The sequence below is a fragment of the Kitasatospora sp. NPDC001119 genome (assembly GCF_053598475.1).
Window position 1 is genome coordinate 170636 of the sequence record NZ_JBSFKI010000016.1, and the last position, 48173, is coordinate 218808.

Below are 48173 nucleotides of genomic sequence, written 5' to 3' on the forward strand. Positions count from 1 at the left end.
AGCGTGCCCGGGCTGAAGCCGACGAGGCGCAGCAGGTCCTTCGCCGCGCCCACCGGTGAGACCGCGAACCTGACGCCCCCCAACCCCCGGGCCCCCAGGCGGATCCGGATCACGCGCGTTCCCCCTTCGCCAGCCCCTTCGAAAGAAATCGAATCATTCGATCGGTCGATCGGCTTGGCGTTTGCTGGATTCACCGCACAGTCCAGCCCCGAGAGGAACAGGACCCGTGATCGTTCACAAGAAGTTGGCCGCCGTCGTGGCCGCCGCGGCGGCCCTCGTCGTCGGCGCCACGGGCGCGGCGTCCGCCCAGGGCGCCGGGTCGGCCGAGTCGGCCGGTGGTGCCGGTCACGTGGCCTGGAGCCAGGGCCAGGCGCCCGGCACCCAGTCCGGCGGCCAGGCCGGCGCGCTCGCCGCGGGCCTGTACGTCCGGATCTACAGCCTGTACCGGGGGACCACCGGCCAGTGCCTGGACGCCGACGCCACCAACGGCGGCAACGGCACCCGGGTGCAGGTGTGGGGGTGCAACGGCACCGCCCAGCAGGAGTGGTTCCTGTCCACCGACGGCAGCCTGGAGAACGTGCGGTTCCCGGGCATGTGCCTGGACGCCGACACCAACGGCGGCGGCGGCAACGGCACCCGGGTGCAGCTGTGGCAGTGCAACGGCACCACCCAGCAGAAGTGGTACCACCCGTCCGGGGACCTGGCCATCTACAACGTCCGCTACAACAACGGCAACAACACCGTGCTGGACCGCGACATCAACGTCGCCGGCAACGGCGCCCAGACCCAGCTGTGGGTCAAGAACTTCCAGTCCCAGCAGTGGTGGGACATCCGCACCGCGTGACGCCGACCCGGAGGAGACCACCCATGGCAACCAGTGGCCACAGCACAGCGGCCCGCCCCCGGACGAGGCTCGGCACGGGGGCCCTCGGGCTCCTCGCCGCGCTCGCGTTCGCCGTCGGGGCGACGCCGGCCTCGGCGTCGGCGCCGACCGCGACGGGGCAGGGCGGCGCAGCCTCGTCCCCCTCGGTCAGGGACGGGGAGATCGTGGAGCTCTGGAACTACAACAGCCAGCACTGCCTGTCGGTCGGGGCCGGGAGTACGGCGGGCGGGGCCGGGATCATCCAGTGGTCCTGTTACGGCGGCGCCGAGCAGTACTGGGGCCTCTACCCGATGCCGAACTCCGGTGGCGGCTACGAGATCGTGAACAAGAACAGCGGCAAGTGCCTGGCCGATCCGGCGAGTTCGCCGAACGCCGGCGTCCAGCTGATCCAGTACGGCTGCGACAAGGGGCCGGAGCAGACCTGGTACTTCGGCTCGAACCCGGACACGGGCTTCGCGCAGATCAGCAACCGGGCGAGCGGCCTGTGCGCCGCGGTCGGCGGTTCGAGCACGACGCCGGGCGCCCCGGTCGTCCAGTGGCCCTGCACCGGCGGCTCCGAGCAGCGGTGGACGACGTCTGGTTGACGGCCGGACGACCGGACGGCCGCCGGTGACCGGGTCTCGCGGCTTCTCCCCCACGAAGCCGCGAGACCCTGCCCGACGCGGCCCGGCCCGACGTAGCCCCGGCGGGCGGCTGCCCGTCCGTCAGAGGCGGTCGGCGTCCAGGACGGCCCGGGCGAAGGCCTCGGGTGCCTCCTGGGGGACGTTGTGGCCGACGTCGGGCAGGGTGCGGTGGAGGTACGGCCCGGTGAAGAGGTCGCGGTAGGAGGCGCCGTCGCCGGGGGCGGTGAAGGGGTCGCGGCCGGGGTCGAGGGTGACGGTGGGCACGGCGATCCGGGGGCGGGCGGCGAGCCGGTGCTCCAGCTCGTCGTAGCGGCGCTCGCCGTCGGCCAGGCCCAGGCGCCAGCGGTAGTTGTGGATGACGATCGCCGCGTAGTCGGGGTTGTCGAAGGCGGCGGCGGTGCGCTCGAAGACGGCGTCGTCGAAGGCCCAGGTCGGCGAGACCTGCCGCCACACCAGGCGGCACAGCTCGCGGCGCCTGTCCCGGTCCTCCATGGCGAGGCGCCCGCGTTCGGTGGCGAAGTAGAACTGGTACCACCAGGTGTGCTCGGCGGCGGGTGCCAGCGGCTCCTTCTGCGCCTCGACGTCGGTGATCAGGTAGCCGCCGACCGAGACCAGGGCCCTGACCCGCTCGGGCCACAGCGCGGCGATGATGTCGGCGGTGCGCGAGCCCCAGTCGAAGCCGGCCAGCACGGCCCGCCGGATGCCCAGCGCGTCCATCAGGGCGAGCACGTCGAGGGCGACGGCGGACTGCTGGGCGTTGCGCACCGTGCGGTCGGACAGGAAGCGGGTGCTGCCGTGGCCGCGCAGGTAGGGGACGATCACGCGGTAGCCCCGGGCGGCGAGCAGCGGGGCGACGTCGACGTAGGGCCTGTCTTCAAACTCCCGTCGTTCGCCCGGAGGGCGGGCGGGGCGGCGTTGGGGTGCGTGCATCGCAAGGCGGAGGAGGGAGCCACTGCGGAGCATTGGCGACCGACGACAACGCGGCGAGGTGCGTGCCCCAACGCCGCCCCGCAGACGCGAGTTTGAAGACAGGCCCTAACTGTGGATGTCGTACGGCCAGCCGTGCAGGCAGACCACGGCGGGGCCGTCGGCCGGTCCGTCCTCGGCGTAGCCGACATCGAGCACGCCTGCCCGGACCCGGGCCAGGCGGGAGAAGCCGGTCCGGCCGGGCACGGGGGACCCGGCCGGACCAGCGGGGGCGGCAACCCCGGCAACCCCGGCGGCCCCGGCGGCCGGTGGCAGGGCGGCCAGGGACAGCGCGGTGGTGCCCGCGCCGAGTCCGACGGCCCTGGTGAAGGTGCGCCTGTCGATCATTCCGGTTCCTATGCCTTCGCGAACGTGCCGTCCGGGACCATGAACTGACGGTTCGTCAACGTACCGGACCGCCGCCGGCTGCCGTGGGCGGCGCCCGGGACGGCCGGGTCACGGGTGGCGCCCGGGGCCCCGCCGGAGCGGGCCGGACAGGACCGGGTGGGGGCGAGGGGACCCGGGTTGCGGGTGGGGGCCGGGGTGGCAGGCAGGCGGCGGCGACGGCGCCCCGGCGGCGAGCCCCGGGCGCGGCCACGGCATGATGTGCCCATGGCCTTCGCACCCCTCCTCGGCGAGCGCCGCGCACGTGAACTCGCCGGACGGCCGTGAGCCGGCCGGTCGAGCCGGGATCGCCCGGCGCCGGATTCGCGTTCGTGGGACGTCAACCTGAACTGGACCGTCTCACCGACTCCATGCTCCGCCCGCCCGCCGTCGTCCTGATCGAGGGCGAGGCCGGCCTGGGCAAGTCCCGCCTGGTGGCCGAGGCCGCGGCCCGGGCCGCCGCCGCGGGCCGCCGGGTGCTGACGGGCTTCTGCCACCCGCTGCGCGAGCCGCTGCCCTTCGGCCCGGTGGTGGACGCGCTGCGCGGCGTCGGCCCGTTCCTGCCGCCCGCGGACCGCATCCCGGCGAGTGCCGGGGCGCTGCGCCCGCTGCTGCCGGACCTCGCCGACCGGCTCCCGCCCCCTCCCCCGGGCGCCCCCGGCGAGGGCCCGCCGGGGCTGCGGCTGCTGGTCCAGGCGGTGCGGGCGCTGCTGGGCGCGCTCGGCGAGACCGTCCTGGTCGTCGAGGACCTGCACTGGGTGGACGACGCGACCCGCGAGCTGCTCCTGCTGCTGGCCCGGGACGTGCCGCCCGGCCTGGCCCTGGTGCTCACCTACCGGGCCGAGGACCTGCCGCCGGACACCCCCGTGCTCGGCGCCGCCTACCGGCGACCGGCCGGGGTGGGCGGCGCGCTGCTGCGGCTGTCCCCGCTCGCCGAGGCCGAGGTGCACGAGCTGGCGCGGGCCGCGCTCGGCCCGCGCGCGACCGCGGCCCTCACCCGGGTGCTGTTCGAGCGCAGCGAGGGCCTGCCGCTGGTCGCCGAGGAGGACCTGATCACGCTGGGCGAGCGGCGCGGCGCGGACGCGCTGACCACCGCCGCGGACCTGGCCGCCGACCTGGAGCAGTCCGAGGTGCCGCGCGGCCTGCGCGACGCCGTCACCGAGCGGCTGGCCGTGCTGTCCCCGGACGCGGCCGCGATCGCCTGCGCGGCCGCGGTGCTCGGCGTGCCGGCCGGGGAGGAGCTGCTCGCCGCCGTGGCCGGCCTCGACGCGCAGGCCGCGGCGGACGGCCTGACCGAGGCGCTGCGGGCGGCGGTGCTCAACGAGAAGCCGCTGGCCCGGTACGGCTTCCGGCACGTCCTGGCGCAGCAGGTGGCCTACCGGCGGCTGCCGGGGCCGCGGCGCGGCGCCCTGCACCGACGTGCGGTGGCGGCGCTGGGCGCGCGCGAGCCGAGGCCGCTGGTGCAGATCGCCCACCACACCCTGGCGCTGGGCGACCGGGCGGCCTGGCAGGAGGTGGCGGAGGCCGCCGCCGACCAGGCGGTGGCGCTCGGGGACAGCGGCAGTGCCGGGCCGCTGCTGCGCCGGCTGCTGGACGAGCCGGACCTGGACCCGCGCCGGCGCGGGCGGGCGGCGCTGGCGCTGGCGCGGATCGCCGCCGACGGGGTGGACTCGCTGGCGAGCGCCGCGACGCTGACCGCGATCATCGCCGATCCGCGGCTGCCGGTGCCCGACCGGGGCGAGATCCGGCTGTCGCTGGGCTTCCTGATGGCCGTGCACGGCGGGGACCGGGCCGGTTTCGACCGGATCGAGGAGTCCCTGGAGGAGCTGGAGCAGCGCCCGGACCGGGCGGCCCGGGCGATGGTGGCGCTGGCCATGAACGAGCGCGACGGCGCCGGGGAGCGCGCCTGGCAGTGGCTGGAGCGGGCCGAGCGGGTCCTGGCGGCGAGCCCGGACGAGGAGGTGGCGGCGGCCGTACGGGCCACCCGGCTGACCTTCCTGGCCCGCGAGGGCGACCCGTCGGTGTGGGAGCGGCTGGAGGCGTTGCCGCGCAGCTCGGAGCGGCCGGAGATCGTCCGGCAGACCACCCGCGCGCTGTACAACGTGGGCGAGATCGCCGTCGAGCTGGGCCACGACCGGCGGGCCGCGCGGCTGTTGGAGGAGAGCCGGCGGCTGGCCCGGCAGGCGGCGATCCCGTACCTGGAGTGCTACAGCCGGATCGCGCTGGCGCGACTGGACGGGCTGGCCGGGCGGTGGGAGGGGCTGGAGGAGCGGCTGGCGGCGCTGGGCGCCGAGTTCCCGGACCTCGCGATGGCCGGCATCGAGCAGGCGCTGCTGCTGGGCCGGCTGGCGGCGGCGCGCGGGCAGCTCGCGGTGGCGTACGCCCGGTTCGCGGAGGCGGAGCCGTACGGGGAGCGGGAGTCGCAGGTGACCGGGGCGCTGCGGGTGGCGGCCGGGCCGGCGGCGCTGCTGCTGGCGGAGGGCGACGTCGCGCGGGCGGCGGCCGTGGTCGCGCCGGCGCTGGACACCCTGCGCGCGGCGGGGGCCTGGCCGCGGGCGGCGGAGCTGCTGCCGGTGGCGGTGGAGGTGCTGCTGGCCGGGGGCGACCGGGCGGGCGCGGCGGAGCTGGCCGGGCAGGCGGGGGCGGGCCTGGAGGGCCGGGACGCGCCGGCCCCCCTGGCGGCGCTGGCCTTCGCCCGGGGCCTGCTGCTGGCCGACGGGGGCGACCCGGCGGGCGCGGGCGCGCAGTTCGTCCGCTGCGCCGGGCTGTGGCGGGAGATCGGGCGACCGTACGAGGCGGCGCGGGCGGAGGAGCGGGCCGCCGCGGTGTCGGCGGGGGTCGACCGGGCGGCGGCCGGGGAGCTGATCGGCGCCGCCGAGCGGGCCTACCTGGCGCTGGGCGCGGCCTGGGACGCGGCCCGCTGCCAGCGGCTGCGGCGCGAGCTGGGCCTGGGGCGGGCGGCCTCGCCGGGGCGGCGCGGCTACGGCGAGCGGCTCTCGCCGCGCGAGCGGCAGGTCGCGGCGCTGGCGGCGCAGGGCGCGGCGAACCAGGACATCGCCCGGGCGCTGTTCCTGTCGACCCGTACGGTCGAGCACCACGTGGCGAGCGCGCTGCGCAAGCTGGGGGTGAGCCGGGCGGGGCTGGGCGAGGCGCTGGCCGCGGAGGACGGGGCCTCCTGAGGAAAAAGGGGGTCCCGCCCGCTCCCTCAAGAGGCGGGACCCTGTCCGTGGTGTCGGCCGTGCCGGTGGGTGGGTGGACGGTCGGCCGTGCCGGTGGTGGGTGGGTGGCCGGTCAGCCGTGCCGGTGGTGGCCGGCGCGCTCGACGAGCCGGGAGAGCCGGGCGAGGCGGGCCAGGCCCGGGCGGCGCAGGCCGCTGCCGCTGCGGCGGGCGGGCAGGACCAGTCCGGGGTCCGGGGCGGTGAAGTGCGCGTCGGCGTAGAGCCGCAGGCGTTCGCGACGGGTCATGGGGGCGACCTCCGGGGGGTGAGGGGTCGTCGGCTTGGGCGGGTTCCAGGAAACCGGCTGGGCCGGGGCGGGAACAATGCGTACCGCTACCCAATCCCCCGTACCGAATCCTGGGTACCCACCGCTCCCCCGGACCGGCGGACGGCACACCCCGGGCCGTCCGGCCACCGGTGTTGACCCGGGCGGGTGAAGAAACCACCCGTCAGGCTTCGATTCCCGCCGGCGCAGGTACGAGGTTCTGCTGTCCGTGTCGCCTCCCGACAGCGAGGTTCCCGTGTCACCTGTCCGACGGCTGCGGCCGCGTCCACCGCACGTCCTGTCCGCGCTGCTGGCGGTGGTGCTCGGTGCGGGCGCCGCGGCCCTGGCGCCGCCGCTCGCCGCGGGGGCGCCGCACACCGGGCACGCCCGGGCGGCCGCGAAACCGGCGGCCAGGGCCGCCGAGGCCGCCGCGCCGAAGCCGCGCGGGGCCGGGACGCAGCGTCCGATCGGCCCGGACCCGGTGGTCGACCTGCTGGCGCACGGCAACCTCACGATGGCCTCCAACTCGGTGCTGACCTGCGACGACAGCGACGGCACGGTCTGCTCGGACACCGAGGGCTCGAACAACGGCCGGACCAAGTTCATCAAGGTCGACCCGAACGCCCCGGGCCCCAACGCCGCCTCCGCGCAGCTGCTGCTGCCGGCCGGGGCGAACGTGCTGTCCGCCCGGCTGTACTGGCAGTTCAACCCGACCAACACCAGCACCGCGGGCGGCACCTCCGGGGACATCAACAAGGGCAACCAGGTGTCCTGGAAGGTCCCGGGCGCGAGCGGCTACCAGCAGGTCACCGCGGACACCTACGACTGGTTCGACCAGAAGGTCGGCGGGAACCCGCCGGAGCCCCTGCTGGCCGGCGGGGCGGTCAAGGACGTGACCGCCGAGGTCCGGGCCGCCGGCCCGGGCAGCTACACCGTCGCCGACATCCAGGCGTGCGCCGGCCGCTCCTCCGCGCAGAACTACGGCGGCAACAACGTCGGCTGCTGGGGCGGCTGGTCGCTGGTCGTCGCGTACGAGGACCAGGCCGAGCCGCTGCGCTACCTCCAGGTCTGGGACGGCTACCAGCTGCTGCGCGACCCCGACAACTCGACCACGCTGACGCTCGGCGGCATCCGCACCCCCGCCACCACGGCCCCGCGGGCCACCATGGGGATCACCGTCGGCGACGGCGACGCGCCGATCGCCGGGGACACCCTGGCGGTCGGCTCCACGCCGGAGAACCTGACCCTCCTGCCGATGCCCGGCCCCAACGGGGTCGGCACCGACAACGCGTTCACCAGCCGGATCGACCACGTCGCCGCGGACGGCACCGGCACCAACATCACCACCCGCGACCCCGACCCGGTCAACAACTACGGCTACGACGCCCGGATGATCGACGTCACCGGCAAGATCCCGGCCGGCAGCGAGCAGGCCCTGGTCCGGATCAGCGGCGCCGGCGACGCCCTGGAGCCGCAGGCCGCCTGGCTGGCCCTCGACGCCCTCGAACCCGACCTGCGGATCACCAAGGCCAACACCCCGCCCGGCAGCCCCGACGACAACCCGCCCGGCCTGGTCGGCCCCGGCGAGACCATCACCTACACCTTCTCGGTGGCCAACCGCCGCCAGGACGGCAGCAGCACGGACCTCGACACCGCCACCGGCGTCACCCTGACCGACACGATCCCGGCCGGCACCGCCTTCGTCCCCGCCTCCAACCCGGCCTGCCAGGCCAGTGGGCAGACCGTCACCTGCACCGTCCCCGACCTGCCCCCGGGCGCCGAGGCCAACGTCGCCTTCCAGGTGACCGTCGACGCCTCTACCGCCGTCGGCACCCACCTCGACGACACCGCCACCCTGCGCTTCGAGGGCAGCCAGACCCGGCGGGCCCAGGAGCGCACCAGCAACACCGTGCGCAACACCGTGGCCGCGGTGCCCGGCTACACCGTCCTCAAGACGGCCACCCCCACCACCACCAAGCCCGGCGACACCGTCCGCTACCGGATCCAGGTCACCAACACCAGCCAGGTCGACGCCCCCGGTGTCACCCTCACCGACGACCTGGCCGGCGTGCTGAACTCCGCCGCCTACGACAACGACGCCGCCGCCGACCGCGGCCAGGTCCAGGTCACCGGGACCACGCTGACCTGGAGCGGGGACCTGCCGGTCGGGGCCACCGCGACCATCACCTACTCCGTCACCGTGCGCTCCACGCTGACCGCCGACGCGGTGCTGCGCAACGCCGTCACCTCCATCACCTACGCGAACAACTGCGCGCAGGGCTCGACCGACGCGCGCTGCCGCACCGAGGTCCCGGTCACCGTGCCCAGCCCGAGCCCGTCGCCGAGCCCGTCGCCCAGCCCGAGCCCGACGTCCTCGCCGAGCCCCGGCCCGACGACCTCGCCGCAGCCGAGCCCGAGCCCGACCCACACTCCGCCGCCGGGCCACGGCGGCCAGCTGCCCGAGACCGGGAGCAACGCGGCCACGGTCCTGCCCTTCGTCGGCCTCGCCGCGCTCGGCGCCGTCGCGACGGGCCTGCTCCTGCTGCGCAGGAGCCGCCGCACCCGCTGAGCCCCGCACCCGCACGACCCCACGGCCGCGCCCACGCCCCCCGCGTGGGCGCGGCCCCGTGCTGTCGTCCGCCACCGGGCACGCCGCGGCCCCGCACTGCCGACGGGGGCGGTGCGGGGCCGGGGCGGTACGGGGGCGGGGCGCCGGTCAGCCGCGCGGGGCGGTGTCCAGGGCGCGGGCGTCGGCGGCGATCAGGCCGGCCCGGTCGGCGACGACGCCGCGGCCGGCCTGGTCCTCGGCCCAGGCGGCGAGCGGCTGGTACTGGCCCTGGCCGAGCATCGTGGTCAGGGTGGCGACGGCGTTGGGGTCGGCGCCGGAGGTCAGCACCAGGGAGGCCAGGCCGGTGGGGGTGGCGGCGACGGTGAACCCGGTGGTGGTCTCGGCGCGGCCGCCGGGGCCGGTGGCCTCGGCGCGCAGGGTGTGCCCGCCGAGCGGGAGGGCGGTGGCGTCCAGGGCGGTGCCGGGCGCCAGCTCCTTGCCGTCCAGGGTGAGGCGGACGGTGTCGGCGCCGGTGGACTGGACGGCGGTCACCGGCCGCGCGGCGCGGTCCAGGGTGGCGCCGGCGGCCGGGGAGGTGATCGCCACGGTGGGCGCGGCGGGCCGGACGGGGGCGCCGCCCTGGAGCCAGGCGCTGTTCCAACCGGCGAGCTCCGCCGGGCGGTTGGTGATGACGCCGTCGACGCCGGCGGCGTCCAGGGCCTTCCAGCGGGCGGCCGAGTCGACCGTCCAGACGTTGACCGCGACGCCGGCCGCGTGCAGGTCCTTCACCACGTTCGGGCGCGCGGCGAGGCCGGCGTCGGACGGGTTGTAGGCGGACAGGCCGAGGTCCCTGGCGACCGCCACCGGGTCGGCGTCGAAGTCGCCGCGCAGCAGGCCGAGCGGCAGCTCGGGGGCCAGCTCGCGGGTGTAGCGCAGGGCGTCGACCTCGAAGCTCTGGACGAAGACCCGGCCGGTCATGCCGTGGTCGCGGACCTCCTTGACGATCCGGGCGACCTCGTCGCGGCTGTGCTGGCCCTTGATCTCCAGCAGCAGGTTGCCGCCGCGGGTGCGCAGGTCCTCCAGCTGGGCGGCCAGGGTGGGGACGCGGGCGCCGGCGTAGGCGGGGCCGAACCAGGAGCCGGCGTCCAGGGAGTCGATCTGGGCGGCGGTCAGGTCGCGGATGCGGCCCTTGCCGTTGGTGGTGCGGTCGACGGTGTCGTCGTGCAGGACGTAGGGGACGCCGTCCTTGCTGGGCTGGACGTCGTTCTCGATCCACTCGGCGCCGCCGCGGCGGGCGATCTCGTCGGAGAGCAGGGTGTTCTCGGGGGCGGCGGAGGAAGCGCCGCGGTGGGCGAAGACGGTCAGCGGCGCGCCGGCCGGGCGCAGCCAGCCGCCGGGGGCGAGCGCGGTGACCTTGAGGTCGTCGAAGGAGACGGTGGAGCCGTTGACCACCAGGGCCTGGCCGCCGTCGGCGCTGCGGGCGACCAGGGTGGTGCGCAGGGCCTCCTTGCCGTCGAATATCCAGAGGGCGGTGGTGCCGTGGACCTCGACGGCGATGCGCACGTCGCGGCCGGTGCCGGCGGCGGTGGGGGCCGCGGCGGTGTTGGTGACGTTCCAGACGTTGGCGGGGGTGCGCTGGGCGAATTCCAGGCCGTTGGCGGCGGTGGTGCCGGTGCGCATGGTGGCGATCGACCAGGGGGTGACGCCGGACGCGGGGACGTCCAGGCCGAGGGCGGTCCAGCGGGCGTTGTCCTGGACGCTCTCGAAGCGGGCGGTGGCCTCGATGCGGAAGTCGTCCAGGTGGCGGCCGAAGGTGATCCGGCTCTGCTGCCCGGAGTTGGCGGAGGTGCCGACCAGGCGGCCGCCCTCGACCTTCCAGTCGCCCTCGACGGCGGTGAAGCCGGCCGGCAGGGCGGGGCCGGAGAAGTGCTCGTCGAGGACGACCTCGCCGGGGGCCGGGGCGGCGCCGGCCGCGGCGGCCGCGGGGGCGGCTTCGGCGGAGACGGCGCTGGGGACGTTCAGGGCGACGGCGGCGAGGCCGAGCGAGGCGGCGACGGCGGCGGCGAGCAGGCCGGTGCGGCGGGCCGAGCGGGGGCGGTGACTCCGTGTCATGCGCCGCAGGTTAGGGGCGATTGCCGAACCGGGCGCCACGATTCCGGGAACCGTTCGTGGCCGTTGCACGTGCGGTGCGCGAAGATGGCGGATTCCGTGCGCCGGTTGGCCGGTTCGTTTCCGTACGAGCGCGGCGGGTGCGCGGCGGGGCCGGGTGCGCCGCAGCCGCCCGCCGGGGTGGTGACCGGACGGGCGGCCGCGGTGGCGGTTCGGGGGCGGGTCAGTAGCGCAGGACGGCGGCGATCCGGCCGGCGTCGGCGAGGGTGTCGTCGGGGACGAAGCCGACCTTTCCGCCGGTGTCCAGGGCGCGCTCGATCACCTCGTCGACGATGTCCTCGCGGGCCCCGCTCTCGCCGGCCTCGGCGGGCACGAGGTGCTCGCCGTCGTCGCGCACGGTGGCGCGGAAGTTCTCCTCGACCACCAGGCGGGCGATCCGGCCCTGGCCGACGGCCTGCCAGACCTCGTCCAGGCCGGCCGCGAACTGCTGGGCGCCGCGGGCCTTGTCGAGCTGGGCGAGGTGCTCGGCGACCTCCTGGTCGGCGTGGGCGCGCACGGCGGGCTCGACCACCTTGCGGACGGTCTCCGCGTCGGCCTGGGCCAGGCCGCCGTGCGGCAGCTGGGCGGCGGCCTCCTTGGCGATCGGGCCGACGGCGTCCAGCAGGGCGAGCGCGGCGGCCTCGCCGACCACGTACAGCGGGCGGGGCGCGGCGGCCAGCAGCCTGCCCACCTCGGTGTCGGCCTGGCGCAGGAAGGTCTTGGTCGCCTCGTCGCGGAAGGTGCTGGGGGTGTCGCCGATCTGCTCCTGCCGCTCGGGGTCGGGGTTGTCGAAGACGCGCGTCAGCGGGAAGCCGTGCCCCTTGTCCTCGGTGACCCGCTCCTCGGTGCCGCCCCACAGCACCACCTTGTCGGCGGCCACCGCGAGCACCCAGTGCGGGCGCTCGGCGGCGTGCGAGGCGACCAGGTTGCGGGTGAGGAAGGTGTCGGACAGGACCACCCGGGCGGGGGCGGTGCGCCCGAGTGACCAGACCTGGTGCTCGCCGGGCGCGGCGAAGACCGCCAGGCCGTCCTCGGCGTGCACCAGGTCGACCTCCGTCAGGGCCCGGTCGAGCTGCTCCAGCACGTCGATCCGGTCGGCGCGGGAGACCTCCGGGTCGGCCTGGACGCGTTCCTTCGCCTCGGCCAGCAGGTTGCGCAGCCGGACCGGGTCCTGGGTGTTGTCCGGCTCGCGGCGGTGGGTGGGCATCAGGATCGACACCGCCGGGTAGGGCCGCGGCCGGCGCAGCTCGGCGAGGACGGCGGGGCTGAGGTCGGGGCGCATGGAGACCCTTTCCGAAGGCGGTCGGCCTTCTTGCGTGGACGCGCGGAGCCTTGGCACTGCTGCCAAATGTCGCCAATGTACCTATTTGCGGCTTCTGCGGCGCGCGAGCACGGACGGGGAGGGGCCTTCAGCACGAGGGGGCGGGCGGCCCGCCGGCGCCGTCCGGGTTCGGGCGGCGGCGTCGGCGGGCACGCGACGGCCGGGGCCGTCGGGACGGGCGGGGAGCGGTCAGAACTGGACGTCGGTGCAGGAGTAGAAGGCGTTGCCGGTGTCGGCGACGTCCCAGACGGCGACGACCACCTGGTGGCCGGTGCGGCCGGTGGGCAGGGTCGCGGTGTGGGTGGTGGTGGCGGCGGGCTGGCGGCCGTTGTAGGGGACGGTCAGGAACGGGGTCAGGTCCAGGGAGGCCCGGGTGATCGGCTGGCTGGCGTCGTAGCCGGGCTTGGTCAGGAAGTACCTGAAGCTGCTGGTGGAGTGCCGGGCCTCGATCTCCCAGGTGAAGGTGAGCTGCTGGCCCGCCGTCACCTTGGTGGTGGGCCAGCTGCCGCCCCGGGGGTTGTCCAGCGGGGCCCAGCGGGCGTCCGCGCCGGCGCAGATGGTGCCGTCCGCCGGGCCGCGGGTCGGGAAGCCCTTGGGGCCCTCGACGCTCTGCGGCTCCCACTGGATGTCGCCGCAGTCCCACGGGACGGCATTGGCCCCGCAGAGCGCGGAGCGGCTCGGCGGCAGGTTGATGAAGCCGTGCGACTGGGCCGGCAGGGCCGCCGCGATCGGCAGGGCGATCGCGGCCGCGGCGGCGGCGATCAGGTGGCGCTTGCGCATGGTGCTCCTCCGTGGGGGTGGATGGAGTGTGCGCCCGGCGCGGGGCGTGCGCGTGCGCGTGGGGGTGCGCACGGCGGTCTGCCCGAGACATGGCATGCCCGCGCCAGACCGGTTGCCCGACACCGTAGGATCTGCCTTCCCTCCGCGTCAATGGTCTGAACCATTTGCGCCAAAGCCGCGTGATGACTGGGCTCCGACCGGCATCCCGCAGCCCCACCCGCTCCCGAATCGCACGGGAGATTATTTGCACAAGCGCTATACAAGCTCTGGCCGATATTTCTGTTCATGGCTTATCCTGGACCCAGCCATACCCGGAAGGAGGGGCCCATGACCGCCACGGACCCCGCGCTCACCGCGCTCGCCAACGGCTGGGGCGCCCTGTCCCTCCTGCACGGCAGGATCGAGTCCCACATCGAACGCGCCCTGCAGGCGAAGCACGACCTGAGCGTGCGCGAGTACTCGCTGCTCGACGTGCTCAGCCGCCAGCACGACGACGAGGGCGGGCACCTGCAGATGAAGCAGGTCGCCGACGCGGTCGTGCTCAGCCAGAGCGCCACCACCCGCCTGGTCACCCGGCTGGAGGACCGCGGACTGCTGTCGCGCTACCTGTGTCCGACCGACCGCCGCGGCATCTACACCAACGTGAGCGAGGACGGCCTGAGGCTCCTGGAGCAGGCCCGGCCGACCAACGACGCCGCGCTGCGCGAGGCGCTCGACGAGGCCGCCCGCACCCCCGCGCTGGCCTCGCTGGTCCAGGCGGTCGAGGCCGTGGACGCCGCCGCGCCCACCCGCTGACCCCGGCCGGCCCCGCGCCGCCACGCCACTCCCCCGGGCCCGGCCCGTCCGAACCGCACACGCGGTCCGGACGGGCCGGGCCCGGCCGCGTTTCCGGCCTCCCGACCCCGACCCTATGGCGCGTGCCACCTATCCGCGTTTGCACTTATCGCGCGTCTGCAACTATTGTTAGGGCACGCAAGGCGCTAGCTCAAGCAATCACAGAAGGGTTCGGGCCCATGCCTCTCGCTCTCATCGCCCTGGCCATCGGCGCATTCGGGATCGGGACCACCGAGTTCGTGATCATGGGACTCCTGCCCCAGATCGCCGGCGACTACGGCGTCTCCATCCCCAACGCGGGCCTGCTGGTCACCGGCTACGCCCTCGGCGTCGTCATCGGCGCGCCGCTGATGACCGTCCTCGGCACCAGGATCAGCCGCAAGACCATGCTCATGCTGCTGATGGGCCTGTTCGTGGCCGGCAACCTGCTCTCCGCGTTCGCCCCGTCCTTCCCCGTGATGCTCGCCGGGCGCATCGTGACCTCCCTCGCCCACGGCGCCTTCTTCGGCATCGGCTCCGTCGTCGCCGCCGACCTCGTCGCCCCGCAGAAGAAGGCCGGCGCCATCGCCACCATGTTCACCGGGCTGACCGTCGCCAACATCGTCGGCGTCCCGCTGGGCACCTACATCGGCCAGGCCGTCGGCTGGCGCGCCACCTTCGCCGGCGTCGCCGCGCTCGGCGTGGTCGGCCTGCTCGGCATCGCCAAGCTCGTGCCCGCCATGCCCCGCGCCGAGGGCGCCCACCTGCGCCGCGAGCTGACCGCCTTCCGCAACCCCCAGGTGCTGCTCGCCATGGCGATGACCGTGCTCGGCTTCGGCGGGGTCTTCGCCGCGATCACCTACATCGCCCCGATGATGACCAACGTCGCCGGCTACGCCGACGGCTCCGTCACCTGGCTGCTGGTCCTGTTCGGCGTCGGCATGTTCCTCGGCAACCTGCTCGGCGGGCGCTACGCCGACCGCAAGCTGATGCCGATGCTCTACACCACCCTCGGCGGCCTCGCCGTGGTGCTCGCCCTGTTCACCCTCACCGCCCACAACAAGGTCGCCGCCGCCGTCACCGTCCTGCTGGTCGGCGCCCTCGGCTTCGCCACCGTCCCCCCGCTGCAGAAGCGGGTCCTGGACCAGGCCCACGGCGCCCCCACCCTGGCCTCCGCCGTCAACATCGGCGCCTTCAACCTCGGCAACGCGCTGGCCGCCTGGCTCGGCGGCATGGTGATCAGCGCCGGCCTCGGCTACACCGCCCCGAACTGGGTCGGCGCCGTCCTCGCCGCGGCCGCCCTGCTGCTGGCCTTCTGGTCCGCCGCCCTGGAGCGCCGCGACCGCACCCGGGAGGCCGCCACCACGAGCGCGGCTCCCCGCCACGCGGCCCTGCAGCACTGACCATCGACACCACCGGCACACCACCGGCCACCGCCCCGACCGGAACCCACCCCACCCCCGGAGAAGCACCACCATGAGCACCACCACCGCAGTCGCCCCGCTGACCACCACCGACGCCGAGCTCCTGGTCGACGCGGCCCGCAGCGCCGCCGAGGCCGCGGGCGTGCCGGTCAGCGTCACCGTCCTGGACGCCGGCGGCCACCTGCTCGCCTTCCGCCGCGACGACCGCGCCGTGCTGATCTCCGGCGAGACCAGCACCCGCAAGGCCTACACCGCCCTCCAGCTGAACGCCCCCACCGCCGACCTGGTCGACCTGGTCAAGCCCGACGGGCCGTTCCACACCCTGCCCACCGCGCTGGACCGCCCGCTGCTCTTCATCGCCGGCGGCATCCCCGTCCACCGCGACGGCCGGCTGGTCGGCGCCCTCGGCGTCGGCGGCGGCGCCCCCGCGCAGGACCACTCCTTCGCCGCCGCCGCCCTCGACCGGCTCGCCCGGTGAACACCCTCCGCCCCACCCCACCGACCACACCCTCCGAAGGAGACCAGCACATGACCACCCCCACCGTCCCCACCGTGAAGCTGAACAACGGCGTCGAGATCCCCCAGCTCGGCTTCGGCGTCTTCCAGGTCCCCGACGACCAGACCACCGCCGCCGTCGCCGCCGCCCTGGAGGCCGGCTACCGCAGCATCGACACCGCCGCCATCTACGGCAACGAGACCGGCGTCGGCCGCGCCCTGGCCGCCTCCGGCGTGGCCCGCGAGGACCTGTTCGTCACCACCAAGCTGTGGAACGCCGACCAGGGCTACGACGCCACCCTGCGCGCCTTCGACGCCAGCCTCGCCAAGCTCGGCCTGGACCACGTCGACCTCTACCTCATCCACTGGCCCACCCCGGCCCGCGACCTCTACCTCGACACCTGGCGCGCCCTGGAGCGCCTCGTCGAGGAGGGCCGCATCCGCGCCGCCGGCGTGTCCAACTTCCAGCCCGCCCACCTCCAGCGCCTGCTGGACACCAGCGCGCTGGTGCCCGCCGTCAACCAGGTCGAGCTGCACCCCGGCCTCCAGCAGGCCGAGCTGCGCGCCTTCCACGCCGAGCACGGCATCGCCACCGAGGCCTGGAGCCCGCTCGCCCAGGGCGCCGTCCTGGACGACCCGGCGATCACCGCGATCGCCGCCCGCACCGGCAAGTCCCCCGCCCAGGTCGTCCTGCGCTGGCACCTGCAGCTCGGCAACATCGTCATCCCCAAGTCGGTCACCCCGGCCCGCATCCGGCAGAACCTCGACGTCTTCGACTTCGAGCTGACCGAGCAGGACATGGCCGCGGTCGCCGCCGGCGACCGCGACCTGCGCACCGGCCCGCACCCGGACCAGTTCAACGCGAGCTGACCCCGCCCCACTCTCCCGTCCCGGGCGGTCGCACCGCCGCCCGGGACGGGATCTTTTGTGAAGGACCCGCCATGGCCCCGTCCCACCCCGCACTCGCCCGACTGGCCCCCGCCGACGGCCGGCTGACCATCGGCCTGGAACTGCCCCTGGACAACGACTGGGGCCAGGACCGCGGCCGGGCCGACCGCGCGGCCGGCCGCCCCTTCGGCGTCCCCGACCTCGCCGGGCACGCCCGCCTCGCCGCCCTCGCCGACCGCCTCGGCTTCGCCGCCCTGTGGGTGCGCGACGTCCCGCTCTACGACCCCGTCCGGTTCGGCGACGCCGGCAGCGTCTTCGAGACCTTCACCCACCTCGGCCACCTCGCCGCCCTCACCCGCGACGCGGTCCTCGCCACCGGCGCGGTCGTCCTGCCGCTGCGCGAGCCGCTGCTCGTCGCCAAGGCCGCCGCCACCGTCGACGTGCTCTCCGGCGGGCGCCTGCTGCTCGGCCTCGCCAGCGGCGACCGCCCCGTCGAGTACCCGCTGTTCGACCGCGACTTCCACGGCCGCGGCGCCGCCTTCCGCGCCGGCGTCGAGACCCTGCGCGCCGCCTGGCGCCCCGGCCCGCTGGAACTGCCCGCCGCCGGCCTCGGCGCCGAACAGCAGCTGGAGGTCCTGCCCCGGCCCGTCCACCCCGAGGGCATCCCGATCGCCGTCGCCGGCGGCGCCCAGCAGAGCCCCGAGTGGATCGCCGAGCACGCCGACGCCTCCCTCAACTACCCCCGCGACCCGGACGCGCTGCGCACGCGGCTGCGCCAGTGGCGCGACCTCGCCGGCGACAAGCCCTACCTGACGCCGATGGTCCTCACCCTCGCCGAGGACCCGGCCGCCGCGCCGCGCCCCATCCGGCTCGGCCTCAGCACCGGGCGCACCGCCCTGATCGAGCACCTGGAGCTGATGGCCGAACTCGGCGTCGCCCACGTCTCCTTCAACCTGCGCCCCAACGACCGCCCCGTCGACGAGCTGCTCCAGGAGCTCGCCGAGGAGGTCCTGCCCCGCTTCGCCGCCCCCGCCCCCTCCGCCGCGGCGGCCGGGCAGCGCGGCTGAGCCGGGGACGGGCCCCGCGCCGGCTCGCCCGTACCGGGCAATTTCCGCCGCGTCCCGCGGCCGGATGCGCCCGGGCGGCCGGCCGGTGTGGCAGGTAGGGGGACGAACCGCCGTTCGTCCCCCTACCGCCGAAACGGAGCCCCCATGCGCCGACGCCGCGGCGTCCTGCTGACCGCCGCCCTCCTGGCCCAGCTCGCCGCCGGACCCTCCCACGCCACGGCCGCCGCCCCCACCGGCCAGTGCGGGGTGGTGCGCAGCGGCGACACCCCGCTGGGCGGCGCCGAGGTGACGCTCTACCAGGCCGGGGACGGCGCGGGCGCCGCGCCCCGGGTGCTGGCCCGCACCCGCAGCGCGCGGGACGGGCGCTTCGTCCTGGACTACCGCCGCCCCGAGGACCCGCGCGCCGTGCTGTACGTGCTGGCCGGCCTGCCCGGGCCCGGGGGCGCACGCGGCGCCGGCGGGCCGGCGGTGCTCGCCGCCGTCCTGAGCGGGGCCGGGGCGCCGCCCGAACTCGTCGTCAACGAGCGCACCACCGTGGCCGTCGCCTACGCCCTGGCCCGCTTCACCGGCCCCGACGGCGTGGCCGGCCCCGACCCCGGGCTGCGCAACGCCGCCGCCGTCGCCCACAACCTGGCCGACACCGGCACCGGCGGCATCGCCGCCCCGCTCGCCGCCCCGCCCAACGGCGCGCTCACCTCGACCCTGGCCGAGTTCAACACCCTCGCCGACCTGCTCGCCGCCTGCGTCGACGGCGCCGGCGGCGGCGTCGGCGACCCCTGCGACCGGCTGCTCGACCTGGCCCGGCGCCCCGGGCACGAACGGCCCCGCGACACCCTGCGGGCCGCCGTGGACATCGCCCACGACCCGGGCCACAACGCCGCCGAGCTGTTCGCCCTCGCCGCCACCGCCCCCCGCTACCGGCCCGCCCTGCCCGCCGCCCCCGAGGCCTGGACCGTGGCCCTGCGCTACGACGGCAACGGCCACGAGCTCGACGGCCCCGGCAACATCGCCTTCGACGCCGACGGCAACGCCTGGGTCAGCAACAACTACCGCTACGGCGCCGACCCCACCGTGCCGGTCTGCGGCGGCGACACCGTCCTGAAGTTCACCCCGGACGGCCGGGATGCCCCCGGCGCCCCCTACCGGGGCGGCGGCCTGTACGGCGCCGGGTTCGGCGTCACCGTCGACGCCCGGGGCTCCGCCTGGGTCGCCAACTTCGGCTTCCAGGGCCATGGTTGCCCGATCGACCCGGCCCCGCTGGAGCGCAGCCTCTCGCAGTTCGCCCCGGACGGCACCCCGCTCTCCCCGCCCGAGGGGTGGCGCGCCGACGGCATCGTCCAGCCCCAGGGCCTGGCCGCCGACCGCTCCGGCACCGTGTGGGCGGCCGGCTGCGGCGCGGACAGCGTGACCCGCGTCCCCGACGGCGACGCCACCCGCGCCCGGGAGGTCCCCACCCCCGCGCTGCACAAGCCCTTCGGCGCCGCCGTCGACCCGGCGGGGCGGCTGTGGGTCAGCGGCAACGGCAGCGACAGCGTGCAGGTCCTGGGCCCCGACGGCACCCTGGAGCGGGCGGTGACCGGCGGCGGGCTGCGCCGCCCGCTCGGCATCGCCACCGACAGCCGGGGCAACGCCTGGGTCGCCAACAGCGGCATCCTGCCGGTGCCCTGCGGCGACACCACCGCCGGGGACCTCGCGGACGCCGCCGTCGCGGGCGACACGGGCCCGCGCCCGGGCGCCTCCGTCACCCTGATCCGCTCCGACGGGACCCCGGCCCCCGAACCCTTCACCGGCGGCGGCCTGTTCCTGCCCTGGGGCGTCGCCGTCGACGGCGAGGACACCGTCTGGATCGCCAACTTCGGCGGCCACCGCGTCGCCCGGCTGTGCGGCGTCGACCTCACCGCCTGCCCGCCCGGCTTCACCACCGGCCAGCCGCTGTCCCCGCCCGACACCGGCTACCCGAGCGACGGGCTGGAACGCAACACCGGCCTGCGGATCGACCCGTCCGGCAACGTCTGGCTCGCCAACAACTGGCGGACCCTGCCCCTGCAGACCAACCCGGGCGGCCACGAACTCGTCGTCCTGGTCGGCGCCGCCGCGCCCGTGCCGGCCCCGGGGCTCGGCGGGGCCGCCGCCCGGCCCTGACCGGGGACCGGCCGCCCCTCCGCCCGGCGGCGCGGTCCCACGGGCCGTGCCGCCGGGCCGGGCAGAGGAGCGTCGAAGCCCCCGGGGCCGTAGGGGCGACTACCCGCCGGTACCGGTGGCGGGCCGCGGGCCGTCGGGGACACTGCGCCGAATCGGCGCACCGCCGTGCAGGAGACCCGGGAGCCTTCCATGCCGCCGTCCGCCCGCCCCGCCCCCTCGGCCGCCGCGCCACCGGCCCGGCGCTCGGCGCTGCGCCGCCTGGGCGAGTGGTGCGCGCGCCACTGGCTGACCGTCATCCTGCTGTGGCTCGTCGCCCTGGCCGGCGTCCAGGCCGCCAACCGGGCCGTCGGCGGCTCCTACTCGGACGACTTCTCGCTGCCCGGCACCCAGGCGCAGCAGGGCCGGAGCGTGTTGCAGGCGCACGAGCCGGCCGCGGCGGGCACCAGTTCCCAGGTGGTGCTGCACGACGCGGCGCAGCTGACGGGCTTCCAGCCGCAGATCGCCGAGGCGGTGGCGGCGCTGCAGCAGCTGCCGCACGTGCTGTCGGTGCAGAGTCCGCTGCCGCCGCCGGGGCAGGGCCCGGTGCCGGGCGGGCCGCTGTCCGCCGACGGGCTGACCGGGTACCTGACCGTGCGGTTCGACACCAATCCGACGCTGCTGGGCAAGGACTACCTGCCGGGGGTGGACGCGGCGGTGGCGCCGCTGCGGGCGGCCGGGGTGCAGGTGGAGTACGGGGGGCCGCTGGGCGAGTTGGCCCGGCCGGCGGCGGACGACCGGTCCAGCGAGGTGATCGGTTTCGCGGTGGCGGTGGTGGTGCTGCTGGTGGGGTTCGGCAGTGCGATCGCGGCGGGGCTGCCGCTGCTGACGGCGCTGGTCGCGGCGTTCATGGTCGGCAAGCACGAACAAACGTGGTAATCAAGATGGTGACTCCTTCCCCGGCTAAAGCTGGGACTTCTCGCTAACCCTTCCGGGCGTCGCGACGGACCAGCCCGGCCCGTAGAACGTTGATGGCTCCTACCGTGTCAGCGTGGGCCTCATGATCGCAGGCGACGCAGTGGAAGGCTTCCTGAGTGGGCCGGTTCTCCTTGGCGACATGTCCGCAGTGGGGGCATGTGCGAGAGGTGTTGCGGGGGTCCACAGCGATGACTTCCCGTCCGGCGCTCTCAGCCTTGGCGTGCAGGATCGTCAGGAACACCCCCCAACCGGCATCCGATATCGAGCGGTTGAGCCCTGCCTTCGCGGAAGCGCCGTTCGGAAGGAACGCGCCGGGCCGGTCGGGGTCGGGCTTGGGCGCAGGGGTGCGCACCATGGTGCGGATCGTCAGGTTCTCGTGGGCGATGACGTCGTGCGCCCTGATCAGGTCAAGGGCAGTCTTGTGGGCGTGGTCGAGTCGCCGGCGGCGAACTTTGCGGTGAAGGTCGGCCACCCGTTGGACGGCCTTTCGACGGCGGTTGCCACCTCGCTTGCAGCGGCTGAGGGCCTGCTGCGCGGCTTCCAACTTGGCGCCGGCCTTCCGGCCATGGCGAGGGTTGGGCACGAACCCGCCATTGGAGTCGGCAAGGAAGTTGGCTATGCCCATGTCGACGCCGACCATGCTGCCGGTCTTCGGCAACGGCTCAGGTGTGGTCTGTTCGACGGTCAGCACGACAAACCATCTACGGCCCTCGCGCTTCACCGAGACCGTCTTGACCTTGCCGGCTACCGGTCGGTGCCGGTTGACCTTGACGTGCCCCACGCCCTGGAACCGGACGCGAGTCACGGGGTCGTGCGGGGTGGAGTCCCAGCGGCAGCCGTCGCCGTCCTTGGGGAAGTCCACCGTGTCGAACCGGCCCACCCCGCGGAACCGCGGGTAGCCAGGCCTCTCACCGGACTTGACCCGCCGGAAGAAGCCTGCGAACGCCTTGTCCAACCGGCGAAGCGTCGCCTGCTGCGAGGAAAAGGACCAGCGGCCCTGACATTCCGGGTCGAACGACCGGATCTCCTTGAGCTGTGCGGACTGCTGCCCATATGTGACCGACGTCTTCGACACATGCCGGTAGGCGTCCCGGCGCTCCTGCAACGCCCCGTTGTACAGCGAGCAGTGATCCCGCAGCATCTCGGCCAGTGCCTGCGCCTGGCCTACGGTGGGCCGAATCAAGAACTTGTATGCACGGATCATCCGGCCCACCCTCCTCTCAGCATCGGCATCAACATGCCACATGCCACTGACAGCAGCACGCATGACGGGCAACGACGTGACCTCGGCTACTGCTGGTGCCGGCGGTGATGACGCTGCTGGGCTCGGCGGCCTGGTGGACGCCGCGGTTCCTGGACCGGGTGCTGCCGCACATCGACACCGAGGGCACCAACGCCTAACTCGCCGGGTGGCGCAGGGCGACGGCGGCGCGGACGGTGGCGGCCTGGTGGGCGGCCTGGCGGGCGACGGGGAGCCAGACGGGCTGGAAGGTCCGCTGGTACTGGGCGCACCAGTCGCGCAGCAGGTGGTCGAGGCGGGCGGCCTGGGGTGCGGCGGGGGCGCCGGCGACGCGGACGGCGCGGCGCAGCAGGGCGGCGGCGCGGACCGGGACGCGGTGGGCCCACAGGTCGATGCCGGTGAGGCGGGCGCGGGTGATCGGGGTCTGTAGGAGCTCCTGTCCGTGGCCGTCCGGGTCCCATGCGTCGGCGAGTTGACGCAGGGCGGTGAGCGGGGTGCGGGCGGCGCGCAGCAGGGGGGTGTCGGGGTTTCGCACGTAGGGCAGGGCGGCGTCGAGGAGTGCGGTGAGGAGTGTGCCGCGGTGGCGCAGGCGGTCGGCGCAGGTGCGCAGGTACAGGCGGACGGCGGTGGCGGGGCGGTTGTCGCCGAGGTGGGCGCTGGTGAAGGCGGGGACTTCGACGAGGACGGTCTGGCCGCCGTGGCGCTGGGGGGCGAACCAGGTGCCGGCGCGGGCTTCGTCGGCGCCGTGGTGGGGGGTGAGGACGCCGGTGGTGGTCTCCTGCCGGTCGATGTGGTGGGGGGTCATGAGGTAGAGGCCGGGGCCGGATTCGTGCAGGCGGAAGGTGTCGAAGTTGCCGGTCTCGACGGGGATGCCGTGGTGGGCGGCGGAGCGGGCGAAGGGGTGGGCGAGGGCGGCGGGGTCGCTGGTGGCCTGGAGGAAGGTGCCGCCGACGTCGGTGCTGTGGAGGGAGAACTGGAGGGTGGGGCGCAGTTCGTCGATGAGGTCGAGGAGGGCGCGGCTCTCGGGGAGGTCGGCGCCGGCGGCGGGGGCCCATTCGGGCTGTTCCTCGGCGGCGGGGCGGTAGTAGTGGGCGAAGTAGTCGGGCAGGGTGCGGGCGTGGCGGCTGCCGTCGGCGAGGTGGGCGCCGTCGGGGTCGAGGCAGAGCAGGAAGTGCCAGGCGAGGTACGGGTGTTGGGCCGTGAGGGCGTGGTGGGCGAGGTCGTTGACGGCGGCGCGGGCGGCGAACTCGTCGGCGTGGGCGCCGGCGACGACGAGGAGGTTGTGCGGGGCGCGGCCGGTTCCGTGCGGGGCGGGGCCGACGGTCAGCAGGGTCAGGGGGCGTCCGGCGCGGGAGGTGCCGACGGTGCGCACCCGGCAGCGGTCGGGCCGGTGGGCGGCCAACTGGTGGGCGGTGGCGGTGAGTTCGTCGAGGCTCGGGTAGCGGTCGTGGAGTCGGGCGGCCCGGCCGGCCGGGGTCGTCGTGTCGGTCACCTTCGGTTTCCTCCCCTGTGGTCGTGGCAGTAGTTCTACCTGGCACGCGGGGCCGCCGGTACGGGTCGGGCCCGCCCGGGCGCGGTGGCTCGGGCGGGCCCGGTAGGGCTGGAGGGACTGGAGGGGCCGGCGGGGTCAGTCGGTGACGGGGCGGGTGTCGAGGCGGATGTGGTCGACGGCCCAGTACCAGTTGTTGCCGGCGTCGTACATGCGGAACCGGAGGGTCACCGAGCGGGCTCCGGCGGGGACGGCGAGGCTGCGGGTGATCCGGGTGTTCTGGACGTCCTTGCCGGCGTTGTCGTTGCCGGTGGCGTCGGAGCTGTAGGCGAGCAGGCGGGTCTCGGTGCCGTTGTCGAAGACGGCGGTGACGGAGGCCTTCTGCGGGGCCTCCTGGCGGTAGTGGGAGTCGAAGGCGAGGTGGAGGGTGTCGGTGCCGGCCGGGATGGCGACGGCGGGCGAGACCAGGGTGGAGTCGAAGACGCCCTTGCGGGAGGGCGAGCCGGTGTCGTCCCAGTCGTCGGGGTCGGCGACGGCGACGACGCCCAGGGCGCGGGTGAAGTTGCCGCGGTCCTGGGCGCCGAGGGCGGCCCATTCGCGCTTGGTGTGGAAGGTCCAGCCCTGGAGGCGGACGGTGCCCTGGGGCATGGCGGGGGCGTTGACGACCGTCCAGCCCTTGGGGGCCTGGGCGGTCCAGCCGAGCAGGCCGGATTCCGGCTTGAGGGCGTCGGCGAGGGATTCGAAGTCCTCGTCGAGGAGGTGGCCGGTCATCGCCGGGGCGGGGCGGGCGGCGAGTTCGCCGTCGGCGAGGGCGAGGCGGCCGTCGGCCTGGGCGCGGGCGGTGACCAGCAGGCGGTGGGTGGCGCCGGCGGGCAGTTGGGCGGGCGGGGTGACCTGCCAGACGGCGGTGGCGGTGGCGCCGGCGGCGAGCTTGTCGGGTGCGGCGGTGACGGTGGTGGCCGTCCAGCCGGGCGGGAGCAGCGGCTGGGTCTCCAGGCGGGTGAGGGCGGTGGTGGCGGTGAGGGTGGCGGTGACGGTGGCGGGGCGGCCGGGCAGCAGGACGGGTTCGTCGATGGTGGTGGAGGCGGCGCCGAGGGCGAGGTCGACGGTGAGGGGGTCGGCCAGGCCGAGGGCGGGGTCGGTGACGGTGCGGTCGTCCCAGGGGAAGCGGCCGGCGATGCGGCGGCGGAAGGCGAGGTCGCCCTGGACGGCGACGGCGACGTCGTACCAGCCCTCGGGGCCGACCTTGAGGTTGACGGTGCGGTCGTCGCCGGCCGCGACCCGTACCTCGCGCAAGCCGTCGCCGTAGGCGAGGTCGCCGACGAGGAAGGTCTGGGCGGTGCGCGAGCGGTTGATGACGTCGACCTCCAGCACCTTGCCGCCGCCCTCCTCGGAGAGCGAGACCTCGTAGCCGGAGGCGGTGTCGCCGCGCAGGTGCCACAGGGCGCCGTCGGGGCCGTGGACGCGCAGGTCGTAGCCGGCCGGGCCGACCTTCCAGACGTCGGACAGGCGGCTCCGGGCGGCGACGGTGTAGTGCTTGGGGGCCTCGCCGGGGGCGGGGTAGACGGCGAAGACGGCGCCCTGGCGGCCCTGGTTGACGAAGTCGAGGGTGAGTTCGTCGCCCTTGAGGCGGGGCTTGACCAGGAGGTTGTAGGGGGCGGGGCGGGAGGAGCGGGTGCCGCGCTGCTGCCGGGGGAAGGTCTGCGGGCTGGGCACGGTGGGGGCGGGGAGCTTGCCGGTGTCGTCGACCTTGCGGCGGTTGCCGCTGGTGTCGGGCAGTTGCGGCCAGGCGGGGTTGCGGCCGGAGAAGTCGAAGACGTTGGTGAGGTCGCCGCAGACGGCGCGCCGCCAGGGGCTGATGTTGGGTTCCTGGACGCCGAAGCGCTGTTCCAGGAAGCGCAGGACGGAGGTGTGGTCGTAGACGGTGGAGTCGACGACGCCGCCGCGGGTCCACGGGGAGACGACGACCATCGGCACCCGGACGCCCAGGCCCATCGGGTAGGGGCCGGAGACCAGGGTCTCGCCGGCGGGGAGGGTGGCGGACCAGGTGAGGGTGCCGTCGGCGGCCTTGACCCGGTACTTCCCGTCCTGGCCCACCACCCGGTGGTAGGTGGAGCCGCCCTTGGCGACGCGGACGACGACCTCGCCGTCGACCGGGACGTTGGACTTGCCGCGGCCGTCGGCCAGCGGCGGGACGGGCGGCAGCTGGTGGTCGAAGAAGCCGCCGTGCTCGTCGTAGTTGAGGATGAAGACGGTCTTCTGGAACACCTCGGGCTTGGCGGCGAGCGCGGAGAGCAGCCGGGCGGTGAGGTGTTCGCCGTTCGGCGGCGCGTAGTTGGCGTGCTCGGACAGGGCGGCGGGGGCGACGATCCAGGAGACCTGCGGGAGGCGGTCGGCCTGGACGTCGGCGGTGAAGGCCTCGACGAGGGCGTCGCCCATGGCGAACGGGTCCTTCGCCTTGGCCGGGTCGCCGACGGCGCGCATGCCGCGCTCGTACAGCGGCTCGCCGGGCTTGGCCTTGACGAAGGGGGTGAACCAGGCGAGGGCGTTGTCGTCGAAGTTGTCGAGGGCCTGGTAGGTCCTCCAGCTGACGCCGGCCTTCTCCAGGCGCTCGGCGTAGGTGGTCCACTCGTAGCCGCCGGGGATCTCGGTGTTGTCGGTCACCGGGGTGTCCCGCACGGTGCCGCCGCTGGTGCCGGTCATCGCGTGGTCGCGGTTGGTGTTGGTGTTGCACTGCGTCGAGGAGTAGTAGGCGTCGCAGACCGTGAACACCGAGGCGAGGGCGTGGTAGAAGGGCATGTCGGCGGGCTCGTAGTAGCCCTGGCCGAGCCAGCCGGAGGAGCGGCGGGTGACGGAGCCGTCGGCGCGCCCGTCGTTCCAGGCGCTCATCGAGTCGCCGTAGCCGAAGGACGGCGCGCCCTGCTGGTAGGCGCTGGTGTGGGCGGCGTTCATCGCGAAGGGCAGCAGGTAGCCCTCCTTGCGGCCGGGGTCGGGCTGGTGGAACACCGAGCGGCCGTCGACGCCGCGTACGGCGGTGCGGTCGCCGAAGCCGCGCACGCCCGCCAGGGTGCCGAAGTAGTGGTCGAAGGCGCGGTTCTCCTGCATGAACACCACGACGTGCTGGATGTCCGCCAGCCGTCCGGGCCGGGCCGGTGCGGCGAGGGCCTGCTGGACGCTGATGGGGAGGGCGGACAGCACCGCGGCCGCCGCCGCGCCGCCGAGGACGCTGCGGCGCGACAGTTCGGGCTTCGGACTCATCGGGGTGGGGCTCCTTGCTGACGGACCGCGGGTCTTCGGTACGGGGGCCGGCCGCGCGGTTCGGACCGGACCCGTTATGTGTACGAGACCGAAGTGGACGCGGCCGTGGTGTCCGATGACCGGCCGATGACCGTCAGGAGGCTCCGAGCTGTACAGACAACTTGACGTCATTTGATCAAGGAAGGCGGCCGGTGCGGGGAAAACCGCCGGACCGCCGCGCCGTCCGGTGGATCATGGAACCCCTGATGTCCCGTCAACGCGAGAGCGGTGCCCCCTGGTGATCCCCGCCGTGCCCGACCCGACCGTGCTGCACCCCTTCCCCGAACAGCCGCGGGTGGTGCTCCTCAAGCCGCTGCTCACCTCGCCGCTGATCGAGGTCGGCGAGTACTCGTACTACGACGACCCGGACGACCCGACGGCCTTCCAGACCCGCAACGTGCTCTACCACTACGGGCCGGAGAAGCTCGTCATCGGGAGGTTCTGCGCCTTCGCCACCGGGGTGCGGTTCGTCATGAACGGCGCCAACCACCGGATGGACGGGCCCTCCACCTTCCCCTTCCCCATCATGGGCGGCTCCTGGGCCGAGCACCTCGACCTGATCACCGGCCTGCCCGGGCGCGGCGACACCGTCGTCGGCCACGACGTGTGGCTCGGCTACCGCGTCACCGTCATGCCCGGGGTGCGCATCGGCCACGGCGCGGTCGTCGCCGCCGGATCCGTCGTCACCTCCGACATCCCCGACTACGCCGTCGCCGGCGGCAACCCGGCCAAGGTGATCCGGCTGCGGTACGACGAGGCCGACATCGCCCGCCTGCTGGACCTCGCCTGGTGGCACTGGCCCGCCGAGCACCTCACCCGCCACCTGCGCACCGTCATGTCCGGCACCGTCGACGAGCTGGCGGCCGCCGCGCCCGGCACGCCCGGCGCCTGATCCCGCGTACGGTGCCGGGCCCGCGGCCGGGGCCGCTCCCCCGCCGCGGGCCCGTCGCCGTCCCCCGGCTGCGGCCGTCCCCGGGCCGCGGCCGTGCTCAGGCCGTGGCGGGGCGGTGGAGCCGGCGGGCGGCGGTGCGGATGGCGAGGGTGTACGGGGCGTCCAGGGCGCGGGTGCGGGCGTCGAGGTCGTGGAAGGGCACCAGGGCCCGGTGGGTGTCGTCGGTGGTCTGGGTCCAGGCCGTCCAGGCGTTGTGGACGTCCTCGTCGGTGACCTGCTCGCCCTTGGCCTGCAGCAGCACGGCGTAGAGGCGGAACAGGTCGTCGGCGCCCTCGGGGGGTCTGGCCTCCGTGGGCAGGCAGGAGCGGATCAGGTCGGCGATGGGGTCGAGGTGGCTCATACGGCCAGTGTGCCGCTGACGAGCGTGCCGGTGAGCAGGATCAGATGGGCCGCCGCGAATATCATCGGCACGAGCCGTTCCGTGGTGCCGAGTTCGGTGTAGTGCCGGTGGCGCCGGCCGGCCGCCGCGGTGTTCCTGAGGGCGTCCCACTCGTCGGTGTAGATCCGCGCGGACAGCTTCTCCTCCAGGCTGTTGATGACCTGGAACTTGGCGCCGTTGAGGTCCCGGTAGCTGCGCAGCTGCATCCACCAGGCGCCGGAGAGGGTGATGCCGGCCAGCGCGACGGCGGTCGGCACCCACCACGGGGACTCGGACAACTTCGGTATGCCGAAGCCGATCAGGGTGACCAGCGCGGTCTGCACGGACAGGAAGAAGGTGTTGGCGCTGCCCCGGCGGGCCGAGACCCGGTCGGCCATCTCCACGGCGAGCAGGTACAGCTCCAGCAGTTCGGACCGACGGTTCGGCTCCGGCGGCGTGGTCATCGCGCATCCCCCTCGGGCAGGTGGTGTGCCGGCTTCGCCCGCTGCCCGGGCTCCCCCCGTTGTGTCCATCCTTCCCTTCGGGCGGGCCCGCCAGTGCTGCGCGGGGGTGCCCGGCCGCCGGCGGTGGGTCCGGTCGGCGAGGGTCCGGTCAGCGCGGGTAGGTCGACGGCCGCGCGTACGCCGGGCCGCCGGGGGCGGTGGCGGGCACGGCCGTGCCGGGCGCGACGGCGGCGGGCGACGCGGCGGAGGGCGCGACGGCGCCGGCCACGGCGGCGCCGCCGTCCGACAGGGCGCGCAGCGCGGCGCCCGCCTCCGACTCGCCCTCCCCGTACTGGTGCGCGCGGGCGGTGCGCAGCGCGGCGCCGAGGTGGCGGGCGGCCTCCTCGGGGTGGCCGGTGGCGGCCAGGGCGCGGCCGTAGAGGGTCTGCAGGACCACCCGGCGGGTGACCGGGAAGGGCGGTTCTGCGACGGCCAGGCCGCGGGCGGCGTGCTGGGCGGCCTCCTCGTGGGCGCCGGCGGCCAGGCACTCGTGGGCCAGGTGCTGGCGGGCGAGGCCGACGAGGTCGGCGCGGCCGGCCCGTTCGGCCAGGGACAGGGCCTTCAGCAGCAGGCCGTGCACCCGGGCCCGGCCGGCGTGGTCGCCGTGGCGGGCGAGCGCGACGGCGTGGTTGACCAGGGCGACGGCCTGGGCGCAGCCGTCGCCGGCCCGGGCGGCGAGGTCGGGGGCGCGTTCCAGGTGGTCGAGGGCCTGGTCGGGGCGGCCCTCCTCCAGCAGGACCCAGCCGAGCAGGGCCCGGGCGCGGGACTGGGCGCCGGGGTCGCGGTCGGCCTCGGCGGCGGCCAGGCCGTGTTCGAGCAGCGGTGCCCAGCCGTCCCGGACCTGCCAGACGATCAGCGGCCACTGGAGCAGCACCAGGCGCCAGGCGCGGTCGTGCAGTCCGGCGGCGACGGCCGCCTCGACGGCGCCGCGCAGGGTGTCGCGTTCGGCGGCGTACCAGGCGAGGGCGCTCGCCCGGTCGGGGAAGGGGCGGACCTCGGCGGGGCGGCGGGTGCCGGGCGGCAGGGCGCAGCACGGTTCGCTGCCCGGTTCGGCGGCGGCGCAGGCGGTGAGGAGGGTGTTGAGCAGGTGGTCGAGCAGGCGGGGCAGCACCTGGGTGTCGGTGTCGCCGGGCAGGCTGCGGGCGTAGAGGCGGACCAGGTCGTGCAGGGTGTAGGCGTCCCGGCCGATCTGCACGATCAGGTGGGCGGTGGCCAGTTGGGCCAGGGCGGCGGCGGCCTCGTCGGGGCGGCAGCCGGCCAGGGCGGCGGCGGTGCGGCTGTCGAGGGTGGCGCCGGTGTGGGCGCCGAGGCTGCGGAACGTCCGGCGGGCGGGTTCGCCCAGGTGCTGGACGGTCAGGGCGAGCGCGGCGGCGACGCTGGTGTCCTCGACGTCGAGGAGGTCCAGGCGGTCCTGCTCGTCGGCGAGTTCGTCGGCGAGGGCGGCCAGCGCGCGGGCCGGGCCGGTGGCGAGGCGGGCGGCGGCCAGCCGCAGGGCGAGCGGCAGGCCGTCGCACAAATCGGCCAGGCGGGCGGCGGCCTCGGGTTCGGCGGCGACCAGGTCGGGGCCGAGGGTCGCGGCGAGCAGGGTGACGGCCTGCGGGGAGGAGAGTTCGGCGAGCGGCACGGGGCGGGCGGCGTCGGAGGCGACCAGGCCGCCGAGCCGGTCGCGGCTGGTGACCAGGGTGACGCAGTCGTCGCCGTCGGGCAGCAGCGGGCGCACCTGGTCGGAGCGGCGGGCGTTGTCCAGGACGATCAGCATCCGGCGCCCGGCGGTCAGTTCGCGGTAGCGGGCGCCCATCGCCTCGGCGGTGGCGGGCATCCGCTCGACGGGCAGGCCCAGGGCGAGCAGCAGTTCGCGCAGGACGGCGGCGGTGTCGCGCTCGGGCAGCGGGCTGTGGCCGCACAGGTCGACGAAGAGCCGGCCGTCGGGGAAGTCCTGGTGGCGGCGGTGCGCCCAGGACAGGGCGAGGGTGGTCTTGCCGACGCCGGCGCCGCCGGTGAGCAGGGCGACGGCGCCGGGGGCGGCGGTGGCCCGGTCGAGCGCGGCCAGTTCGTCCTCCCGGCCGGCGAAGCCGCGCGGGCGGCGGGGGAAGGGCCAGGGGGTGTGCTGCGCGGCGGTGGCGGCGGGTGCTGCCGGGGGGCGGGCGGTGGCCGGTGCGGGCGCGGGTACGGGTGCGGGTCGCTGGTCGGGGACGGAGGCCAGGCCGCCGACGGTGGGGACCCGCGTGGGCGGCACGGGGTCGAACGCCGGCCGGTCGAAGGCCGGGCGGTCCGGCGGTTCCTGGTCGCTCGGGTGCCGGGCGGGCGGCACCCGGTCGGAGCGGCCCGGCGGCAGGGCGGGGCGCGGGCCGGCGTCGGGGCGGCTCGGCGGGGTGTCGGTGCGCAGCAGGCGGGCGTAGGCGTCGGTGAGTTCCGGTCCGGGGTCGATGCCGAGTTCCTCGGCCAGGGCCCGGCGGGTGCGGTGGAACCAGTCGAGGGCCTCGGAGCGGCGCCCCGCGCGGCCGAGCGCGTGCATGAGGTGGGCGACCAGCGGTTCGCGCAGCGGGTCGGCGGTGGCCTCGGTGTGCAGCAGGCCGGCGGCCGCGCAGTGGTCGCCGAGCCGGCCGTGGGCGCGGGCCAGGTCCTCGACGGCGGCCAGCCGCCGTTCCTCCAGGGCCCGGGCGGCGGACTGCAGCGGCAGGCCGGCGGTGGTGCCGGCCAGGGCGGGGCCCCGCCACAGGGCGAGTGCCTCGCGCAGGTCGGCGGCGGCCCGGGCGGTGTCGTCCAGGGAGCGGGCGCGGGCCACCAGGCGGTCGAACCGTACGGTGTCCACGGCCTGGTCGGGTGTCCGCAGCCGGTAGGCGCCGTTGTCGGTGACGAGTTCGACGCCGGCGGCGGGGGCGTCGTGGGCGGTGAGCAGGGAGCGCAGCCCGGAGACGTGGTTGTGGATGACGGTGCGCGAGTGCCGGGGCGGTTCCTCGTCCCAGAGGGTCTCGGTGAGCCGTTCGACGGTGACCGGTGCTCCGGGGTTCAGCAGGAGCATGGCCAGCAGGCTGCGGCGCTTGGCCGATCCGGCCGGAAGCTCGCGGCCGTCCGCGGCCACCACGGCCACCGAGCCCAGCAGTCGGAACTCCACGCACCCCCCTTGGATCAGATGTATATGACAAGCATATGACAGCACGCGATCCGTCGGTCGCGGAGCGTCGCCCACGAACGGGCGGGGCGGCGCACCGCGGACGGCGGGGCGGCGGGCACCGGCCCCGCCGCCCCGCCTGGTCCGGGGACTACGAGGTGACGGCGTCGTCCATGGACTGCTGCCAGTAGCCCACCTTGAGCGAGTCGTCGATGTACAGACCCTTGGCGGGCAGCGAAGGGTTGCTTCCCGCGCCGACGCTCTCGTTGCCGGAGGGACCGTGGAAGTAGACCGCCAGCGAGGTCTCGGTGCGGCCGTGGCCGCCGCTGCCGTCGGTGGCGGACAGGTTCACCGAGGCGTAGCCGGACTCGCCGGGCTTGAGCGTGACGACGGCCTGCGGCTTGGAGTCCTCGATGACCGGCGGCACCGACTGGGCCTCGCCGAAGCGCACGGCCGGGTAGCCGTAGAGGTAGCAGGGGGCGCTGCCGGTGTTGGTGACGGTCAGCAGCAGGTGGTTGACCGGGCGGGTCAGCGGGGCCGCGACGGTCTTGGTGACGGAACCCTCGCAGGTGACGGCCTTGCCGTCCGCGGGGCTCGGGGGCTTCGGGGCGGCGGGCGCCTTCGCGGAGGGCTTGGCGGAGGCGGGCGAGCCGGTCGCGGCGGGAGCACCGGTGGCGGGTACCGGTGCGGGGGCCGCCGGGGCGGGGGCGCTCGCGGCGGGCGGGGCGGTGGGCGCCGGGGAGTTCGCGGAGGTCCCCTTGCCGCCCGCGTCCCCCGCGTCGTCGTTGCACGCCGTCAGGGTGAGCGCGGCGAGCGCGGCGGTCGCGACGGCGGCCAGGATGCGGGTGCGGGAGGTACGGGCGGTGCGGATGCCGAGCATGTGGGCGTGGCCTCTTCGAAGATCGTTCGGTGTGGTGCTTGGATGACCGGAGCCTGCCCGGTGGCCCGTCCCAGCCGCCACGGTCGACGGCCGGTCAGGGACGCTGGGACACTGGGAGGGGCCCTGAGCAGGGGGGATGCCGGGGCCCTGGAACACGGGGATGAGACATGGGGGTTGGACGATGGGAATGCCGCACGCGACGGGGAGCCCGGCGGCGGACGATCTCGCGGCACTGCTGGGGGAACTGAAGGAGCGTTCGGGGCTCAGCTACGGGACGCTCGCCAAACGCCTGCACCTGAGCACCTCGACGCTGCACCGCTACTGCATCGGCGCCGTGGTGCCGCCCGAGTTCGCGCCGCTGGACCGCCTGGCGCGGCTCTGCCGGGCGACGCCGCAGGAGCTGATGGAACTGCACCGGCGCTGGATCCTGGCCGACGGGGCACGCCGGGCCCGGCCGGGGCAGGAGGCGGGGGCTTCCGCTCCCGCGGCCGCCGCCGCCGTACCTGCGGCCGTACCCGCTCCCGTCCCGGAGCCCGTACGGGAGGCGGACACCGGCCCGGCGCCGTCCGGGCCGGCGCCGTCTGAGCCGGCGCCGGACGGCGAGGAGGACGAGCCGGTCGCCGTCGGCGTGCCGTCCGGGGGCCCTGCGCCGGGGCGGGGCCGGCGCCGAGTGCTGCTGGCCGCCGTCACCGCGGCGGCCATGCTGGGGGCGGTGGCCTTCAGCCTCGTCCCCTCCGGCGGGCACGGGAACGGGGCCAACGGTGGGAGCGCGGAGACGGCCGCCGACCAGCGCCCGGCCGGCGCCGCCGAGGCGGCCGCCACCGACACCGGCCAGCCGGGCAGTGCCGGGCCCTCGACGCCGGGCGCCTCCGCGTCCACTCCCCCGGGCGGCGCGGGCCAGGCGCCCTCCGCCGCCCCCTCGTCCTCCGACGCCGGGCCCGGCCTCCTCGGTTCAGAGTCGGGCGGGGCCGGTGAGGCCGGCCCGGGCGTCTCCGTCTCCGCGAGCGGCTCCCCGGCCGGCGCCTCGCCCAGCGCCACCGCCACCGCCACCGCCACCGCCACCGCCACCGCCACCGCCGACCCGTCGCCGCTGAGGATCGCGACCCGCCCCTACGTCTACGAGAACCCGTGCTACCAGCACTTCCTCGTCGACAGCCCGCCCCAGCAGGTCGGCCCGCCCGCCAACGAGCCGGAGGCACCGCGCTGGGCCGCCGCGTACGGCGCGGTCGCCTCCGGGGAGCAGCGGGTCGCGCTGACCGTCCAGGGCACCGGGAAGGACACGGTCGTCCTGGAGGCGCTGCACGTACGGGTCGTGACCAAGGGCGCGCCGCTCCCCTGGAACGACTACGCGATGGGGGTGGGCTGCGGCGGCGGGGTGGAGAGCGCCTCCTTCGACATCGACCTGGACAGCGGCAGTCCGACGGTCACCGCCCGGGGCGGGCAGCGCTCCTTCCCGCGCAAGGTCAGCGAGTCCGATCCCGAGGTCTTCTACGTCACCGCGCATACCCGGGCGCACGACGTGCGCTGGGAGCTGACCCTGGACTGGTCCAGCGGCGGGCGCAAGGGCACGATGCGCGTCGCCGCGGGCAACACGCCGTTCCGTACCAGCGGGGCCACCGGGCGGCCGGGCTACGACTACCCGTTGGGCGGCAGCGAGTGGGAGCGCCGGCCGCGCTGAGCCCTCGGAAGCCGAGCCCGGCGGGCCGGACGAACCGCCCGCGCCGGGCGGGCCGGGCGGGCCGGGACCAAGCGGAGGAACCGACTCCGACGGCTGTTACCACACGTCCGCGCAGCTCACGCGCGGGCCGGGTGATCGCCAGGGCACCCGGCGGCCACCACAATGGTGCGGACAGTTCCTCGGAAGTACAGAGAAAGCGAAACACCCATGGATCTCGGCGTGCGCTGGAAGCTGCACGGCGACGGGCGTACGCCCGCGCCGGGGGCGGTGGTCCGTCCCGACGAACGGCTCTCCTGGCCCCGCACGGTAGGGCTGGGCGCCCAGCACGTGGTGGCGATGTTCGGGGCGAGCTTCGTGGCGCCCGTGCTGATGGGGCTCGACCCGAACCTCGCGATCATGATGTCCGGCGTGGCGACCGTGATCTTCCTGCTGGCCACCAAGGGCCGGGTGCCCAGCTACCTGGGCTGCTCGCTGTCCTTCGTGGGCGTGGCGGCGGTGATCCGGGCGCAGGGCGGCACCAGCGCGACGGTGACCGGCGCGGTGTTCGTGGTGGGCGTGGTGCTGTTCCTGGTCGGGGTGGCGGTCCAGCGGTTCGGGGCTCGGATCATCCACGCCACGATGCCGCCGATCGTCACCGGCGCGGTGGTCATGCTGATCGGCTTCAACCTCGCCCCGGTGACCGCCTCGACGTACTGGCCGCAGGACCAGTGGACGGCGCTGCTGGTGATGCTGTTCACCGGTCTGGCCGTGGTGTGCCTGCGCGGCTTCTGGTCGCGGGTGGCGATCTTCCTGGGGCTGCTGTTCGGGTACGGGATCTCCTGGCTGTTCGACCGGGTCTTCGGGAAGATCCACTCGGTGGACGGCGGCGGGCACATGACCGACCACTGGCGCCTGGACCTGTCGGGTGTCGGCAAGGCGGACTGGATCGGCCTGCCGACCTTCCACGGCCCGTCCTTCCAGTGGTCGGCGATCCTGGTGGCGCTGCCCGTGGTGATCGCGCTGGTCGCCGAGAACGCCGGGCACGTCAAGGCGGTCGGCGAGATGACCGGCTCCAACCTGGACGACAAGCTGGGCACCGCGATCTCGGCGGACGGCATCGGCTCCATGCTCTCCACCGCGGTCGGCGGCCCGCCGAACACCACGTACTCGGAGAACATCGGCGTCATGGCCGCCACCCGGGTCTACTCGACGGCCGCCTACTGGTGCGCCGCCGGCTTCGCCCTGCTGTTCGGCCTGTGCCCGAAGTTCGGCGCGATCGTCGCCGCGATCCCCGGCGGGGTGCTCGGCGGGATCACCGTGATCCTCTACGGCATGATCGGCCTGCTCGGCGCGCAGATCTGGACCAGGGCCCAGGTCGACCTGCGCAACCCGCTGAACCTGGTGCCGGCCGCGGCGGGCATCATCATCGGCATCGGCAACGTGTCGCTGAAGTTCACCGACACCTTCAGCATCAGCGGCATCGCGCTCGGCACGCTGGTCGTCATCACCGGCTACCACGCGCTGCGGGCGCTGGCCCCGGCGCACCTCAAGACGCAGGAGCCGCTGCTGGACGAGGGCACCTCCTCGTACGACGAGAACGCGGAAGGCACTGAGGGCGCCGGGGGCACCGGGGCACCGCGCACCCCGTAACGGACGGGAGCAGGGCCGGGTTCACCCCGGAGGACGGCCGGCGGAAGTGACCGAAAAGCACTTCCGTCGGCCGTTTCGTCTGGCCGGGCGGGCCGGTTGCTGGTCGAATCACTGCGCGCTCGTATCGGCCACTCATCCCCCCGGGAGAGGCATGTCCCCTCTGACCCACCGCCGCAAGGCCGCCACCGCGGCCGCCGCCCTCGCCACGCTGGCGCTCACCTGCGGCCAGGCCTCCGCCAGCAGCCCCGCCGCCGACGCGGGCAAGGTCCTGTGGACGCCGAGCACCAGCACGGGCCCGTCCTCGTTCAAGGCCGTCCAGTGCGCGGCGAACAACTTCGGCGTGGTGAAGGACCCCGCCAAGGGCAGCGTGTGGCGGGCCTTCCAGGCCGCCGGTGAGGAGCGCTGCGAGACGCTCAGCCCGGACCTGAAGGAGGGCGACACCTTCTACCTGGGCTGGTCGTCCAAGGTGGACATCAAGGACACCAACAGCCGGTACGTCTTCCAGCTGAAGTGCTCGCCGAGCACCGACACCGCCAACCACCCGATCGAGATCGACATCGTCAACGGGCGCGTCCGCCTCCAGGAGTGGGACACCGCCCACGTGGCGCACTCCCTGTGGACCGCGCAGACCACCAACAACACCTGGCACTCGTACGCGCTGAAGATCCGCCTGGGCCGCACGGACGGCACCATCGACTTCTGGTTCGACGGCGTGAAGCAGACGTTCACCACGGGCTCGGGCACGTTCAAGGGCACCACCTGGGACGGCAACCGCAACTACCTCAAGTGGGGCTCGTACCACCCCTCCACGGGCGACGCGACGAACACCTTCACCAGCCCGGTGATGGCCACCACCCTGGAGGCGGCCACCGCCGGCTCGTGAACAGCCGTGGGCCCGGACCGCGCCGGACGCGGTCCGGGCCCACTGTCCGGCGGAGTCGTGGTCGCCCGCCCCGCAGGCGAGTTCGCGTACGTACCGGCGCGTTGCCCGCCCGGGCAACCTTTGCTGCCCGCCCGTACCTGGCACTGGTTCGCCCCCGCCCAGTATCAAGGAGGAGTCGACCGCCCCGCGCCCGTGGAGAGCCTTCCTTGCACGATCACGAGACCACCAGAGCCACCGAGACAGGCGGCCGTACCCCCGCCCGCAAGCCCAGCCCCGCCCCGCCCACGCGGCTGCTCGGCCTCCAGGCCACGGTCGGCAACGCCGCGGTCGTCCAGATGCTCCGCCAGGCCGGCCGATCCCAGACCGGCCACTCCCAGGTCGGCCACTCCCAGGCCCGACCCGAACAGCACCGACACACCGTCGGCCACGTCCCGGCCCGTCCTCCGGCCGCCGTCCAGCGCGTTGAGGGCGGATCGGACACCGACGCCGAATCCGAGTTCCGGCTGGGCGTCGCAGCCACGTTGGAACGGGTCATCAACGACGACGTCAAGGACCGGCTGGGTGTCAGCGGGCTGCACCTGAGCATCGGCGGCGGAGGCGGGGTGGCCGCGCTGAAGGCCGCACGGCCCGTCCAGGACCTCGATCTGCGGCTCCACATCGCCGACCCCGAGGGCCAGGACCCGGAGCTGCGCCGGCAGGTCGTCGCGTACCTCGAAGCCCTGCTGCAGGACGAAGCGGGCACGGACGCCAACGGCACGACGGTGAAGGGCACGTTCGGCGGGGCCGAGGTCAGCGTCACGCTGGGCAAAGTGCCCACGGAGACGCGGGACATGCAGGTGCACGAGAGCTCCGCCCGGGTTCCCCTGACGGTCGTGGCGCCGCTGCGCCTGTTCACGGACAAGGTGACCGCCTTCGCCATGCGCAAGGAGAAGGAGGGAGAGGTCCTGGCGGAGAAGCGGCAGAGGGACGCCCGTGACCTGCTGACCCTCCACTCGCAGATCACCGCCGAGGGGGAACTGGCGGACGTCCTGGCCGAGAACGCGGACAACGACGAGCTCATCCACCACGGCCTGAAGAAAGCGGCCCAGTTCACGCAGGAACTGGGCCGCTACCGGAAGGACCACACGGGCGACTTCGAATCCGAGGAGTGGGAGCGTCTCCGGGAGATCGGACGGACCCTGGAGAGGGTCGCCAAGAACCTGCGCAAGTCCAAGGCCGAGCCCCCGGCGCAACCGGCGCAGCCGGCGAGCCCCTCCGGCACCGCCCCGACGGCCGTCGACGCCCCCGCCGGCACGGACTCCGGCGCGATGACCAAAGCCGACCGCAAGGCCGCCAAGCAGGCCAGGCGGCAGCAGAAGCTGATCGAGCGGCCACCGACGGACTGAGGGACCCCGCCCCGGACCGCGGGCCCGGACCGCCGTGGATGCGGTCCGGGCCCGCGGCTTCACACGGCCGCGGGGGTCGGCCGGGTCCTGCGGCGGATCAGCAGTACTTGAAGGAGCTGATCTTGTCGTTGATCCACGACGGGAGGGAGGGCCACCGCTCCCAGGGGCCGATCCTGAACTCCGCGCCGCCGTAGTCGTTGTGCTCGTAGAAGCAGATGCTGCTCCCGGTGTTGTTCACCACCGACGACGTGACGTCCTGCATCCCCGTCCACAGGCCGCCCTTCCGTTCCAGCTTGCCCATGTCGCTGATGTTCTGGTCCGAGGCGATCGCCGCGAACTTGCCGGTGGAGCCCGTGTTGCCGACGTAGCTGTTCTCGGTCCACAGGCAGACGTAGTTGGTGGGGCACGCGCCGGCGCCCTGACCGATGCCGAGGATCGTGTTGGCGCTGGCGGAGCCCGACACGGTCACGACCAGTCCGACGGCGGCGGCCGCGCACAGGCCGAGCCTGGTCATCTTCTGGGAAAGCTTCATGACGATCCGTTCAGGTCGAGGTGGGGAGTCGAGGTGGGGCTTCGAGGTGAGGGGGGTCAGCAGAACTTGAAGGAGCTGATCCTGTCGTTGATCCACGACGGGATGTAGGGCCAGTGCTCCCCGGGCCCGATCTTGAACTCCAGGCCGCCGTACCAGTTGTGCTCGTAGAAGCAGATGCTGCTCCCGGTGTTGTTCAGCACCGACGAGGTGATGTCCTGCATACCCTTGTCCCCACCGGAGTCGCGCTTCTGGAGCTTGCCCATGTCGCCGGTGTTCTGGTTCGACGCGAAGGAGCCGAACTTCGCGTCGTTGATGGTCCCGCCCCGGATGAAGTTGGCCTCCGACCACAGGCAGACGTAGCCGTCGGGGCACGACCCGGCCCCGTGGCCGATGTCGTAGACGTTGGTGGCGCTCGCGGAGGTCGCCCCGGTCACGATCAGGCCGACGGCGGCGGCGGCGGACAGGCCCAGCTTGGCCAGGTTCCTGGAGAGCTTCATGACGATCCGTTCAGGTCGAAGAAAAGGGGAGGAGGGGGAGGGGGCAGGTCAGCAGAACTTGAAGGAGCTGATCCTGTCGTTGATCCACGACGGGACGGAGGCCCACTTCTCCCGGGGGCCGATCCTGAACTCCAGGCCGCCGTAGTTGGTGTGCTCGTAGAAGCAGATGCTGCTCCCGGTGTTGTTCACGACCGAGGAGGCCTCGTCCGCCATGCCCTTCCAGCGCCAGAGCTTGCTCTCGAACTTGAACTTCCCCATGTCCGCGATGTTCTCGTTCGCGCCCACGGCCCCGTAGTCGACCCCGCCCTTCGGGTTCCCCACGATGTAGTTGTTCTCGCTCCACAGGCACACCCAGTTGGCGGGGCACTTGCCGGGACCGGTCTCGATCGAGGTGAGGATGTCGGCGCTCGCCGTCGTCGTCGTGGCGGCGAGCACCCCGGCCACCGTGGCGGCACCCACCGCGAGCCTCGTCGCCAGTCGCCGCAGGTTCATCATGATGGTCTCCTCTGCTCTTCAACTGCCCAGGGGGCGCTCCGACGTTCGTTCGCGGAGCAGCACCACTGTGGCGGCGAGGGCAGGCGGGACGCATCGGTCATCCGACTGCATGGGGAACCGGCGCCGGCGACCCAGTCGGCGACCTAAGTCGGCGACCTGGCCGGACCGTAGGCGTCCGGGCATAGGTAGCGTGGCCCGCGGACGCCGACGGGGCCCGGACCGCGGTGGCTGCGGTCCGGGCCCCGGGCTTTCCGTTCCCCGGCTGCTTCGGCTACTTCAGCAGGAAGTCGTACACCGCCTGCCTCCCGGCCGGGTTCGCCGCCCGGTTCTGCACCGAGTGCGCCGCACCCGGCACGATCACGATCTGCGGGTCGTGCGCCAACTTCGCCTGCTCGTAGAGCAGTTCGTACGGCGTGGCGATGTCGCGGTCGCCGCCGAGCAGCAGCACCGGCACGTCCGGCAGCTTGTGGTGCGCCGGCGGGAGCGGCGGCACCGGCTCGCGCGGCCAGTCCAGGCAGACCAGGAGGCTGCCGAGCCCGGTCGCGGTGGCCGGGTCGTACGGCCAGGTCTGCTCGGCGGTCAGCCGCTGCCGGGTGCGCTCCAGCGCCGCCGCCCGGCCTTCGACGGGGGTGTCGGTGCTGCCCCACGGGAAGCGCGCGTCCGCGCAGACGGTGGCGGAGTGCAGGCCCTGGCTGAGGTCCTCGGCCGGGGCGGCGTCGACCACCTGGTGGACGAGGTCGAAGAGGTCCTGGAGCTTGGCGGGCTGCCCGGCGGCGGCCTCGTGCAGCGCCTCCGGGACCCCGCCGAAGTCCGGGTCGATGAACTCGTAGCCGGTGAGCGCGCTCAGGATCTGCGCACCGTTGCCGTAGCGGCGGACGGTGGCGGCGAGGTCGGCGGCCGGGTCGGTGGTGCAGCCGGTGGCCTGGCAGGCGGCCCGCAGCACCCGGGCGGTCGCGGGCATCGCGGCCAGGTCGAGGGGGTCGAAGCCCCCTGGCGGCGCCACCGAGTCGAGCACCAGCCTGGCTACGCGGGACGGGTGGGCGAGCGCGTATCGCTCGGCGACGATGGTGCCGTACGAGACGCCGTCCAGGGTGAGGCGCCGGGCACCGAGGGCGCGGCGCAGCAGGTCGATGTCGGCGACGGTGTCGGCGGTGCTGTAGAAGCGGGCGTTCGGGCCGAGGGCGGCGGCGCAGTCGGCGATCGACTGCTTGCGCGGCACGGCGAGGTCGGAGGAGCCCATGTCCTCCTGGAGGCCGGGGCACTGGAGCGCGCCCCGGCCGGTGCCGCGCTGGTCGTACATGACCAGGCGGTAGTCCTTGAGGACGGGCTCCAGCTTGCCCGCCATCTGCCGCACCGTCGGGACGCTGGCCTGGCCGGGGCCGCCGGAGAGGAACAGCAGGTCGCCCTTGGGGGCCTTGGTGTTGCCGCCGACGGCCACGGCGAGGTCGAGGGTGCCGGGGATGGCGCCGCTGTGGTCGAGCGGGACGGTGAGGGTCCCGCAGGTGAACTCGGGCGCGTCCGGGCAGGGTGCCTGCCCGGTGATCCCGCCGCCTGGCCTGTCCGTGGCGGCTGCGGGGGTGGCGGGGGTGGCCAGGGTGGTGCCGGCGACCACCGCGACGGCGCCCAGCAGAGCGGCGATGCGGCCGCGCGTGCTCGTCATGTGAGTCCTTCCGCTCGCACCGCGCCCGTGCGACGCGGTCACGGAAGCAGCCTGCGCCCCAGGGGACTTCGATGGCGAGCACCCGGGCGGGATTCGCCCGGAGAGCGAGCCGTCACGACCCGGACGGCCCCCTGTTGCCGATCAGCCCCGAGCCGGGAACTCGCCCGCTTTGACGGCATCGAGGAAGCTCTGGAACGCCGCCGGGGTGAACTCCAGGACAGGGCCGCGCCGGTGCTGCTTGGTGTCGCGCACCGGGATGGCGCCGGTCACGGTCCGGCCGACCTCGACGCAGTTGCCGTTCTCGCTGCTGCTGTAGCTCGACTTGGCCCAGCAGTAGCCGCCCTGGTCGAGGGTGATGCCGTCGTGCATCGTCATCCCCTCAAAGTACGTCGAACTCACCACTGCGGACAGCGGTAACGAACAACTCCCACGCGTCGGCCGGAAACACGAGGGCCGGCCCCTCCGGATCCTTGGAGTCCCGAACCGGCATGACACCCAGGTAACCGTCCGCAACCTCGACACAGTCACCCCCATTGTTACTGTGAGTGCTCTTCCGCCACCCAGCTCCGGCCAGGTCAACTTCCGCAGCGTTCATAGCCCTTCCGTGCCCTCCCCCGCTCGCGCAAAAACGCTCGGCTGGGGTTCCCCAGCCGAGCGTTTGACTACCTCTTCACGGCCTCAATCTCTTGCAGGCTCCGGCTCAGACCTCGCCGAACTCGCCACTGCGGACAGCGGCGACGAACGACTCCCACGCGTCGGCCGGGAAGACCAGAGCGGGGCCGTCGGGTCCTTGGAGTCTCGGACGGGCATCAGTTCACGTGAGCCGCGCGCGACCTCAAGGCAATCGCCGCCTTGCTGGCTGTACGTCGACTTGACCCAGGAAACGCCGGACAGATCTCGGCAGTCGGCCATGACACTCCTCTCAAAGCACGTCGAACCCGCCGCTGCGGACAGCAGCCACGAACGACTTCCAGGCATCGGCCGGGAAGACGAGAGCCGGGCCCTGGGGGTCCTTGGAGTCACGGACGGGGACCAGGCCAGGGAAGTCGGGAGCCACCTCGACGCAGGTACCACCGTTGTTGCTGTAGCTGCTCTTGTTCCAGGAAGCACCCGTCAGGTCAACGTTCTCGCCCATGCTGAAGAGTCCCTTCACACCTGGCTGATCATAGGAACGGTGCCGCCCCACGGCAGGGCATCACCCCTGGAGTCGATCGCACTTCCGGACTGCTCTACCCACCCAGGAATCGACCAAAGCCCGGAGTGCCCGGCCTACCCGCCCCTCCGGTACTCGCCGATGTACGGCTGAACCGGGAACTCGCCCGCTTTGACGGCGTCGAGGAAGACCTGGAACGCCGCCGGGGTGAACTCCAGGACGGGGCCGCGCCGGTGCTGCTTGGTGTCACGCACCGGGATGGCGCCGACCGGGGTCCGGCCGACCTCTACGCAGTTGCCGTTCTCACCAGCCGAGTAGCTGGACTTGGCCCAGCAGTAGCCGCCCTGGTCGAGGGTGATGCCGTCGTGCATCGTCATCCCCTCAAAGTACGTCGAACTCACCACTGCGGACAGCGGTAACGAACAACTCCCACTCTTTGACCGGAAAGACGAGAGCTGGCCCCTCCGGATCCTTGGAGTCCCGGACCGGCATGACACCCGGATAGCCCTCCGCCACCTCGACGCAGTTGCCCCCGTTGTTGCTGTACGTGCTCTTCCGCCACCCGGCGCCGGCGAGGTCAAGTTCCATAACCCTCGCGTGCCCTCCCCCGCTCACGCAAAACGCTCGGCTGGGGAGGCCCCCAGCCGAGCGTTTGGCTGCCTGTTCGCGGCCTCGATCTGCACGACAACCAACCACGTGCCACCAGGCAGGTGACTCCTCTTTCAGGCTCCGGCTCAGACCTCGCCGAACTCACCACTGCGGAGGGCGGCGAGGAACGACGTCCAAGCCTCGCCAGCGAAGATCAGGGCCGGACCTTCCGGGTTCTTGGAGTCACGGACGGGGGCCAGGCCAGGGAAGTTGGGAGCCACCTCAACGCAATTGCCGCCTTGCTGACTGTAGCTCGCCTTCACCCAACGGGCAGCGGCCAAGTTGATGTCGGACATTCGATCCCTTTCCGAGCAGCGCGCATCCATTCGAGAGTCGCCGTCTCGGCCAGCGCTCCCACCTGGAGCCGATCGTAGCGTTTCCTCCAGCTGGCGAGCCGATCGGCGTCCCGCTCAAGGTGGCTCCGACCCTCGGACTCCGAGTAGCCCAGGAGAGACTTGTCAGGGAGAGTCAGGAGCACCATCGGCAAGGCGAACGGACGTTCCTCAGCCAGCGCGAACGGTGCAACTTGAAGGATCACGTTGTTGACGGCATACAGCGACTCCAGATGGGCGAACTGTGCCCTCATCACCTCACGACCACCGATAGGGCGATGCAGGCAACTCTCATCCAGTACGGCATGCACCAATGGCGGTCGAGCACGGTGGAGCAACTGCTGCCGCGTGAGCAGGTAGGTTACTCGTTCGTCCGCTTGCTGCGGCGTGATCATTCCCCGACGGACATCGCCAGCTACCAGAGCCCGGGCATAGGGCTCGATCTGGAAGAGACCTGGGATGACTCCAGCTTCGTAGATCCTTATCTCGGTGGCCTTCTGCTCCTGGGCTGCGAACTCGGGGAACCCCTCCAGCAATGCCGAGTGCTTGGCCTGAAGCCACATCAGCAGAAGGGTTCCACCCGTCTCCAGCACTCGATCGACATCACGTGCGAACGCCTCGCTTGGCGGGGTACGTCCAGGCGGAGCAAGTTCGGCATAGGAGACGTAGGAGGGATCGACCCCCACACGCTTCGCCAGCTGGGCCTGTGTGAGGCCAGCAGCCTTGCGGGACCTGCGAAGTTGCACCCCGAAGGGCGCCCACGGGCCTGATGTTGGATCAAGTTCTTTGAGGTTCACTGATCTTCACCTACTTGCCGAGCACCAACTTCAAGATTCAGATTGAGTTCCGATCGTAGCGGGCGAGGCGGCACTATGGCTACACCCGGTGATTCCCCGGGCGCACAGAGCAACCTGCGGAGATCTCATGCATCACGCACGGAATCCCGGACCTCTCCTCCAACTCCACGAAGCCAACCAGCACTTCGGCGATCTGGAGGACGGTGAGCCGCGCGAGGGCGTCTTCGCGGAGGCGACACTTCGGCCGCCCGGCCGCCGTCCCATCGACGAGCATCCGCTGCCGCCCGCCACCAATACCTCTTACCTGGAGCAGAGTTGAGCAGGACCAGCATCTTGACCAAACCCCCCGCCCGCCGGTCGGGCCAGCAGGTCTTCGCCCTGCGCGAGGACCCCGGCGAGTCGGGTGAACTCCTCGTCCTCCTGGTCGATCCCGTCTACCGGGACGGCCTGGTCCTCCCCGGCGGCAGCGCCGAGCAGGACGAACTCCCCCACCTCGCGGCCCGCCGGCACTTGGAGACCGAGACCGGGCTCGTCCTGCCCCTCCGCACCATCCTCACCATCGACTACGTGCCCGCCGCCGAGTTCCCCGAGGGCCTCGACCTCGTCTACGCGGGCGGGATGCTCACGCCCCAGCAGGCCGAACTCGTCCGCCACCACCAGCCCCCGGAGGAGATCCACGCCCTCCACTGGGTCCCCCGGTCCGAACTCCGCAACGCCATGGCCGACGACCAGTACCGCCGCGTCGAGGACGCCTGGGACGCCTGGGAGCACGGCGACGGCCTCCCCCTCCTCATCCAGGGCGTCCCGGTCCCGGTCGGCTGACCAAGGCGACACCCCCCAGGCCGGACCGCCATGGGCGCGGTCCAGGCCTTCAGTAACAGTCGCGCACGGCGCACTCCCCCCGCACGCACCCTCCCTCGAGGTACTTCGCCATGCTCAAAACCCGCCGCCCCCGCATGTTCGTCGCGCGCCTCGACTCCCGCATCGAGTCCACGCCCCTGGCGCGCTACCTCCTCCGTGCGTACCTCTCCGGCCTGCCCTCCGGCGACCGGTACGCCGACACCGCCGAGCTCCTCCTCGGCGAACTCTTCGCCAACGCCGTCCAGCACTCCGACGCGCCGGACGACCACCCCATCGAGATCCGCTTCACCCTCACCGGCTCCCGCCTCCGCCTCGAAGTCCACGACGCCGGCACCACCCACCCCACCCTCCGGACCGCCGCGCCGGACGCCGAGCACGGCCGCGGCCTGCTCCTCGTCAACGAACTCGCCGAACGCTGGGGCTGCTCCTCCCAGCCCGACGGCATCGGCAAGTACGTCTGGGCCCTCGTCGCCCCCACGCCCGCCCCCGCCCTCGTCACCGCCTGAAAGACCCAACCCCCATGCACCTCACGACCCTGGCCCGGCACGCCCTCTCCCGTGGCCGGACCCCCGCCGAGACGTACGCCCTCCTCGCCCGCCGCACCCGCAAGCCGTTGTCCTCCGCCCGCGCCGTCTGCCTCGCCCTCACCATCCCCCACGCCGAAACCACCCGACGCCTCAACGACTGCTACGACGCCCTCCTCGCCGACCCCCACCCGAACTCCGAGACCGACACCGGCGAACTCCTCGAAGCCCTCGGCGTCTTCGACATCCCCAAGTCCCTCACCGACACCGAACTCACCATCGTCGACCACCTCCTCACCGCCATCGACGCCCACGGCAGCCTCCGCCCCGGCCACCACCACGGCCTCCAGCGCTGGTTCACCACCGGCAACCTCACCACCGCCTACCTCTCCCTCACCACCACCCACCCCATGCCCCACACCGGCAACCCCACCCTCTACTGGACCACCCTCACCACCGCCGGCGAACTCCTCACCACCACCCACCACTCCGACACCCGCATCAAGTACGCCCTCGCCCACTGCCGCGCCCGAGCCACCCGACCCTGAGAACCCCACTGCGCAGGAAGTCGGCGGGTCCGACTTCCTGCGCAGCACGCTGGCGGACCCGCCGGCCTCCGCGGTGGTGACCATGCCGTCGAGCAATCCGAAGGACCATCACGTAGAAGAGGAGCCAACGGTGTTTCGGATGCGCGAGGCGACCGCGGCGGACGCTGCCGCGATCGCCGACATGATCCGCGAGCGTTCCCGCTGGTTGTCGGAGCGCGGGCTCGGCGAGTGCGAGGCGGCGGCCGACGAGTTCGGGGCCCAGGCCGCGAACCCGGACATTCCCGTGTGGGTGCTGGAGCACCGGGAACGCGGTGTCGTCGGCTGCACGACGATCATGCGGGAGGACGCCCTCCCCCTGTGGGGCTTCACCGACGAGGAACGTGCCGAGCCCAGCCTCTTCCTCACGACCAGCTTCACCCGGCCGAATCCCTACCGCCTCGGGCGCCTGCTCGCCTGGTGGGCCCTTGACCACGCTGCCGTGAACGGCATCCGCTGGGTGCGTCGCGGCACCGCCCAGGAACAGTTGTCGCGCTACTACCAGCGTGGTCAGGGCTGGCAGCTGCTGCGCGTCGCCGATCTCCCCGAGGCGAAGGTCCACCTCCTCCAGCGCCGGGCCGAGCGCTTGCCGGAACTGCCGGGCCTCATGTCCGGGCGTGCACTGCGGGAGGCGGCCCCAGGACGGCTGCTGACCGACACCACCGGCTGACGCCCGGGCCCGGACCGCCGCGCACGCGGTCCGGAGACCCGGGACTCGCCCGGCTCACAACAGGCCCAGCGTGTCCAGGGCGAGGTAGGCGGCGCCGTGTCGGTCATCTCGCCGCCGCGCAGGACGCGGGTGCGGAACTCCCGCAGGTCGACGGTGACGACGTCGATGAACTCGTTGCGCTCCGGGCGTGGTTCGGCGACCTTGACGCAGTCGGTGGCGACGAAGGCGTAGCGGCGGACGTCGGAGTAGGCGTCCAGCCAGTACGAGCCGGCGGCGCGGACCTGGCCCCGGTAGCCGGTCTCCTCCAGCAGCTCGCGGGCGGCGGCGTCCACCGCCTGTTCGCCGGGGTCCACGAGGCCGCCGGGCAGTTCGTACAGCACGCGGTCGGGGCCGGGCCGGTACTGGCGGGCGAGGATGACGCGCCGGTCGGGGGTGAGGGCGAGCACCGCGCCGCCCGGGTTCTCGCGCTTGAGGTAGAACTCCTCCGTCCTGCCGTCGGGCAGCTCGAACCCGACGCGGTCGACGGACCGCCCGAACTTGCTGAAGACGGTGGTGCGTTCACGTTCGCGCCACGACGCGGTGGTGTCGGTCATGACCGGGACTGTACGGGCCTGCCCGGTCGCCGGGCCCGCCCACCGCGGGCGGCGGCGGGCTCGCCGACCGAACAGCCGACTCCCCTACCCGGCGGGTCAGTTGTCGTTGTTGACCTTGGTGTAGGCCGCGCTGTAGCCGGTCGGGCAGTAGAGGGTGTCGCTGCCGTTGCCCATGTGCCAGAGGCCGTTGACGGTCGTCTGGTTGCCCTTGACGTTGTCGTTGTTGCAGACCAGCACCAGCTGCCAGTGGTTCTTCGTGGCGGTGGTCTGGCAGCTCACCGAGCCCCAGTTCGTCCCCTGGGTGGTGCTGCAGTACGAGGTCGCCGAGGCGCTCGGCGCCGCCATCACACCGGCGGCCACCAGCAGTGCCGCACCCGCCCCCAGAGCCGCGATTCGACGCATGGCCTTCCATACCTTTCTTCGTGGGATCGTTCTGGTCATTCGTAAGATCAGGGCACCCAGGGATGCCGGGTGTGGCTGTCATGTCATTGCCGCGTCCGTG

The 48173-nt window shown here is 73.9% G+C and carries 44 protein-coding genes and 3 pseudogenes (1 of these 47 cut by a window edge); 19 read left to right on the forward strand and 28 right to left on the reverse strand.

What is annotated here, in order from left to right; genetic code table 11:
- A protein-coding gene (locus ACWDD9_RS21375; RefSeq protein WP_449812340.1) for a helix-turn-helix domain-containing protein crosses the window boundary here: on the reverse strand, window positions 1-113 show its beginning. The gene continues 868 nt to the left of window position 1, outside the view; only the first 113 of its 981 coding nucleotides appear in the window; the start codon lies at window positions 111-113; the stop codon falls past the left edge of the window.
- A 113-nt stretch (window positions 114-226) separates the two neighbouring features.
- On the opposite strand from ACWDD9_RS21375, the gene ACWDD9_RS21380 reads away from it, so the two are divergent.
- Window positions 227-844, forward strand: a complete 618-nt coding sequence (locus tag ACWDD9_RS21380) for an RICIN domain-containing protein (RefSeq protein ID WP_449812341.1) — start codon at window positions 227-229, stop codon at window positions 842-844.
- A gap of 23 nt (window positions 845-867) precedes the next feature.
- On the forward strand, window positions 868-1467 hold the full coding sequence (locus ACWDD9_RS21385) for an RICIN domain-containing protein (protein WP_117485015.1): 600 nt from the start codon (window positions 868-870) through the stop codon (window positions 1465-1467).
- A gap of 120 nt (window positions 1468-1587) precedes the next feature.
- Here ACWDD9_RS21385 and ACWDD9_RS21390 read toward each other — a convergent pair whose 3' ends face one another.
- Window positions 1588-2436 (reverse strand): alpha/beta fold hydrolase, encoded by an 849-nt coding sequence (locus tag ACWDD9_RS21390; RefSeq protein WP_449812342.1) that lies wholly within the window; start codon window positions 2434-2436, stop codon window positions 1588-1590.
- A 108-nt stretch (window positions 2437-2544) separates the two neighbouring features.
- Window positions 2545-2820: pseudogene (locus tag ACWDD9_RS21395) on the reverse strand (alpha/beta hydrolase); the annotation flags it as partial.
- 368 nt (window positions 2821-3188) lie between these two features.
- Between ACWDD9_RS21395 and ACWDD9_RS21400 the strand changes: the two are divergent.
- Window positions 3189-6035 (forward strand): ATP-binding protein, encoded by a 2847-nt coding sequence (locus ACWDD9_RS21400; RefSeq protein ID WP_449812343.1) that lies wholly within the window; start codon window positions 3189-3191, stop codon window positions 6033-6035.
- Between the two features lie 112 nt (window positions 6036-6147).
- Here the strand turns inward: ACWDD9_RS21400 and ACWDD9_RS21405 are convergent, their stop codons facing one another.
- A complete protein-coding gene (locus ACWDD9_RS21405; RefSeq protein ID WP_158077773.1) occupies window positions 6148-6321 on the reverse strand; it encodes a hypothetical protein in 174 nt (57 codons plus the stop codon).
- Window positions 6322-6595: 274 nt separating this feature from the next.
- On the opposite strand from ACWDD9_RS21405, the gene ACWDD9_RS21410 reads away from it, so the two are divergent.
- A complete protein-coding gene (locus ACWDD9_RS21410; protein WP_449812344.1) occupies window positions 6596-8908 on the forward strand; it encodes a DUF7927 domain-containing protein in 2313 nt (770 codons plus the stop codon).
- Window positions 8909-9055: 147 nt separating this feature from the next.
- Here the strand turns inward: ACWDD9_RS21410 and ACWDD9_RS21415 are convergent, their stop codons facing one another.
- From ACWDD9_RS21415 to ACWDD9_RS21425, 3 genes are all read right to left on the reverse strand, one after another.
- A complete protein-coding gene (locus ACWDD9_RS21415) occupies window positions 9056-10999 on the reverse strand; it encodes a glycerophosphodiester phosphodiesterase (protein WP_449812345.1) in 1944 nt (647 codons plus the stop codon).
- A gap of 220 nt (window positions 11000-11219) precedes the next feature.
- Window positions 11220-12317: a baeRF3 domain-containing protein gene (locus ACWDD9_RS21420; protein ID WP_049659082.1), complete on the reverse strand. Its 1098-nt coding sequence runs from the start codon at window positions 12315-12317 to the stop codon at window positions 11220-11222.
- A 228-nt stretch (window positions 12318-12545) separates the two neighbouring features.
- Entirely contained in the window at window positions 12546-13136 is a 591-nt protein-coding gene (locus tag ACWDD9_RS21425) for a lytic polysaccharide monooxygenase (RefSeq protein WP_049659083.1), read from the reverse strand.
- Window positions 13137-13463: 327 nt separating this feature from the next.
- Here ACWDD9_RS21425 and ACWDD9_RS21430 point away from each other — a divergent pair, with 327 nt between their 5' ends.
- From ACWDD9_RS21430 to ACWDD9_RS21460, 7 genes and pseudogenes are all read left to right on the forward strand, one after another.
- Window positions 13464-13931: a MarR family winged helix-turn-helix transcriptional regulator gene (locus ACWDD9_RS21430; RefSeq protein WP_049659084.1), complete on the forward strand. Its 468-nt coding sequence runs from the start codon at window positions 13464-13466 to the stop codon at window positions 13929-13931.
- A 218-nt stretch (window positions 13932-14149) separates the two neighbouring features.
- Entirely contained in the window at window positions 14150-15352 is a 1203-nt protein-coding gene (locus ACWDD9_RS21435) for an MFS transporter (protein ID WP_449812346.1), read from the forward strand.
- A gap of 73 nt (window positions 15353-15425) precedes the next feature.
- Window positions 15426-15851, forward strand: a complete 426-nt coding sequence (locus ACWDD9_RS21440) for a GlcG/HbpS family heme-binding protein (protein ID WP_449812347.1) — start codon at window positions 15426-15428, stop codon at window positions 15849-15851.
- Between the two features lie 50 nt (window positions 15852-15901).
- On the forward strand, window positions 15902-16738 hold the full coding sequence (locus ACWDD9_RS21445; RefSeq protein ID WP_449812348.1) for an aldo/keto reductase: 837 nt from the start codon (window positions 15902-15904) through the stop codon (window positions 16736-16738).
- Between the two features lie 71 nt (window positions 16739-16809).
- On the forward strand, window positions 16810-17823 hold the full coding sequence (locus ACWDD9_RS21450; protein WP_449812349.1) for a TIGR03571 family LLM class oxidoreductase: 1014 nt from the start codon (window positions 16810-16812) through the stop codon (window positions 17821-17823).
- 144 nt (window positions 17824-17967) lie between these two features.
- Window positions 17968-19965, forward strand: coding sequence for an NHL repeat-containing protein (locus ACWDD9_RS21455; RefSeq protein ID WP_449812350.1), 1998 nt, complete (start codon window positions 17968-17970; stop codon window positions 19963-19965).
- A 189-nt stretch (window positions 19966-20154) separates the two neighbouring features.
- A pseudogene (locus tag ACWDD9_RS21460) lies at window positions 20155-20847 on the forward strand (MMPL family transporter); the annotation flags it as partial.
- Window positions 20848-20923: 76 nt separating this feature from the next.
- Here ACWDD9_RS21460 and ACWDD9_RS21465 read toward each other — a convergent pair.
- From ACWDD9_RS21465 to ACWDD9_RS21475, 3 genes are all read right to left on the reverse strand, one after another.
- Window positions 20924-22123, reverse strand: a complete 1200-nt coding sequence (locus tag ACWDD9_RS21465; RefSeq protein ID WP_380781268.1) for an RNA-guided endonuclease InsQ/TnpB family protein — start codon at window positions 22121-22123, stop codon at window positions 20924-20926.
- A gap of 193 nt (window positions 22124-22316) precedes the next feature.
- Window positions 22317-23651, reverse strand: coding sequence for a M14 family zinc carboxypeptidase (locus tag ACWDD9_RS21470; protein ID WP_449812351.1), 1335 nt, complete (start codon window positions 23649-23651; stop codon window positions 22317-22319).
- A 135-nt stretch (window positions 23652-23786) separates the two neighbouring features.
- Window positions 23787-26906, reverse strand: coding sequence for a phosphocholine-specific phospholipase C (locus ACWDD9_RS21475; RefSeq protein WP_449812352.1), 3120 nt, complete (start codon window positions 26904-26906; stop codon window positions 23787-23789).
- A 280-nt stretch (window positions 26907-27186) separates the two neighbouring features.
- Here ACWDD9_RS21475 and ACWDD9_RS21480 point away from each other — a divergent pair, with 280 nt between their 5' ends.
- A complete protein-coding gene (locus ACWDD9_RS21480; protein WP_387975193.1) occupies window positions 27187-27837 on the forward strand; it encodes a CatB-related O-acetyltransferase in 651 nt (216 codons plus the stop codon).
- Between the two features lie 97 nt (window positions 27838-27934).
- Here ACWDD9_RS21480 and ACWDD9_RS21485 read toward each other — a convergent pair whose 3' ends face one another.
- From ACWDD9_RS21485 to ACWDD9_RS21500, 4 genes are all read right to left on the reverse strand, one after another.
- Window positions 27935-28237, reverse strand: a complete 303-nt coding sequence (locus ACWDD9_RS21485) for a DUF7701 domain-containing protein (RefSeq protein ID WP_074005344.1) — start codon at window positions 28235-28237, stop codon at window positions 27935-27937.
- Entirely contained in the window at window positions 28234-28719 is a 486-nt protein-coding gene (locus ACWDD9_RS21490) for a RipA family octameric membrane protein (RefSeq protein WP_053112619.1), read from the reverse strand. The genes ACWDD9_RS21485 and ACWDD9_RS21490 overlap by 4 nt, the downstream gene beginning before the upstream one ends.
- A gap of 148 nt (window positions 28720-28867) precedes the next feature.
- Complete coding sequence (locus ACWDD9_RS21495) at window positions 28868-31873, reverse strand: BTAD domain-containing putative transcriptional regulator (protein WP_449812353.1); 3006 nt, start codon at window positions 31871-31873, stop codon at window positions 28868-28870.
- A 148-nt stretch (window positions 31874-32021) separates the two neighbouring features.
- Entirely contained in the window at window positions 32022-32741 is a 720-nt protein-coding gene (locus ACWDD9_RS21500; protein ID WP_449812376.1) for a DUF4232 domain-containing protein, read from the reverse strand.
- A gap of 196 nt (window positions 32742-32937) precedes the next feature.
- Between ACWDD9_RS21500 and ACWDD9_RS21505 the strand changes: the two genes are divergently transcribed.
- The 4 genes from ACWDD9_RS21505 (at window position 32938) to ACWDD9_RS21520 (ending at window position 38325) form a co-directional block, all read left to right on the forward strand.
- Window positions 32938-34428 carry a helix-turn-helix domain-containing protein gene (locus ACWDD9_RS21505; protein ID WP_449812377.1) on the forward strand — a complete coding sequence of 497 codons (1491 nt, stop codon included), beginning with the start codon at window positions 32938-32940 and terminating at the stop codon, window positions 34426-34428.
- 207 nt (window positions 34429-34635) lie between these two features.
- Complete coding sequence (locus tag ACWDD9_RS21510; protein ID WP_449812354.1) at window positions 34636-36057, forward strand: uracil-xanthine permease family protein; 1422 nt, start codon at window positions 34636-34638, stop codon at window positions 36055-36057.
- A gap of 151 nt (window positions 36058-36208) precedes the next feature.
- Window positions 36209-36940: a heparin lyase I family protein gene (locus tag ACWDD9_RS21515; protein WP_449812355.1), complete on the forward strand. Its 732-nt coding sequence runs from the start codon at window positions 36209-36211 to the stop codon at window positions 36938-36940.
- Window positions 36941-37146: 206 nt separating this feature from the next.
- On the forward strand, window positions 37147-38325 hold the full coding sequence (locus ACWDD9_RS21520; protein ID WP_449812356.1) for a hypothetical protein: 1179 nt from the start codon (window positions 37147-37149) through the stop codon (window positions 38323-38325).
- A gap of 97 nt (window positions 38326-38422) precedes the next feature.
- Here the strand turns inward: ACWDD9_RS21520 and ACWDD9_RS21525 are convergent, their stop codons facing one another.
- The 12 genes and pseudogenes from ACWDD9_RS21525 to ACWDD9_RS21580 all read right to left on the reverse strand — a co-directional run bounded on the left by ACWDD9_RS21525 (window position 38423) and on the right by ACWDD9_RS21580 (window position 44439).
- Entirely contained in the window at window positions 38423-38857 is a 435-nt protein-coding gene (locus tag ACWDD9_RS21525) for a peptidase inhibitor family I36 protein (RefSeq protein ID WP_117485038.1), read from the reverse strand.
- 56 nt (window positions 38858-38913) lie between these two features.
- On the reverse strand, window positions 38914-39354 hold the full coding sequence (locus ACWDD9_RS21530; protein ID WP_117485043.1) for a peptidase inhibitor family I36 protein: 441 nt from the start codon (window positions 39352-39354) through the stop codon (window positions 38914-38916).
- Between the two features lie 48 nt (window positions 39355-39402).
- Window positions 39403-39849, reverse strand: coding sequence for a peptidase inhibitor family I36 protein (locus ACWDD9_RS21535; RefSeq protein ID WP_449812357.1), 447 nt, complete (start codon window positions 39847-39849; stop codon window positions 39403-39405).
- A 271-nt stretch (window positions 39850-40120) separates the two neighbouring features.
- Window positions 40121-41509 carry an alpha/beta hydrolase gene (locus tag ACWDD9_RS21540; RefSeq protein ID WP_449812358.1) on the reverse strand — a complete coding sequence of 463 codons (1389 nt, stop codon included), beginning with the start codon at window positions 41507-41509 and terminating at the stop codon, window positions 40121-40123.
- Between the two features lie 141 nt (window positions 41510-41650).
- Window positions 41651-41884: a DUF397 domain-containing protein gene (locus tag ACWDD9_RS21545; protein WP_449812359.1), complete on the reverse strand. Its 234-nt coding sequence runs from the start codon at window positions 41882-41884 to the stop codon at window positions 41651-41653.
- 4 nt (window positions 41885-41888) lie between these two features.
- The gene (locus ACWDD9_RS21550) at window positions 41889-42104 is read right to left on the reverse strand and encodes a DUF397 domain-containing protein (RefSeq protein WP_449812360.1); all 216 of its coding nucleotides are present in this window, start codon (window positions 42102-42104) and stop codon (window positions 41889-41891) included.
- Window positions 42105-42209: 105 nt separating this feature from the next.
- A pseudogene (locus ACWDD9_RS21555) lies at window positions 42210-42487 on the reverse strand (DUF397 domain-containing protein).
- Complete coding sequence (locus ACWDD9_RS21560) at window positions 42432-42644, reverse strand: DUF397 domain-containing protein (protein WP_449812361.1); 213 nt, start codon at window positions 42642-42644, stop codon at window positions 42432-42434. The pseudogene ACWDD9_RS21555 and the gene ACWDD9_RS21560 overlap by 56 nt, the downstream one beginning before the upstream one ends.
- 134 nt (window positions 42645-42778) lie before the next feature.
- A complete protein-coding gene (locus ACWDD9_RS21565; RefSeq protein ID WP_449812362.1) occupies window positions 42779-43039 on the reverse strand; it encodes a DUF397 domain-containing protein in 261 nt (86 codons plus the stop codon).
- A gap of 4 nt (window positions 43040-43043) precedes the next feature.
- On the reverse strand, window positions 43044-43250 hold the full coding sequence (locus tag ACWDD9_RS21570; RefSeq protein WP_449812363.1) for a DUF397 domain-containing protein: 207 nt from the start codon (window positions 43248-43250) through the stop codon (window positions 43044-43046).
- 146 nt (window positions 43251-43396) lie between these two features.
- Complete coding sequence (locus ACWDD9_RS21575; protein ID WP_449812364.1) at window positions 43397-43606, reverse strand: DUF397 domain-containing protein; 210 nt, start codon at window positions 43604-43606, stop codon at window positions 43397-43399.
- A complete protein-coding gene (locus ACWDD9_RS21580) occupies window positions 43570-44439 on the reverse strand; it encodes a helix-turn-helix domain-containing protein (RefSeq protein ID WP_449812365.1) in 870 nt (289 codons plus the stop codon). Before ACWDD9_RS21580 ends, ACWDD9_RS21575 begins: the two co-directional genes overlap by 37 nt.
- 333 nt (window positions 44440-44772) lie before the next feature.
- On the opposite strand from ACWDD9_RS21580, the gene ACWDD9_RS21585 reads away from it, so the two are divergent.
- The 3 genes from ACWDD9_RS21585 to ACWDD9_RS21595 all read left to right on the forward strand — a co-directional run bounded on the left by ACWDD9_RS21585 (window position 44773) and on the right by ACWDD9_RS21595 (window position 46372).
- The gene (locus tag ACWDD9_RS21585) at window positions 44773-45261 is read left to right on the forward strand and encodes an NUDIX domain-containing protein (RefSeq protein ID WP_449812366.1); all 489 of its coding nucleotides are present in this window, start codon (window positions 44773-44775) and stop codon (window positions 45259-45261) included.
- Window positions 45262-45371: 110 nt separating this feature from the next.
- Window positions 45372-45806: an ATP-binding protein gene (locus tag ACWDD9_RS21590; RefSeq protein ID WP_449812367.1), complete on the forward strand. Its 435-nt coding sequence runs from the start codon at window positions 45372-45374 to the stop codon at window positions 45804-45806.
- 14 nt (window positions 45807-45820) lie between these two features.
- Entirely contained in the window at window positions 45821-46372 is a 552-nt protein-coding gene (locus tag ACWDD9_RS21595) for a hypothetical protein (protein ID WP_449812368.1), read from the forward strand.
- A 546-nt stretch (window positions 46373-46918) separates the two neighbouring features.
- On the opposite strand, the gene ACWDD9_RS21600 is transcribed toward ACWDD9_RS21595, so the two are convergent.
- Both ACWDD9_RS21600 and ACWDD9_RS21605 read right to left on the reverse strand, forming a co-directional pair.
- Window positions 46919-47671 (reverse strand): NUDIX hydrolase, encoded by a 753-nt coding sequence (locus tag ACWDD9_RS21600; protein ID WP_449812369.1) that lies wholly within the window; start codon window positions 47669-47671, stop codon window positions 46919-46921.
- Between the two features lie 96 nt (window positions 47672-47767).
- The gene (locus ACWDD9_RS21605; protein WP_449812370.1) at window positions 47768-48073 is read right to left on the reverse strand and encodes a hypothetical protein; all 306 of its coding nucleotides are present in this window, start codon (window positions 48071-48073) and stop codon (window positions 47768-47770) included.
- Window positions 48074-48173 lie beyond the last annotated feature (100 nt).

Bases quoted from the DNA above. Each gene is read 5' to 3' on its own strand.
- ACWDD9_RS21385 (WP_117485015.1), top strand. From the start codon at position 868: ATGGCAACCAGTGGCCACAGCACAGCGGCCCGCCCCCGGACGAGGCTC.
- ACWDD9_RS21390 (WP_449812342.1), bottom strand. From the start codon at position 2,436: ATGCACGCACCCCAACGCCGCCCCGCCCGCCCTCCGGGCGAACGACGG.
- ACWDD9_RS21405 (WP_158077773.1), bottom strand. From the start codon at position 6,321: ATGACCCGTCGCGAACGCCTGCGGCTCTACGCCGACGCGCACTTCACC.
- ACWDD9_RS21415 (WP_449812345.1), bottom strand. From the start codon at position 10,999: ATGACACGGAGTCACCGCCCCCGCTCGGCCCGCCGCACCGGCCTGCTC.
- ACWDD9_RS21420 (WP_049659082.1), bottom strand. From the start codon at position 12,317: ATGCGCCCCGACCTCAGCCCCGCCGTCCTCGCCGAGCTGCGCCGGCCG.
- ACWDD9_RS21425 (WP_049659083.1), bottom strand. From the start codon at position 13,136: ATGCGCAAGCGCCACCTGATCGCCGCCGCCGCGGCCGCGATCGCCCTG.
- ACWDD9_RS21430 (WP_049659084.1), top strand. From the start codon at position 13,464: ATGACCGCCACGGACCCCGCGCTCACCGCGCTCGCCAACGGCTGGGGC.
- ACWDD9_RS21435 (WP_449812346.1), top strand. From the start codon at position 14,150: ATGCCTCTCGCTCTCATCGCCCTGGCCATCGGCGCATTCGGGATCGGG.
- ACWDD9_RS21440 (WP_449812347.1), top strand. From the start codon at position 15,426: ATGAGCACCACCACCGCAGTCGCCCCGCTGACCACCACCGACGCCGAG.
- ACWDD9_RS21445 (WP_449812348.1), top strand. From the start codon at position 15,902: ATGACCACCCCCACCGTCCCCACCGTGAAGCTGAACAACGGCGTCGAG.
- ACWDD9_RS21450 (WP_449812349.1), top strand. From the start codon at position 16,810: ATGGCCCCGTCCCACCCCGCACTCGCCCGACTGGCCCCCGCCGACGGC.
- ACWDD9_RS21455 (WP_449812350.1), top strand. From the start codon at position 17,968: ATGCGCCGACGCCGCGGCGTCCTGCTGACCGCCGCCCTCCTGGCCCAG.
- ACWDD9_RS21465 (WP_380781268.1), bottom strand. From the start codon at position 22,123: ATGATCCGTGCATACAAGTTCTTGATTCGGCCCACCGTAGGCCAGGCG.
- ACWDD9_RS21475 (WP_449812352.1), bottom strand. From the start codon at position 26,906: ATGAGTCCGAAGCCCGAACTGTCGCGCCGCAGCGTCCTCGGCGGCGCG.
- ACWDD9_RS21485 (WP_074005344.1), bottom strand. From the start codon at position 28,237: ATGAGCCACCTCGACCCCATCGCCGACCTGATCCGCTCCTGCCTGCCC.
- ACWDD9_RS21490 (WP_053112619.1), bottom strand. From the start codon at position 28,719: ATGACCACGCCGCCGGAGCCGAACCGTCGGTCCGAACTGCTGGAGCTG.
- ACWDD9_RS21505 (WP_449812377.1), top strand. From the start codon at position 32,938: ATGCCGCACGCGACGGGGAGCCCGGCGGCGGACGATCTCGCGGCACTG.
- ACWDD9_RS21510 (WP_449812354.1), top strand. From the start codon at position 34,636: ATGGATCTCGGCGTGCGCTGGAAGCTGCACGGCGACGGGCGTACGCCC.
- ACWDD9_RS21515 (WP_449812355.1), top strand. From the start codon at position 36,209: ATGTCCCCTCTGACCCACCGCCGCAAGGCCGCCACCGCGGCCGCCGCC.
- ACWDD9_RS21525 (WP_117485038.1), bottom strand. From the start codon at position 38,857: ATGAAGCTTTCCCAGAAGATGACCAGGCTCGGCCTGTGCGCGGCCGCC.
- ACWDD9_RS21530 (WP_117485043.1), bottom strand. From the start codon at position 39,354: ATGAAGCTCTCCAGGAACCTGGCCAAGCTGGGCCTGTCCGCCGCCGCC.
- ACWDD9_RS21535 (WP_449812357.1), bottom strand. From the start codon at position 39,849: ATGATGAACCTGCGGCGACTGGCGACGAGGCTCGCGGTGGGTGCCGCC.
- ACWDD9_RS21540 (WP_449812358.1), bottom strand. From the start codon at position 41,509: ATGACGAGCACGCGCGGCCGCATCGCCGCTCTGCTGGGCGCCGTCGCG.
- ACWDD9_RS21545 (WP_449812359.1), bottom strand. From the start codon at position 41,884: ATGACGATGCACGACGGCATCACCCTCGACCAGGGCGGCTACTGCTGG.
- ACWDD9_RS21550 (WP_449812360.1), bottom strand. From the start codon at position 42,104: ATGAACGCTGCGGAAGTTGACCTGGCCGGAGCTGGGTGGCGGAAGAGC.
- ACWDD9_RS21560 (WP_449812361.1), bottom strand. From the start codon at position 42,644: ATGGGCGAGAACGTTGACCTGACGGGTGCTTCCTGGAACAAGAGCAGC.
- ACWDD9_RS21565 (WP_449812362.1), bottom strand. From the start codon at position 43,039: ATGACGATGCACGACGGCATCACCCTCGACCAGGGCGGCTACTGCTGG.
- ACWDD9_RS21570 (WP_449812363.1), bottom strand. From the start codon at position 43,250: ATGGAACTTGACCTCGCCGGCGCCGGGTGGCGGAAGAGCACGTACAGC.
- ACWDD9_RS21575 (WP_449812364.1), bottom strand. From the start codon at position 43,606: ATGTCCGACATCAACTTGGCCGCTGCCCGTTGGGTGAAGGCGAGCTAC.
- ACWDD9_RS21590 (WP_449812367.1), top strand. From the start codon at position 45,372: ATGCTCAAAACCCGCCGCCCCCGCATGTTCGTCGCGCGCCTCGACTCC.
- ACWDD9_RS21595 (WP_449812368.1), top strand. From the start codon at position 45,821: ATGCACCTCACGACCCTGGCCCGGCACGCCCTCTCCCGTGGCCGGACC.
- ACWDD9_RS21600 (WP_449812369.1), bottom strand. From the start codon at position 47,671: ATGACCGACACCACCGCGTCGTGGCGCGAACGTGAACGCACCACCGTC.
- ACWDD9_RS21605 (WP_449812370.1), bottom strand. From the start codon at position 48,073: ATGCGTCGAATCGCGGCTCTGGGGGCGGGTGCGGCACTGCTGGTGGCC.